Consider the following 57,671-nt stretch of genomic DNA (forward strand, 5'->3'; position numbering starts at 1 on the left):
TAGGGTCGGTCTCGAAGGCCGTACCGGACCGATGTGAGGACCAAGAAATGATCACCCGTGAGATCCAACTGGCCGCGCAGATCACCGGCGTCCCGACCCTCGACCACTTCACCGTCGCCAAGACCGAGGTGGACGGCGAAGTCCTGGTGCGGACCGACCAGGTGGGGCTCGCGGCGACGTACCTGGAGCTGATGCGGGCCGACTGCACCCTCCCGGTGCCGGCCTGGCAGCCAGGCCGGCGGGTAGGCGTGGCCGCCACCGGCACGGTGGTCCGGTCCGAGAGCCCCGAGTTCGCGGTCGGCGACCTGGTCCAGTCGATGTCCGGTTGGAGCGAGTACTCGGCGGGTCCGGCCGCCGGGTACGTCAAGCTCGACCGCGGACTCTTCGCCGACCCCGGCTACCACCTCGGCCAGGGGCCGACCGCCTACTACGGGATGGCCGATGTGGCGGCCGTCGGCGAGGGCGATGTGGTGTTCGTCTCCGGTGCGGCGGGCGGGGTCGGCTCGCTGGCCGGGCAGATCGCCAGGTGTCTCGGTGCGGCGCGGGTGATCGGCAGTGCCGGAAGCCCGGCGAAGGCCGACTACCTCGTCAACGAGCTCGGCTACGACGCCGCGTTCGACTACCACGACGGCTCCGCGGCCGACCGGCTGGCGGAGCTCGCGCCCGAGGGCATCTCGGTGTTCTTCGACGTGGTGGGCGGCGAGCAGTACGACGCCGCGCTGCGGGCGGCCCGGCCCGGGGCGCGCTTCGCCCTGTGCGGCTCACTGTCGAGCCAGCTCGGCGACGCGGCCGAGCGCTTCCCGAAGCCCGACCGCGCGGCGGCCGAGGCAAAGGGCATCGAGCTGCTGCCGTTCTCCTGCTACCACACACCCGATCAGATCGCGGCCTGGAGGGAGCACTTCAGCACGTGGCTGGGCGAGGGCCGCTTCGTCTACCCGCAGACGGTCGTCGAGGGCGGGATCGAGGACGTGCCGCGCGCGTTCCTCTCACTGCTTCAGGGTTCCTACCGGGGCAATGTCTCGGTGCGGCTGTCGTGACCGCCCTCTCCGTGCGGGCCTTGAACCGGGCGCTGATGGACCGGCAGTTCCTGCTGGCGCGCACCGCTCGTAGTCCGGTGCAGGTGATCGGGCGACTGGTCGCCTTGCAGGCGCAGGAGCCCAACTGGGCGTACGTCGGGCTGTGGAGCAGGATCCAGGGCTTCACGCAGTCCGAGCTCACCGCGCTGCTGGAGGACCGGCAGGTGGTCCGCTCCGGCCTGCTCCGCAGCACGCAGCACCTCGTTGCAGCCGACGACTTCCGTCGGCTGCGGCCGCTGCTGCAGCCCGTGCTCGACCGCACCGCCGGCTCACCCCACTTCACCCGGAACAGCACAGGCATCGACGCGGAGTCCTTGGTGGCCGAGGGACTCGACCTGCTCGGGGGCGGAACGCTGTCCCGCAAGGAGCTGGCCCGGAGACTGGCCGAACGCCACCCGGGACGCAACGGACGGATCCTGGCCGGGGAGGTCGAACTGCGCACTCCTCTTGTCCACGGCGCTGCCACCGGCGCCTGGGGCTCCTGGGGAAACCGGTCGGCGGTCTCCGTCACGCCCGCCGAGGCGTGGCTGGGACGGCCGATGGCTGCTGCAGCGACGGCGGCCGGCGTCAAGGATTCGGCAAAGGAGCTGATCCGCCGCTATCTGGCGGCCTTCGGCCCGGCCGGGGTGAAAGACGTCCAGGCCTGGTGCGGACTGACCCGCCTGGGCGAGATCGTCGCGGACATGCACGCCGACCTGCGCCGCTACCGCGGCCCCGACGGCAGGGAACTGTTCGATCTGGCCGACGCGGAGCTGCCTGACCCCGACACCCCCGCCCCTGTGCGGCTGCTGCCCGCATTCGACAACGCCCTGCTCGGTCACGCCGACCGGACCCGCGTCATCAGCGACGAGGACCGCAAACGCGTGATGCCCGGCCGGGCGCAGGTACGACCCACGTTCCTGGTCGACGGCCGGGTGCACGGAACGTGGTCCCTCGGCACCGGGGAGCTGCGGCTCATCCCGTTCCGGCCGCTGTGCGCAACCGATCGCGAGGCCCTGGAACGGGAGGCCGCCCGGCTGCTGCCGTTCGTGGGAGGCACGACGGTGTCCTACAGCGACATGGTCTGCGCTGTTCGACACGGATGAGGAGGACTTCGGTCGGTCTCCTGGTCACGACGGCGAAGGACGCCAACTCCCTTTCAACGAGGCCGACACCGCCTTCTGTGAGCGCGGGTCCCGGAGGGCTGGTTCTCAATCTCGCCGGAGCCGAGCACTGCAGACGACGCTCCCGGACGTGCCGCTGTTGTCCGGTCCTGGCAGGTCATGACGGAGGTGTGTCGTGACTCGATCCCCGGCCTGGGCCGCGTCGGCGAAGATGGACCTGTCCACCGTCCACGCCAGCGAGGGGTCCTTGCGCAGATGGCTACTTCCGCTCCCGGCCCGAGGCCGCCGACGATCGCCGATGTCGCACGCGTCGCCGGCGTCTCGCGCACGACCGTGTCGCACGCCCTGAACGGGCTCGGCAAGGTCGATCCCCGGACGCGGGAGCGCGTCAGGCAGGTCGCGGCGGAGCTGGGCTACCGCCCCAACCTCCGGGCGCAACGGCTGCGGCGTGGACAGGCGAAGGCCATCGCGCTTGCCTCCTCGATGCCGTTCGCGGTGGCGGGCGGGCCGTCCCGGCTCGGTTTCTACATGGAGGTCGCGGCGGCGGCCGCGGAGAGCGCACTCCTTCACGACTACGCACTCGTGCTCGTACCGCCCGTGCAGTCGGGTTCCGCGCTGTACTCCGTCGACATCGACGGGGCCATCGTGGTCGAGCCGGAAGCCGATGATGCCGCGGTCGCCCAGCTGCGTGAACGCGGGCTGCCGTACGTGACGCTCGGCAGGCCGGTGTCCGCCGATGAGGACGCGCCGTACGTCGACCTGCGCGGTGACCTGGTGGCGGAGCTGCTCCTGTCACACCTGCACGAGCAGGGCGCGGTGAGGCCGGCCCTGATCGTGGGCTCCGGTTCACGGCATTCGTCCGTCGACGCGCTCACCGCGTACGAGCGCGTGGCCGAGCGGCACGGCTGGACGCCGACCGTGGCGAGGGTCCCGGAGTCGGGCGGAGAGCAGGCGGGGTACGAACAGTGCGCCGAACTGCTCGCCGAGCACCCGGACGTCGACGCGGTCTGCGCGCTGGTCGATGCCTTCGCGGTGGGCGCGGTCCGGGCGATCCGGGACAGCGGGCGGACCGTACCGGACGACGTCATGGTCGTCACCCGCTACGACGGCCTGCGCGCCCGCACCTGTGAACCGCCTCTGACGGCGGTCGACCTGCACCTGGACAAGGCGGCGTCCGACGCGGTGGAGCTGCTGCTGGGGCGCCTTCGCGGGGACACCGCCACACCGTCGGTGGCGGTCTCCCCGAACCCGCGGGTGATCGTCCGGGCTTCGTCGGCAGGAGTCGGCCGGAGCTGAATCCGGCCCCGACTCGTTCAGGCCCCGAGCATCAGGACGAGCCCGGAGACCAACGCGAAGACCAGCACGAACAGACGCATCCTGCGGGCGTCCAGACGGTGGTGCACGAGGCGGCTGAGCCACGCGCCGGCAGCGATCGCGGGCAGCAGCGCCGCTGCCTGGCCGAGCTCGATGACCTGCGCTTTCCCTGTCGCGAACAGCAGCGCCAGGGAGGCGACTTCCCCGATGAGGAAGCACGCGGCGACCGTGGAGCGCAGTTCGGCGGGCGGCCGGTGCTGGTAGACCAGCGCGAGCGGAGGCCCGCCGACGCCGGTCGCGGTCTCGGTCAGCCCGGTCACCGCGCCCGCGCCGACGTACGCGGCCCGCCCGGGCGTGAACGCGGGCACGGTCAGGCTCGCGACGGCCGCGAGCACTGTGGCACCGCCCACGAACAGGCCGAGGCTGCGTTCCGGGATCAGCCAGAGCACCGCGAGACCGGCCGGGGTGGCGGCGAGCCGCGCCCCGGTGATCCAGCCCGCGCCGCGCAGGTCGAGCGAGGATCGTTCGCGCCATGCGACGTACAGGTTGAGCGGGATCATCGAGGCGAGGACGAAGACCGGGACCAGGCCGGGATCGAGGATTCCGGCGACGGGCGCGACGATCAGCGCGAAGCCCAGTCCGCTGCTGCCCTGGACGAAGGCGGCGATGGCCACCGTCAGGGCAAGGGCCGCCAGTGTCTGTGTGCTCACAGCGCCGTGCTCCGTTCCTGTGACCGGGTCAGTGCCCGTGATGCCATGGAGGTGGGGTGCACCCGGGTGACATTCGCCCTGGCGACGGCGGCGCGGGCGAGTTCGACCGCCCGTCTCACCAGCTCGGACCCGTCCCAGCCGACCGGCCGACCCTGCCACATACGCAGCCGCCCGGCGACGAAGACTGCGGCGATCTGGTCCCGGTTGCCGCGTCGCACGAGTTCCCACGGCAGGTCCCAGGAGAGCGCGAGCTCCGGGGTGTCGACGTTGACGAGGAGGAAGTCGGCCGCCATGCCCTGGGCGACGGTGCCGGTGCGGGCGCCGAGCCCGACGGCATCCGCGCCGCCCCGGTTGGCGCGCTCCAGCCACGTCCAGCCCGCACCGCACGACGAGTCACCGGTCGTCAGACCGTACGCGAGGCGCTGCGCGAACTCGGCGGCCTCCGCGAGCCGGAAGCCGTCGCCGCGGGTGCCGTCGGTGCCGAGCCCGAAGCGGATGCCACGCTCGGCCATGGCGGTCGCGGGCGCCACCGCGTTGCCCTTCCACGCGCTGGCGACGGGGTTGTAGCTGACGGCGGTTCCTGTGTCGGCGAGCAGGGTCAGCTCGCGCGGGGTGAGCATCGTGGCGTGCGCGGCGAGCAGTTGGGGTCCGAGCGCGCCGACGCGGTGCAGGTGTTCGAGGGGCCGCAGCCCGTGTCGTACGAGGGAACGTTCCACGCCGGCGAGGTGTTCGTTGACGTGAATCTGGACGACGGCCCCGGCCTCGGCGGCGAGGCGGGCGGTGGCGTGCAGGGTGCGTTCGGTTGCCGCCTCGGGGATGGAGACGGCCAGGGAAGGATGGACGAGCGGGTCGCCGTCATAGCGGGCGAGGTGCTTTTCGGCGTGCTCGACCACGGCCGGGGGGTCCGTCGCGTCGTCGTGGTCCGCGTCGTTGCAGACGAGTCCGAGGACGCAGCGGATTCCGGCGTCGCGCGCGGCGGACGCGACCACGTCGACGTCGACGCCGGCGCGCGTGCCGGCGTCGGTGACGGTGGTGAATCCGCCGCGCAGTGCTTCGAGGGTGGCCAGCTTGGCCGCGGTGTAGGCCGATTCCTCGTCCAGCGCGCCTTCCAGGGGTACCCAGACCCGGCGGAAGATCTCGGAGGGTTCCCCGAAGGCGAGTGCGGAGCCGAAGCTCTGGGTGAGGTGGTGGTGGGCGTCGACGAATCCGGGCATCAGCAGGTGGCCGGGCAGCCGTACGGTCGTCAACTGCGGGTGCGCACGCTCCAGTTCGTCCGCGGGTCCGACGGCTTCGAAGCGACCGTCGTCGATCGTGACGGCCCAGCCGTCGGCGGGGCCTTCGGGCAGCAGGACCGCGTCCGGTACGAGTAGGAGCGGGCCGGGGCCGGCGAGGATATCGGGATCGGACTGGTTCATCGGTCGCCTTCTGAGCGCGCGGTGGTCAGACGGGCGGCGACGCCTGGCCTGACATGGTGGAAGAGGATGTTGAGAACGGCGGCGGTGAACGTGCCGACGGCGACGCCGCTTTCGAGGAGGATGCGGACGTTCGGCGGGAACGCCCCGTACACGCCGGGGACGAGGATGGGCAGGAGCCCCAGTGCGAGGGCGACGGCGCATATGAAGGTGCTGGTGTGCTTGTCGAGGTCGGAGCGGCCGAGCATCTGGATGCCGAGCACGGTGATGACGGCGAAGACGACCATGGCGGTGCCGCCGACGACTGCGGTGGGGATCACGCTGATCGCACGGGTGACGGGTGCGAGGAACCCGATGATGATGAGTACGACTCCGGCCGCGGCGGTGACGAACCGGCTGCGGACGCCGGTGACGCGGACGATGCCGATGTTCTCCCCACTGGTGACCATGAGGGGCAGGCCGAAGAATCCGCCGAAGAGCGAGGTGAGTGCGTCACCGCGGACGGTCTTCGGCACGTCGGTCCGCTTGTCGATCCTCTTGCCGACGGCCTCGGCGTTGATGACGGTCTGACCGGTGGCCTCCGCCATGGAGGCCAGGCTGTAGAGCATCAGCGGCAGGGCGGCGACGAGGTTGAACTCGGGTGAGCCGAAGGGCATCAGATGCGGCAGGTTCACCAGCGCGCCGCCCGTGGCACCTGCGCCGTCGATCGCGCCGACCGCGGCGGCGAGCGCGGTGCCGGCGAACAGGCCGAGCATGACGGCCAGTTGGCGCAGGATGCCGGTGAAGAGCAGGTAGAAGACGACGGTGAACCCGATCGTCGCCATGCCGAGACCGAGGTTGGTGGGATTCGCGAAGCCGGGCGAGCCGGGCCGTCCCGTGACGAGGACCGCGCCGACCTTCACCAGGTTGACGCCGACGATGACGATCATCGTGCCGATGACCAGGGCGGGAAAGTACGCGAGCAGCCGGGAGAAGACCGGCAGCACGACGAAGGAGAACACCGCCGTCAGGACCACCGCACCGGTGGCTATGCGCACGCCGTGCTGCTGGGAGATCGCGAGGAACAGGATGAGCGGAGCCCCGCCCGGCAGCATCACGAAGGGCAGCCGCGGCCCGAACTTCCAGGGCCCGAGCGACTGGATCAGCGATCCCACGCCGGAGAGCACGAAGGCCGCCGAGAGCAGATCGACGGTGAGACCGGCGCTGAGCCCGAGGGTGGCGCTCATCAGGAAGATCGCCGAGATGGGGGTGGCGGCCATCACGAGGACGTGCTGGATCCCGAAGAGCAGGATCCGCCCGAGCGGACGCGACTCGTCCACGGGGTGCACGCCGGGTGGGGCGCCTTTGCCGGCCGAGGACCCGGTGGTGTCGGGACGGGCACTCTCGGGATGGGGGCGCTCATCCGGGTCGACTGTCTGCGTGAGCTGGGAGTTGACGGACTCGGAGGTGCCGGAGATGCCGGAGGTCCTGGAGGTCCTGGAGGTGTCGGAGATCTCGGAAGGATGGGCGGAGGGATGGATGGTGGGCTCGGAGGGATGGGCGGTGGGCTCGTCTGCCGGGTGCGTGGTCGCAGGACCGGTGGCCGGCGGTTGGCCGGCCGGTGGCCGGCTCTGGCGGGGACTGGACATGTTCGGGCTCCGTTCGGGCGTACGGGACGCTCGGATATCAGCCGCGATCCGGCCCTGGACGGAGAGCCAAATCGATTTGGCCAAATCGATTTGGCCGCCAGTATGGGAGCCCCCGGATCCACCGTCAAGAGTGGCTGCACCAAGGGGTTCCGGGATGGTCGGGGCGGTCGGCGGCACGCGGCCCGCGACCGTGGAGGGCGTTTCATGAGCCTTCGTCACCCGCTCCAAATGAACCCCAGGTCATGGACTCTCGGGTTGTTTGTTGTCCAGACCGGTGGACGGTGCGCGCCGCAACCGTCAGGAAACGGCTGGGACTTGCCGGGGCGGCCACGTGCGAAGGAAGATACTGAAGGCCGAGGACAGCAGCCGGTCCGGTGGACGGCTCTCACTCTGAGACCTTCGCTCCGCACGAAGCAGGGCAGGCCCCTCGTCTCCTCCTGCGAGTGATCTCGTCACCCTTCCGGTCCGCACGGTGCCGCACATGACGGTGTCCGAGTGCGGAGATACCGGACCGCGCTCACGCTGGGACCGTCGGAGTAGAACCAACGGTGAGGGCCATGATCGTAACGATGGTGTCAATGCCAGAGGCGACCGTCACCCGTACGGACATGGCTGAGGCGCGTGAGCGGCTCGCCGCGGCCCGCTTTCTGCTCGTCGACGTCGAGCTGCCGGAAGAAGCGCCGGCGGATGGCGAGTCTGTGGCCCGTCAGCTCGGGCTGGGGGCTGACGACCTGGCCTGGCTCGGCAGGAAGGACGAGCCCGCGCGGGCCGACTTCCTCGGGGACAGGGCCGGCTTCGTCGTGCCCGTGGTCCACGACGACCGGGTCGAGTACATCCACGCGCTGGTGACGGAGCAGTTCCTGGTCACCGTTCACCGTGGCCGGGCGGGTCTGGCGTCGAACATCTCTGCGCAGCTGCGGCACGAGAGGCCCCCCGATGTCGTGGCCGCGCTCTTCCTGCTGCTCCAGGAGGCGCTGGCGACCTTCCGCCGGGCCGCCGTGCAGGACCTGCTGCTGGTGGAGGAACTCGAGGACGACATGTTCCAGGAACGGCGTCCCGAGCAGGTCTACCGCCTGTCAAAACTGCGACGGCGCTCCGCCCTCCTGCACCACTCGCTGCTTCCCTACCTCCAGGTGGTGGACGAGGTCTTCACCCGCCGGATGCTGAACCCCAGCTTCCCGGAGGAACGGCAAAGGCTCGCCCAGGAGTTCCAGCACGCCGCGAGGCTGGTCCTGGCGAACATCGAGTCCCTTCAGGACGCCTCCCGTCGTGCTTTCGCCAGCTACTCCTCCCTTGCCGCGGGCGAGCAGAACGGCGTGATCAACCGGCTGGCCATCGTGTCGACGATTTTTCTGCCGTTGTCGTTCCTGACCGGATTCTTCGGTATGAACTTCACCTACCTGACCGACGAACTGGAGAGCAAGGTCGTCTTCTGGCTGCTCGCCGTGGGGCTTGAGGTGGCCGTCCTGTTCGTGGCCTTCTACGTACTGCACCGCACCCGCATCTGGCGGCGACTGCGGGACGAGGACTAGGACCGGGACTCGGCCGTCCGTCCGTCCGGTCATGTGGCTACCGGGGTTCATTTGCAGGGCATCGGCCGTCAGGCCGCTGGTGGCGGTACTGGCGGAGAGGTGGGTCGTAGGGGGCGCGAACTCGGCGGGATCGTGGGGTGCAGGTTCACCCTGGTGGACGGGGGAGCCACCCGTACGCGCGCGCGTGACGCCGACACGCCAGACGCCGGTTCCCGATTCAACGATTTTTCGCTACATAAGGCGCCTTCGATGGCGAGTCGGACGTAACGGTGCATTGCGGGCGTGAACATGGATATGTCCGACCCAGGCAGGCGCATTTGGCACCTGCCGTGAAAGGAGCATGGAATGCAGGTTTCCCGTTTTGCCGCCGCGCTGGGCGTCGCGGGCGCCATCTTGGTGGGCGGCGCCACTGGCGCCAGCGCCGCCGCCGTGCCTTCAGTGGTATCTCATGCCACGCACGACCGTGGTGACGACCACGGTGACGACTACGGGCGCGGCGACCACGACGGTCGCTGGGGTCACCACCGTGACGGCCGCTGGGGCCACCACCGCGACAGTCGCTGGGGCCACCACCGCGACGGCCGCTGGGGCCACCACCGCGACAGTCGCTGGGGCCACCACGGCGACAGTCGCTGGGGCCACGACCGCTACGACCGCTGGGGCCACGACCGCTACGACCACGACCGCTACGACCGCTACGACCACCGCTGACCGTCCTTGGGGGTGCCCTTCCGCTGTTGGGGAGGGCACCCCTTCCGCGTCCTGCGCATGCCTGCGGCCGCATAGACGTCCGCGGCTGGCCGAGATCTACGATCCGCTCGAATTCCGACCGCAGGGAGTCATGCCTGCGCCTACTCTCTAGATCATGGGGTGTCACTCCTCAGGAGTGGAGCGTCACCTAGTAGCGGCTCGCCGAGCGGCGGTTCACGTCACGACGGTGTACCGCTCGACATTCCACCCGATCGCGTCGTACACGGCGCGGAGCAGCAATCCATCCCCACGACCTGGGTGGGCGGCCACAAGCTTATCGAGCGGCAGCGTGCCTAGCCCCGGGGTGTAGTGGTCAAGGGCGGCGCGGCGGACTCCCGCCGCCTCAAGTGGCGCCTCGAATCGTGTGCGCTCCGTCGGCGTGATCCCTGTCATTCGCCCGGACCCGACAGCGATTCCGGGTAGGACGTCGGTCAACAGTGCATGCCCTCGGGCGATATCGTCAGGTAGCAGATAGGAGCCGATCGCTGGAGTGCGGCACGCATTGGCAGCGCACACCGTTGCGTGATGGATGAGGATGTGGTCCGGATGGCCCGTCAGGCCGTCACTCGCCACGGTGAGGACGATGTCCGGCCTGAGGTCCCGGATGTGAGGCATGAGCGCATCGGCCAGGTCGCCGGGGTCTGCAGACGTCAATGATTCGCGGGTCTTGCGTGAACCCGTATCGATCCAGCGGCCCTCATCGATCCAGCCCCACGAGGCTATGCCCAGCGTTGCGCACGACGCCGTGAGCCGACGTGCCCGGCGTCGCCTCGCTTCCTCCGCTGACAGGTCTTGAGAACCAGGTTCGGCGGCTTCTCCGCCGGAAGCGGTCCTGAGCACGACCCGGGCGCCGCGCTTGCTGAGGGCCGCGATGGCGACGCCATGGGCGTACACCTCATCGTCGGGGTGCGCTGTCACCACGAGAACGGTGTCTCCCCACCCCTCGTGAGGCTTCGTCAGGGTGGACGGGGACCTGCGGTCTTCCGCGGCGGCCCCTTGCGCTTCTGCCATGTGGGGAGGTTATGAGGCAACTTGCCGTCTGGCAGCTCTTTCCCCACCCCAACCCACCACCCTCCCCGGCTCCCATCCCGTCCGCCGTCGACCCACACGTTTGTGGAGGCGGGCGTGGTTCCTGGCGTCCAGGTGGAGCGCGCCACTGTACGAACGACCTCGACGCCATGGGGCGCGTCTGCTCGGCTCTGCCTGGGGCGACGGTGGACGGGACGGGCCCCACGCTCACCACGATGTGCCCGCGGCCGGGAACGGCGCCCCTCCCACCCGGTGCCGGCCGATCCCCCGCCGGAGGCATCGTCTGTGACCGGTGACCACGCTCGTCGGGTGCTCGCCTCATGACCTCCGGGCCTATCCACAGTGGGCGGCCGTCGGCGCAGCCGGGGCAACGCGGGCCGAAGGCAAGAGCGCAGCCCCGAGCGGCGCCGGAAAGCCCGCCCGGCGGAGCGGAGCGCAGCCGGGTGCTTGATGAAGTGGAGAAAGTTCCACCGCGCCACCGATTCGCAGACCGCCGACATCTGCCTTGTAAGGGCGGCCGTGACGTGCCTCGAGAGTGTCCAGCTCACGCCAGCTATACGAGCAATCAGGTCGGCGTCGCATCTCGACTGCGGCAAACCGCCCTTGACCGTGATTGACCGCCCGATGTGGCACGGCTGTGGCACGACTCCGCTCCTCTGCTTCAGCGTCGACGGTTCGAGCGCTCGCGGCGGCGCCCCAGTAGCCTCGCCTGCTCGCTCTTCAGGTGGGTGAACCGGTCGCGGGTGTATTCCCTTAGCTCCCGGCCAGGGAACGGTATGAGTGACAGGTGTTCTTCGTAGTTGCCCTCGGTCCACTGCGCGACGGTGATCTCGTATCCGGCGACATGCGCGCAGAGCTGGAGCAGGGCCGAGGGCATCTCCTCCTCGATGAGGAGATCGGCCTTGGTGACCACTACGTCCCGCATTGCCTGAACGTTGGGAATGAAGATGGTGGCGGCCCATGTGCGCCACCGGGCGAGCTCCTGCTCGGTGGGTGGTATGTCGTGGTGGAAGGGATCGCGGCCGTCGGGGCGGGCGTACGTCTCGGAGAAGGTGTCGTAGGCACGGCTGTTGGCTTCCATCAGCGCGAACAGAGGACCGTAGAAGTCGCTCAGCTGGACGTTGACCCGCGTCAGTCGGGCCTGCCTCTGCGCCAGTCGGAGTCCGTTGAGATAGGTCGCCAGGTAGCCGATGAACGCCAGCCCGACGGTCAAGATCACTGTCGCCATGAGAGGTGATGGTAGGCCCGCGCCAACCGGGTCATTGGTCCGGATCCCCTCGTGTGCCCCCGAACTCAAGGTCGGCGGAGTCTCGATGGGCACGCCAAGCACCTCACGGTGCGATCAGCAGCCGAAGAAGTTAAGGGCTGGGTGTCTGACCTGCGGCTGTGTGATCGATCAACGCTGGCGACCTGCGTCTTGGCAGTCGATGGTTGTCAGCCACGGACACCTTCGGATCCGTAGCTCTATGTGGAACGGTCGGCGGTGGTCCTACCGGTCGCACGATGGCCCCACGAGGATGCCAACGGACGTGATCGGTTGCTGAGGTTGCTGTACTTCGCTGCGGTACAGCAACCCTCCGGACAGGGTTGGGGGTCCGGACGAGTAAACCCACCTACAACACGTAATCACGGCCATCGCCGTGAACATCGAACGACTCAGCAGCCTGCCACCGACTGAGGAAACCCCTTCGCCGAGACCGCCCACCGCCTTCCAGACCTTCCTGGACCAACACGGCATTCCCCGGTCGAAGTCCTGGCGCACACTGGGCAGTTGACCTCGACTGCTTCAAGATCCCCAATCAGCGGCACACCCGGCCTGTCTCCTACAGCTTGACGATCCATAGAAGCTTCAGAGTCAAGCTTAGAAGAGACTGGGTGGCTGGGCGGCCTTCTGACCTGGGCATCTCGACGTTGACGATCTCTGCGCTCGCGAGCTTCGACATGCATTCGACGGGCCAAGTGATGACCACTTGCGCCATCTGTCTGTGAGCTGGCCCCGCGCAAGACTTCTCGCGAGCGAGCGGGTTCTGTTTTCCTAGACGAGCATCGCAACCCGGGAGCTAAGGTTCACTTCGTACAGCGGGATGTGCTGTACAGATTTCATGACGGACCGGGCTGCCCTGGGGAGGGCTCAGCACCGGCCGGTGCGCTGGGGGGCGACATGCTGGAAATGGTCAAGGGAGCCAACACCGGGCTCGCTTCTCTGAGTGAGGACGCAGGCTCCGTGGTCCTGAGCCTCGCCTGGTGTAGTGCGACGGGGGACGGAGACGCAGATGTTTCCGTGCTGCTGTTGGACGCCAACGGCAAGGTGCGCAACGACGCGGACTTCTTGTTCTACAACAACCCGGCCGCAGCTGATGGCAGTGTGCAGCTCCTGGGCAAGACACCGACCGCCGATGGGAGCGAGGATCGAATCAGCCTCGACCTGACTGCAATGCCATCGGGCGTGGAGCGCGTTGTTGTGGCAGCGAGCCGTTACCGCGATGCGCGGTTCGGTGATCTGGACGATCTGCGGATAACGATCGCCGACAATACGGGTGAGGCTCTCCTCGGGTTCTCCATCACCGATGCCGGAGTGGAGAGTGCGTTCATCTTCGGTGAGCTGTACCGACGGGGCGAGGAATGGAAATTCCGCGCCGTCGGCCAGGGGTACGAGACCGGGCTGGCAGGTCTGGCTACGGACTTCGGTATCGATGTGGACGACGCCTCCGAGGAAGAGGCTGAGGAACCCCTGGGGGGCACGGAGACGTCCGCGGTGGTTGTCGAGGCTCCGGCCGAAAGTCCGGTGACCGTACCAGCACAGGCGGCGGCGCCTGAGGAAGCTGCCGCGAGGCCACGGCGTCCCCGTACTGCCAAGAAGAAGGTCACTATCCCCCAGACGGCCCAGAAGTCGCTCGCCGAGACTGACGCGTGGCGGCAGGCTCGGCTCTTCCCGGCTTCGTCCCTGAAAAATGACCGAGAGCGGGAGACACGGGCGACATCGGTACTGCTCTCGGTGATGGCCCAGGTACCGGAGTTCGGACGCAGGCTCACTGCCGCCTTCGGGGCTCCTGCCGGCCGAATGCAGACCTTCACCGAGGTCTCGCTACCGCACGGGGACACGCCCAAGCGCCCAGACGGCGTTGTCCGCGTCGAACGTGCGGGAAAGTTGTGGACCGCCCTGGTCGAGACGAAAACCAACGGCAATCCGCTGAAGCCCGAGCAAGTGCAGGACTACATGGACATCGCCGCCCGTCGCGGCTACGAGGCCGTGATCACACTGTCCAACGACGTGGCCCTCGAAGGCAGGCCGCTCGTCGACGTCAAGATCGATGGACGGCGCAAGCACAAGGTCACGCTGTGGCACCTGTCCTGGGCGGAGGTCACTCACCAGGCACAGATGCTGATCCGCCACGAGGGCGTCGGCAACGCTGCCCACGCGTGGCTGCTTCACGAGTTGTTGCATTATCTCCAGCACGACAACTCCGGCTGTCACGGCTTCCAGAACATGGGTTCTGCATGGGTTCCGGTACGCAAAGGCATCGAGGAAGAGACGCTCTGCCAAGGCGATCAGCGTGCCGTAGAGGTGGCCGAGAGCTGGGAACGACTCGTGCGCCAAGTCTGCTTGAGGCTGGGCGGGGAACTGGGACAGAAGGTTCTTCCTGTCCATCAGCGCGCCAAGCGCGGCACTGATCCCCAGGCCCGCCGTGTCGCACTCGCCGACAGTTTCTGCAATGACGGCCGCCTGAACGCCGAGATCCGCATCGATGGCACGCCGGGCATCATCGCCCTTGCCGCGGACCTGCGTACGGGCAAGCTGCGCACCTCGATCGAGGTACCGGCGCCAGAGCAGGGATACCCCCTCACCTGGGCCAAGCGCCTCATCCGCCAGCTCGCCGAAGCACCCGCTGACCTTCACATCGAGACCCTCGTCCGGGGCGAAGGTGGAGGGCCGCGCGGCACCCTGGAACGTCTGCGCCCCGAACCGGCCGACATCCTTCCGAAGGACAGCTCCCAGATCACTGGCTTTCGCCTATCCCTCCTTAAGGGCATGGGCAGCGCCCGTGGCAACGCCGAGTCCGGCTTCATCCGCAGCGTTGACGACGCCGTGGACCGCTTCTACGCCAACGTCGTCGCACATCTAGAAAGCCGCCAGGCTCGCGCACCGCGGCCTGTGGCGGCAGCTACGACGGGATGACACGAGTGGCCCAAGTAGGCCCTGGGGGTGTCGACTCCCAGGGCTTGGGTTCGGTCTCTTGTGCGGGAGTCGGCAGGGGTCGACATCCGCATTAGGAGTTCGATCCCGCCCCTGCGTGACTGCGGTCCAACCTGCGCGCGGGTGCCATTGCCGGGCCCTGCCGTATGGCGCCGTCCGGGCTCGTTGATGTCAGCGTTGGATGTCAGCGGAACAGTTGCGGCACGGGGCAGAGTTCCCATGGCCCGTCCGGTCGGTCGGCCCAGCGCCACCAGACGTCGGTCGGCGCACTTCCACAGCGACCGACAGGTCCGCCGGCCATCGGCCTCCCGCTCGGAGAGCACGAGGCCACCAGACCGCATGGGCTGGCCGCACTCAGGGCAGGCCGGAACGCCGTCGCTCACACAATGCACCTTAGCGACGCGGCTGCTTCGTGCCGAAGCAACTGGGGATGCTCGCTGCCCTTGGGTTGCTGCGCCTGTAACCGGCGCTGATGGTCCGCTGACGTCCACGGTTGTTCGTGGTTGTGCGTCGCGGTTGTCACGCAGTTAGACACTGACCGCTACTACTGTCTGTGTGAGGACCTAAAGGTTGTCCCGTAAATGATCTTCGACCGGTGTCGACCGCCTCGTGCGAGGCGAAGATCGCCTGATGCCCGATCGTGATCCAAGGGTGTACAACCCCGTGCGGATCCCAACTGTCTGAAGGGCGCCGGAGGATGAGCCTCCGGCGCTCTTCCGTACGGAGATCGGGGATCAGGTGGGGAAGAAGGTCTGGAGAGCTGTCGTGGCCGGTGGCGCGGCGGTGGTGTTCACGGCCATGGCCGCGGGACCGGCCGGGGCGGCCGAGGGCGGGGTCTCGTTCACCCGTGTCCAGGTGAACGGCGGCAAGTCGATCGTGATTGGGGTGTCGAACGAGGTCGCGGTGCCCGCATCCTTCCGGATGGCGACCACACACCAGTGGAAGTGGCCGGCGGTGTTCCTGTACCGCGGCAAGACGAGTGAGCGGCTGTGGCACGCGATCGAGACGAGCGACTGCATCAAGGTGAGCTCGGGCGTCTGTGACTTCAACGAGACGATGTACTTCGACCCGAGCGAGTGGGAGATGCGCAACAGCGAGGCCGGAGCGTGGAAGGTCGCGGCCGAGGTCTCCTTCCAGGGCGGCGGCGGTGACACCGATGACGAGGGCCTCACGGCCTACGTCAAGCGCAACTCCCGCCTGACCGTGAACGCCTCGCCCGAGCCGGTTGCCAAGGGCAAGACCATCACCGTTACCGGCAAGGTCACGCGGGCCAACTGGGAGACCAGGAAGTACGTCTCCTATGAAGGCCGCCTGGTGACCCTGCAGTTCAAGCCCACCGGCGCCACCTCCTACACCACGGTGAAGAAGGCATACGCGAACGGCTCGGGTGATCTCAGGACGACCGTGAAGGCATCCCAGACCGGTACCTGGCGCTGGGCGTACTACGGCAACACCACTACCGGGCCGTCGACTTCGGCCGGCGACAACGTCGTAGTGAAGTGAGTTCCCTGGACTGCCTCGCGATCTACTCGGCACAGCTACAGGACAACCTTCAGAAGTCATCTCAATTGGTAAGTGCGCCTCCGTACGTGAGGGTCAGGATGTCCGGCCCAGGCGCCGTGGCTTGACCGTGATGTGAAACTTGCAGCATGGGCATGGGGCGTGAGTCGCGGTGGGAAAAGGACGCAATGACGGTGGAGATCGTTTTCGCCCTGGTGACTGCCGTCGCGCTGGCTGCGGCGGTCTTCACCGTCGCTCTGACTCTCGCACTAGTCCTTGGCTTCTCTGGTTCAGCGAAGAAGAGCGTGTTGGTGGGGGGCGCACTGCTCGCAGCGACGGCCCGAATGTGGCGTCTGGTACGGGTGCTGCGTCGGTTCGACGAGCAGCGCCGAATGGGCCGCTGACTGCGGGCCTTCTCCTTGATGTCGGTAGCCTGCCGGCGTGGGGATCGTTGAGCGGCTGGTGCCGGATGAGCTGTGGGAGTTGTTCCAGCGCGTGGTGCCGGCGGCGCCGAGTCGACCTCAGGGAGGCGGCCGACGCCGGCACGGTGACAGGGAGGTCCTGGCTGCGATCGTGTTCGTGGCCACCTCGGGCTGCACATGGCAGCAGCTGTCGGCCGCCTCGTTCGGACCGTCGGGACCCACCGCTCATCGGCGATTCACCGAGTGGTCGAAATCCCGGGTGTGGGCGAAGCTCCATCGGCTGGTCCTCGACGAACTCGGCTCCCGGGGTGAACTGGACTGGTCTCGCTGCGCGATCGACTCGGTGAACATGCGAGCCCTGAAAAGGGGGACCTGACAGGTCCGAATCCGGTGGATCGGGGCAAGTACGGGTCAAAGATCCACTTGATCACCGAGCGGACCGGACTGCCCCTGTCCGTAGGGATATCCGGTGCCAACCTGCACGACAGCCAGGCCCTCGAACCGCTCGTGCGAGGCGTCCCGCCCATCCGCTCCCGGCGCGGTCCGCGTCGACGGCGGCCGGCCAAACTCCACGCCGACAAAGGCTACGACTACGACCATCTGCGCCGATGGTTACGCCAGCGCGGCATCCGGCACCGCATCGCCCGCAAAGGCATCGAGTCTTCCCAGCGGCTGGGACGGCACCGCTGGAATCGAACGCACCATGGCCTGGCTCGCCGGATGCCGCCGCTTGCACCGCCGCTATGAACGCAAAGCCGAACACTTCCTGGCCTTCACCAGCATCGCCTGCACTCTCATCTGCTACCGCAGACTCACCAAATGAGATGGCTTCTGAGGCCCCTCGGGTGATCACTGAGGGTCCTTAGTGTCCCGCGCCGGAAGTTCCTAGGTAGTTCCGGCTGGGGCTCGAAGGTCCAACATGCGCGGTCGGCGTCCAGCCCCCTGGCCGCCAGAGGGCTGGACGGATCTACCGACGAATTACTGGCGCAGGACACTAGCGCAGTTCAGGGTGATGTGACCTTCTGATCCGTAGCTCTACAGAGAACGGTTGCCACAGGGCGACCGGGCCACATAAGTGGCGTCCGGAGACGGTCACGGTCCACGTCGGTTGCTGGGGTTGCGGTACTCCCGTGCTGTACCGCAGCCAGGCCCGGCGGCCGTGGGGCGGTCCGACTCCCTTAGCATGATCCAGTTCAGACCTGGGGGGTCCTTGTGCGAACGATACCGACCGCCGTGACGGCGGCTCTGGCGTGCCTGGCCATGGGTGGTGCCATGGCTGGCTGCGCGGGCGACAGCGCAGCGGAGGAAATCTCTGCCGATCAGCTGCTCGACGATGCGAACGACACGATGCGCGCGCTGAAGTCAGTGACCATCGATACGGTCACCAAGGTGACCAAGGGCGATGATCGATCCAGTCGCCTGACGACTGACCTCAAGGACGTGTGCGCGTTCAAGACGACCTGGGCCACGGGGGCCAGCCTCGAACAGCTGCGGATCGACGGGTCGGACTACGTCCGCCCGAACCGGACGTACCTTGAAGAGTGGGGCGGGGACATGGGCGGCACGGACGAACAGGATCGTTGGATCAAGGTCCCCGCCAGCAAGTCGACGCCAGGTGACGGGCTGTCCGATTGCGGCTATAAGTTCGTCTCGTTCGGCGAGGTCACCAAGGGCCAACCGACCAAGGTCAATCGCACCCCGGCAATCAGGTTGAAGGTGACCGACAAAGAGAACGAGGGCACCTCCTTCACCTTCTACGTCGCCACTGAGGGCAAGCCGTACATCCTCAAGGTCGTCGCCAAAGACGACCAATTCGACAACACCACGTCGTTCAGCGCCTTCAACAAGCCGTTGGACGTGCAGGCCCCCCCGGACAAGGCCGATGTGCTGGACATGAGCCGCGCCGGCTGAGGACGAGATCCTTACAGAGCCCGCGGGGGCAGTGTCGGGCGGGAACTGATCGGTCCGTGTGCTGCCCACGTTCATGTACCCACCACCCTCCCCAGCTCCCATCCCGTCCGCCGTCGACCCACACGTTTGTGGAGCGGGCGTGGTTCCTGGCGTCCAGGTGGAGCGCGCCACTGTACGAACGACTGGACGCCAGGGGACGCGTCTGCTCGGCTCTGCCTGGGTCGATGGTGGACGGGATGGAAGCATTCCTCGCACGCCACTACGGACCCGCAGTCGGCAACGGCGCTCCCTCCATCCCGGGACCGGCCGATCCCCCGCCGGAGGCATCGTCTTTGACCACGGGCCGGGAATGTCGGGTGCTCGACTCATGCCACCGGGCCTATCCATATGGGGCGGGCGTCGGCGCAGCCGGGGCGGAGCGGGCCGAAGGCAGGAGCGGCGCCCCGAGCGGAGCAGGGAAGCCCGCCCGGCGGAGCGGAGCGCAGCCGGCCTTGATGAAGTAGAGAGAGTTCCACCGCGCCACCGGTTCGCAGACCGCTGGCATCTGCCTTGTAAGGGCGGTCGTGGCCGGTAACGAGGGTGCCCAGGTCACCCCGGCTGTAGCACCAGCCCAGCTCATCGGCGCATCTCGACTGCGGCAAGCCGTCGTTGACCGTGGTTGACCGCCCTATGTGGCACGACTGCGGCACGCGCAGACCAGCCACGGGCTTAAAGGGCGCCTGGTGGATCTTGAGTCACACCCTTGCCGACCTGCTTCTCTTCTCGTGTTCGGCGTCTCGTCGACCGCCCTTCGACACGCATTCGACTGAAGGCAGAGTCAGGCCTGGTGACGGTTAATCGGGATATCGTAGATAATATCGCAATGAGCAGCGGGCACCACGATGTCCGCCGTCGCTTGGGAAACTGCGATCATTTGCCGTGGGCTCGCGCGCTGACCAGGGCGAACGGCGCTACGGTGGTCGTGTCGGGCGCGGCTGCTTTCATCGTGATTCCCCGCTGGTCCCCGCCCGATCTGGTGCGCCTGTGATGCGCCTTGCGAGGGTCAGCTGTGTTCCCAGGGGGAACCCGGATCGCAGAGACGGCCCAGGCGATTCCTCCAGTGACGGGAGGCAGCAATGATGGGCCCGAATGGTCCGCAGGAAACGGTTGCCAGGGCCCTCGACACCCTCGGCACGGGTGCTTACCTGACAGACGAGCTGGGCTTCATCGTCGCCGTCAACGCGCGTGGCGAGGAACTCCTGGCCCGCCCCGCGTCGGATCTGGTCGGCCAGGACGCCCACGATCTACTGCACCGCACCAGCTGCGGGGAACCAGTGCCGAGAGCCCAGTGCCGGATGCGGGAGAGCATCCTCGACGGGCGCACGGAGCAGGGTGAGGACCAGTGGCTCGAGCGCGGGGACGGCACGCTGTTGCCGGTGGCATGGCTGGCCGCACCCTGCGACATCGGTATCCGTCCGTCAGCGACGCTCTTCCTCTTTCACTCCGCCGGCCGCTCCGGGCGTCCCGCCCAGCGGCCACCGGCCGGCGGACGGCTCTCCGAACTCGAACGGCTCGCTCTGCTCGCCGAGACGACCACCCTGCTCACCTCCACCCTGGACATCCACGAGGCGCTGCGCCGCCTGATCAACCTCGTGGTGCCCCGCATCGCCGACTGGGCCGTCATCGACCTGATCAGCGAGCGGGACGAAGTGTCGCGCTTCGCCGTCGCCCACGCGGAAGGCGGAACCGTGATGTTCCGGGAGGACCTCCAAGGGCCCATGCCGCCCGTGCCGCAGGAGTCCCCGATGCCCCTGTCCCGCGCCCTGCGCGGCGTCACGTCCTCCTTCGCCGGCCCCGAGACCTACCAGGGACCGCCCGACTCCGGCATTGCGGTGGAGCAGCGGCGCCTGTTCGAGGCGACCGGCATGCACTCGGCGATCGTGGTCCCCCTCCGCAGCCTGCACGACGTACTGGGCGCCCTCACTCTCGGCCGCGCCGACCAGCCCGATCGGTTCACCGCGACCGACGCCGCCCTGCTGGAGGACATCGCCCGACGCGCCAGCTTCGGCCTGGAGAACGCCCGCCTCTACCAGCGCCAGCGCAAGGTCGCCGAAACCATGCAGCGCCATCTGCTGCCGAAGCTCCCGCGGACGCCCGGCCGCCGCATGACCGCGCGCTACCTGCCCGCGCCGGACGCCTCAGAGGTCGGCGGCGACTGGTACGACGCGTTCACCCTGCCGGACGGCGCCACCGCCCTCGCCATCGGCGACGTCGTCGGCCACGACCTGGACGCCGCGGCCGGCATGGCCCAGCTGCGCAACATGCTCCGCGCGTACGCCGTGTCCCAGCAGAAGCCACCGAGCAAGGTCGTGGAATGGCTCGACCGGGCGACCCTGGACATCGCGGAGGTCTCCATGGCCACGCTGGTCTTTGCCCGCATGAGTGAGAACGACGCCGGCCAGTGCGAGCTGTTCTGGACCAACGCGGGCCATCCACCGCCGCTGCTGGTCACCCATGAGGGCATGGCCCGCTATTTGACCGACGGCCACGGGATCCTGCTGGGCGTCACACCCGACCAGATACGCCTCGACGCGACAGCGGAACTGCCACCCGGGGCCACCCTGCTCCTCTACACCGACGGCCTGATCGAGTCCCCGAGCCAGACCCTGGACGAGGGCCTGAACCATCTGCGCCGCCACGCCGCGTCCTTGGCCCACCGCCCCCTGGAATCCTTCACCGACGAGCTGTTGGCGCGGGCGCGCCCGCCGGACAACGACGACGACGTGGCCCTGCTGGCCGTCCGACACGGGCCGGACTCGTCTTATTGAAGCTCTCGAAGCTGTGAGACGGCACCGGCAAGTTCCGCGGCAGCCTGTCAACGACCCCTACCCAGCTCATCAAAGCCCCCGCCTCGCGAAGATCGCACATCGGGGGCCTACTGGTGCCGCGTTGCTTCTTCTTGCCCTGGGTCTTGTCGGGCATCTTGGGGACCTGGGTTTTCGCAGCTCAGGATCTGTTTCCGGAGGCGGCCGCCGAGCCCTCGGCAGTGCTTGCGCCCGGCGGCAGCAGGCTCTGGACTCGGACTTCTACAGGGGGTTGTCCCTGAGCCAGGTCAGGACCTGGTCGGCGTGCTCGTTCGGGGGGAAGATCGGATAGAAGACCTGCTCGACCACGCCGTCGCGAATGATCAGAGTCAGCCGCTTGTAGAGCGTCAGCCCGCTGGTCACGAACGTGGGCAGGCTGAGTTCCTGTGCCAGGCTCCGTGCAGGGTCGGAGAGCATCTGGAACGGCAGGTGGAGCCGCTCAACGACCTCACGCTGGTAGTCGGTCTCCTGGCTGGAGAGGCCGAACACGCCGTCCGCACCGGCGGCGAGAAGATCCTGGTAGTGATCGCGGAAGCCGCATGCCTCGGGGGTGCAGCCACGCGCCCCGGGAATCGAGTCCCAGCCGTCGGGCAGGTCGACGCCCGGCCGTCCGGTGAGCGGGTAGATGTAGATCACCGTGCGGCCATTACCGAGCGCGTCGAGGCGGACGGCCGTGCCGCCGGTGCCCTGGAGTACCAGGTGCGGCACCTTCGTGCCGGGCAGATGAGCAGCTGCGCCGTCGTCCTCGGGGACGGGCAGGTCGGCGGGCACGCTCGTGTAATCAGTCATCAGACCCTCTCCTTCGTTGGCAGGTGAGAGGCGGCTGCCGCGGTCGGCGGCCTGTTGCAGGTGCGCGATCAGTACCGCCCGACGGGTGGTGAGTCCCGCGATGCGCTGGGTGAGCTCGTCGATCGCGTCCCGGTAGCCGGCCAGCGAGGCCGGACAGTCGTCGGCGTGTCGATGGCCGGCCGTGAGGCACTCCAGGAACGGGCGGGTGCGCTCAACGGGAATCCCGAGACTGCCGAGCGCCCGGATCTCTTGCGTGAGTCGTACGTCGTGCTCGTCGTAGTCCCGGTAGCCGTTGGCCAGCCGCCCGGGCGTGAGCAAGCCCAGCGATTCGTAGTAGCGCACCGCTTTCGTCGTCACGCCCGCCCGGCGGGCCAGCTCACTGATCTGCATGCCTCTCACCTCGAAGAACGCTAAACCTTGCCCCTGGGGGTAAGGTCAAATCCCCGTGCGGTTCCAGTACAAGATCCCGTTGACGATCCTGCGATGGCTGGTCCAACGGCCTCCCCAGACTCAGGTTCAAGGACGGGTTCTTACGGTTGCGGAAGGACCGTGTGGCCCGGCTGTGCCCGCAGCGGCGGCGCGTTGGCGGCGGCGCGCGAGCCATGTGGCCCCTCTCGCGGGTTCCACGTAAAGGAAGTGGGCGACTTCTTCCACCAGGGCTGCGATGTCCACGATCTCGTATGTCGGAGGTCGGAGGGTCGGAGAACTCGACAGCCCGGTAGGCGCTCGCAGTGCCGACCGCACCACACTCATCGACACGTCGGGGTGACGAGGTCGCGGCTGCGGCGCGGTCTTTTCAGGTGTCATGCGGTCTCGTCAGGTGTCAGCGGACGATGTGCGCGCTGTGCTGCGAGCGAGGGGTTCCCCGGGCTTCCCGAGGGGGGTGACAACTGCTACAGATTTTCTAGTCATTCATAGTCATCTGTAGTCGTGTATGTTGATCGCGTGAAGCTTTCGGAGTGGGCGCGTCAGCAGGGCGTGAGCTACCAGACCGCTTGGCGGTGGGTGAAGGACGGGAAGATGCCCGTCCCTGTCCGCCAGGCGCCGTCAGGGACGTGGCTGGTCGACGAGCCCAATGTCCAGCCGTCCGAGCGAGTGGTGGCGTACTGCCGTGTGTCGTCCGCCGACCAGAAGACAGATCTTGAGCGGCAGACGGCCCGGGTCGTGGCCGGCGCGAACGGGCTGGGCCTGGCCGTCGCCGAAGTCGTCGCCGAAGTCGGCTCGGGGCTGAACGGGCGGCGTCGCAAGCTGCACCGCCTCCTGTCGGACCCGAACGCCGCTGTGATCGTGGTCGAACACCGCGACCGGCTGGCCCGGTTCGGTGCCGAGCACCTCGAAGCCGCCCTGTCGGCGTCCGGGCGGCGACTGGTCGTCCTCGACCCCACCGAGACCACCGATGATCTGGTGCGGGACATCACCGAGGTACTGACCTCGATGTGCGCGCGCCTGTACGGGCGCCGGGCTGCGAAGAACCGTGCGGCCCGTGCGGTGGCCGTGGCGACCGGCGAGGCCGCCGAATGAAGAAGTTCAGGCCGCAGCCCGGGTTCGTGGTGCAGGCGTACCGGTTCGCACTTGACCCGAACGCTGCCCAGGAGCATGCGCTCCGCTCGCACTGCGGCGCCGCGCGCGCGGCGTACAACTGGGCCGTGGCGTGGGTGACCGCGTCGTGGTGGCAGCGCGCCGCAGAGACGTCGTACGGCGTCGCCGAGGCGGAGCTGACGCAGTGGCGGCCGTGGTCGCTGCCCTCTCTCAGGAAGGCGTTCAACGCCGCCAAGCACGCCGATGCGAGGTTCGCCGACTGGTGGGAGGACAACTCCAAGGAGGCGTACAACACCGGCCTGGCGAACGCTGCTGCCGCGTTCGACAACTACGCCAAGTCCAAGCAGGGCAAGCGTCGCGGCCGGAAGATGGGTGCGCCGCGGTTCAAGCAGAAGCGGAAGGCGCGTCCGGCCTGCCGGTTCACCACCGGCACGATCCGCGTCGACGCCGACGGCCGGCACGTGACGCTGCCCAGGCTGGGCACGATCCGCACCCACGAGCCCACCGGCAAGCTCCTGGCCCGCGTGCAGGCCGGGACTGCCCGCATCCTGTCCGCGACCGTCCGGCGCGAACGCGGCCGCTGGTTCGCTTCCTTCCAAGTCGAGGTCAGGCGGGACCTCGTACGTGTCGCCCGTCCCGAAGCCGCCGTGGGTGTGGACCTCGGCGTGAAGACCCTCGCGGTGATGGCCGACTCAACCGGCGAAATCCGCGCCGTGGCCAACCCCGGGCACTACGACCAGGCGCTGAAGCAACTGCGCCGCGCGTCCCGCGCCGTCTCCCGCCGCCAGGGACCGGACCGCAGGACCGGGCGCAAGCCGTCGAAGCGGTGGGAGAAAGCCAACACCGCCCGCAACAAGGTGCACCACCGCGTGACGAACCTCCGCGCCGACGCCCTGCACAAGCTCACCACCGCACTCGCGGCCGAGTACGGCACGGTCGTGGTCGAAGACCTCAACGTCGCCGGCATGCTCCGCAACCGGCGTCTGGCCCGCAAGATCGCCGACGCCGGGTTCGGCGAGATCCGACGCCAGCTCACCTACAAGACCAGCCAGCGGCATGGCACCCGCACCATCACAGCCGACCGCTGGTACCCGTCCTCCAAGACCTGTTCCGGCTGCGGCGCGGTGAAAGCCAAGCTGCCGCTGCACGTCCGGACCTACCACTGCGACGCCTGCGGCCTGGTCATCGACCGGGACGACAACGCGGCCCGCAACCTCGCCGCCCTCACGGCGGCCCGCACGACCGATACCGGAGTGGCCGGAGACCGGGACACCGCACAGGTGTCGAAGCCTCGTGGAGCCGACCAGAAGACCCGCGCCACCCGCCGCAGCCACAAGGCCACGGCGGGGCGGGCAGGTGGCGCAACCCTGCCGCATCAGCGGCAGACGGAAACGAGAGACCGTACTCAAGCCGAAGCCCTTACGCTTTGGTGATGTGACGGACCTTCCGGGCCGAAATGCCCGGAATGTTGAGACCTGACTACGGTCTCGGCAACGGATACCTGCTCAAGACGGTGGTACGTACCGGAGGGGGTTCCCATGCGGGACTTCGACTGGCTTCTGTCCAAACCGATCGCGCACCGTGGCCTCTTCGACCCCGCACTCGGCGTCCCTGAGAACTCTCTGGCCGCTTTCCGCCGCGCGGTCGAACGGGACATTCCGATTGAGCTCGATGTCCAGTTGACCCATGACAACACCCTTGCTGTCGTGCACGATGCCACGCTGGAGCGGACGACGGGCACTGCACTGCACGTCCGCCAGGCCTGTCGCACAGATCTGGGCCGACTGCGCCTCGGTGACTCCGGTGAGCCGGTGCCCACCCTCGAGCAGGCCCTCGAGGTCACAGACGGGCATGTCCCTGTCGTGATCGATGTACGGCGCTGGAGCACGGAGTTGAGTCCGCGTCTGGAGCAGGCAGTAGCTGCGGGAATCCGTGGCTACCGAGGTCATGTCGCACTGCAGTCCTTCGATCCGGTTGCCGTGTACCGGCTGCGCCGGCTGATCGGTGACAGTCCCGTCGGCCAGACATCCGGGGCCCTGCGCTCCGCGGGCCGGGCAGCTGCACTGATCGGCCGGGCGATGGTCACCAACTTCCTCACCTCCCCGGACTTCGTCTCTTACGAACTCGAGATGCTGCCGTCTCGCTGCACCACGTTCTGGCGGCGGCGCGGCATGCCGATCCTCGCCTGGACCGTGACGTCCGCGAAAACGGAGGCGCGCGCGGCGCGTGTGGCAGACAATTTCTTCTTCGACGAGTATCTGCCGACAGTCCATCAGGTGCGTACGAAATAGGGACGAAGCAGGGGAGGCACCATGGGGACACCATGGCGACGGTTCCGGGTTCCGGCCCTGGAAGAGTTCCTCGACGTTCCCGATGGCGAGTTGGACGACGCAGTTGAGTCCTATGTCCAAAGGCTGCGGCACTTCTACGACGCACGCGCTCGCTGGCACCGGCGAGGCTATCGGACCAGCGGCATCGTCGTGATCGTGACCGGCGCGATGCTCCCGGTGCTCGCCACCTCTCATTTCCCCCACAAGGAACTGGTCCTGTCCCTGACCGGTGTGATCGTCTCGGCGGTCACAGCATTACGTTCCTTCTACCGCTTCGATCAGTCGTGGGTTCTGCTGCGCGGCACAGAAATCGCCATCAGCGACGCGTACTTGAAGTGGAAACTCGCGCGCCGCCGTGCGGCAGGCGTGTCGGGTTCCCCTGATCCCGTGGAGGGCAGCGCTGATACGCAAGCGCTCATCGACATGATCATGCGTATCCGCCGCGAGGAAGCCGAGTCGTTCTTCAACGAGCTGCAGACGCCTCAACCCGTCGCGCCGGACGGGCGAAGCCCCGGTGCGCTGCCGGATGCCCGCAGCTCGTCATGAATGCGGCATGGTCGGGGGCGGGCCGGTTCCCGACGAATGAGCTTTCTCCAACCTCACGTTGAGGTGTGGTCCCGGCGAGCACCGCCTTCGCGACATCGGTGATCTGGACTGTGCTGCAGCGGAGTCACCGCAGCAGGTACCACCAAGCGAGCAGCCCAGTGCCCCCATGTGCTGGTTGAGGGTCGAGGGTCATCACTTCCCGCGCGAGCGTGTGCACTGTTCGAGCGGTGAGTCTCTCGCGCCGGTCAGGCTGGTGTGCCGGCGCCCGACAGCCTCCAGAGCCGCAATGGTGTTAGCTGACCCCGACGACCAGGGCAACCTCGGGGAGGGCTGAGTTGGACGGGTGGGAGCAGGTCAGCACCTCGCAACAGCGAAGGCTTGCCGAAGGGACAGCACCCCACGACCCCAAGGAGGCACGGCCCCATGACGACCGTGATACCGGCGCACATACGCGACCGCTGCATTCAGCTGGGCCACGGCGCCCTGTACGCGGTCAAGGTTCTTGGCAGGCAGCTGCAAGACGACCCCCAACTGGGCGAGCCCACGGGCGACCCGGCCCTGTTCACCGTGACGATCGACGGCGAAGCCTTCGACGGCTGCCCGCCTCTGACCGTGCACTACGCCTACGGCCCGCCCGTCCTGGACGAGGGACAGCTCCAGATCCAGGACGTCACCGCGACCGGCCTGGCGCCCGCGGCGGACACCGTCTCCGCCTCTGCCCCCGCCCCCGACCCGGAGCTGGAGCGGCTCGCCGCACGGCAGGTGACCGAAGCCTGGCAGCGCATCACCACCTGGCTTGAGCAGAACGCGCCGGCGTCCTACGCGGCGCTCCTGCCCGCGGCAACCGAGCGCGACATCACAGCCCTGGAACACGACATGGGCGTCCGCGCCCCGGCGGCGCTGCGCGCCCTGTGGCTGCTGTGTGCCGGCGGCCAGGACACCACGGCGGCGTGCTTCCTGCCTGATGGCGGGTGGGCGCTGATGCCGCTGGAGTCCGCGGGCAGGGTCTACCGGTGGCAGTCGCAGTGGCAGCAGCAGAACGGCGGTGCCGAGTCCCCGATCTGGAAACCGACATGGATCCCGTTCTGCTCATGGTCGGTGACCGACACCAGCTACGGCAGGTTCATCGACGCGGAGACCGGAGAGGTCGGACGCTGGGATGACATGGGGGTGCGCACGGTCGAGGACGTGTCGCTGACGATGTTTCTTGAGGACATCGCCGACACCTTGGAGAACCCGCAGCTGGCCACCGGCTACCGGCCCGGCCTGATCGGGGAGCGGCTGGTGTGGGGACCGCCGGTCGCGCTGGACGAAGCGGACCTGTGGCGGCCGTGGACCGGCTGACGTAAACAACAAGGGGGGCGGACAGATGTGTGTCCGCCCCCCTTGTCGTGTTCAGGTGCTACTCAGACCTGGCGCCAGGCGCAGGTCGTCGCCACCCCGGAGCAGTGATTGAAGCCGGGGTTGTCGACGAAGAATCCGTCATCGTCCAGCAGCCGCCACACCGAAGGCTGGAGTTTGCTGAACGCGCCCTGGTTCTGGGACGAGTCGATCGCGGCGCGCCCACAGCGCTCGGTGCCGGCCGGCCCATTGGTCGCGGTACGCGTATCGGCGAACAGACCGAAGTCATCCGACCCATTGCCCACACCGTTGAACGCCCAGTCCGTGAACAGCTGCGCGCACTTGTCTCCGCCACTGACCTGGTTGACACCGCCCGGGAATCCGCCGCTTTCGTGCGTGGACGCGGGCGCGTACTCGTCACAGTCGGTGTTGCCCACGACGTCATCGGCGGGATGCTTGGTCCAGCTGGTGGGGCACACGACGCCCCGGCTGTCACCCGATGACCAGGGCGCCCCGGTATTCGGGTTCTTCACGGTGGTGTCCGGGCCCAGGTAGTGCAGCAGACTGTCCCACCGCACCGATCCGGCATGGTCGGGCATGGTCTCCTGCATCAGCCAGTAGTAGGCACCGGCCGCCGGGTACAGGTTGGTGTCGACCGTGAACGTCGGCTTGAAGAACGGCAGCACGCAGCCAGGGGTGACCGCGCCACGGGTGATGTCGTCGCAGCGGGGGGCCAGTTCACGGACCTGGCTGATGCCGCTGCTGCCGAAGTCGGCCGTGGCGTCGAGCGAGTTGCTGGCATCGACGGACGCGGTGATCGACCAGTCCAGATCGATCTGCTCCTTGCCGGTCCCGGTCCACCGGGTGACGACGGTGCCCCACCGGCCGTAGTAGCCGCCCAGCGGGTCGTAGTCCCAGTGCGCGCCCACGGTCGGGTTGGCCCCGTCATCGACCCACTGGATCGGCGCCACGTCGCACGACGTGCACGACGAGCCGACGTTCCACTTCATCGTGACGCCTTCCAGGGCGGGATCGATGTAGGTGGGAATGATCACGATCTGCTGGTCGAACTCCGCGAAGTCGCTGCCGCTCTCCGACTTGTTGCGGTAAGTCTTCATCCGCTGCTCGAACTTGAACGTGCCGCGCCCGATGGCCGGCTTCTCCGGGTCGGAGTCGAAGAACCACAGCTCGCCTTCGCCCAGGTCTTTCAGGCAGGCTTCGGTGCGGGTCATGTAATCCAGGCCGTCCCCGGCAGGGGTGCACCAGTCGACCAGGTCCACCGCGTCGTTGCCGCCCGGAGTGCCATCAGCAGCAGTCCCGGCGGCGAAGGTCTGCGTGGTCTTCTTCGTCTTGCCGGGCTTGGGCCGTTTGGCCTTACCGTCCTTGCCGGGCTTGCTCAGAGTGAAGCACACCCGCCGGTCCTGCTTGTCCGGCTTGGAGCAGTCCTTCTTGTCGAAGTCCGACAGCGAGGGTGATGCGGCCGCCGTCGGGGCCGAAGCGGTCGCGGATCCGTCCGGATCGGTCCGGGTGAACTCGTCCGTCGTCTGCTTGAGCGGGTCGATCGTCGAGGACGACTGCGCCACCGGAAACGTCGCGTACGGATCCACGCGGAACGTCGTCCACGGCGACCAGGTCGTTTCGTACAGGCTGCCGTCGAAGGCGTTGGTGTGGAACGTGTACAGCGTCCTCGGATCCAGGACCCCGTAGTCGATCTGGACCTTGGCCAGTGACCCGGACGCGACGTACGGGGAGACCAGCACTCCGTAAGGGTTGGCGTCAGTCAGCTTGACCTTGGCCTTGGGCGTGCCGTCCGCGTTGGCCGTCCACACCTCGAACGTCAGCGTCGATTTGTCGCCGTCCGCGTCGGTGACCGTGTTGCGCAGGACGGCCTCCGGGGCGATGACCCGCCAGGCGCTGCCGGACTTCTTGAACTGCGGCCCCGCTGACGGGGACTTGCCGGACACCGGCCGTGACCCTGCCGCTGCCAGGCCCGACTTCTCAGGGCCGTGGACCTGCGGTGGCGGCGCCATCGGATCCGCATCCCCGGACGAGCCGGCAGCCGAAGCCGTCCCCGATCCCGCCAGAACAGCAAGGACGGCGCCCACTGCCATGCAGCGAAGCGCCGTCGTTATTCGCGCGCGTCTCAATGATCCCCCTTGAAAGGTACGGGTGTTCGAAACAACCTCACCACACTCAACTTCCGTACGACAGAGGCTTCTTGCGTCACTGTGGCGGGATCCCGTCGGTCATCGGCTGAAGCGATGGCCGCGCCTTCGACCTGGTAGAGCGTCTTCTCGTCTCGCACTACTTCACCCGCGAGGGCCGCTGTCGTCGCGGCAACTCCTGGCACCCGTCTCCACCAAGCACTGGGCGGGCGCAGATCGCCGAGGAACTTCCGCCAGGTCTGCATGGCCGCGACCGACGACGACGCCGAAGCCTGGTTCGCCGAGTTCGAGGAGCTGTGGGGCAGGCGTTACCCGGCCCCCTCAACTTCCGCTTCCATCAGGCCACTCGAAGGCGCAGACACTTCCCCAGTAAGGAGACAGCCCCGAAGGTGCTCCACCTCGTGGTCCGGATCGACAGCCGAACCGGCGCAATCCCCTTCACTCAGGTCCGCTGAGCGGGGGGGGGCGGCGTTGCGCCGACGCCCTGGCCGTACTCACCGAGTCGTAGACCGGTTCGCTCTCAGTGCTTCTTCGCCACGATGACACTCGCCCGCACCCCGCGCACGGCGGTGAACCCGCTGTCGTCGGGTCGGTCGAGGCTGTTGGTGAGGATCCGTTCGGCGATGCCGTCGCGCAGGGCGGTGGCGGGTGAGCTGGCCGGCTTGCGGTCCGCCTGGTCGCGGAAGCAGGCGAGGAACTCCTGCGCGATGCCGGCGCGGGGGTGGCGGGCCAGGACCTCGGCTTTGAAGGCGGCGGAGAAGTCGTCCATGTGGCGTCCGGAGATGTCGAGGCTCGTGGAGCGTTCCAGGAGATAGCCCTCGGGGTCCTTCGTCACGTCGACCTCGTCGAGCATGTGGCTGATGACGACCTCCGCGAGGCGCTCACGGCGGGGCTCGGGCCAGCCCGCTCCGGCGGCGAACACGCGGGCCACGTGGGCGCTGGCCTCGTCGAAGCAGACCGTGTGGCTGTCGAACTCCGGCACCAGGGCGATGTCGTGGAACATGGCCCCTACGTAGAGGAGTTCGGGGTCGAAGGCGATGTCCTGCTCGGCTCCGTGGACGGCCGCCCAGATGTATGACCGGACGCAGTGGTTCAGGAGGGCGGGCGAGCAGTAGGCGCGGGCCACGTCGGTGGCGGCCGTGCAGGCGGGGGTGCCGGGGAGCAGCAGGTCGTCCAGTGTCATGGCGGGCAGTATGGCCGAGCGGTGGCGTGGGGGTGGCGGGGCTCGAGCCGGGTTCCACCGGATTTCCAGAATGGCCGTGCAGCGTACGGGAGTTGGGGAGTTGGGGCTCCGCGGTCATCTAGTCACGGACGGCCCGCGCGGGCGGCTCTCGAGTGGGATTCGAGCCGTGCGTGCAACGCTCCGGTGCCCCGTCGCGGGCTCAGCGGCACGGCCGCCAGTGGACCCCCGGTCCAGCAGGTGGGACGGCCCGCAGTCCGTGCATCCGGATCCGTCTGTGGAGGACCTCTTGACCACGCTCACGTTCGCCGAGGCGTCCGCGCACTCGGGCGGGGATCTGCGGTATCTCCCGGCCGGGCACGGGGAGGTGCTGGATCTGAGTACGTGTGTGACCCGTTCCGGCCCCTCGCCGCTGGCGCTGGCGGCCGCGGCTGCTTTCGACCCGTCGTCCCTGACGGTCCATCCGTACGGTGCCGACGACCGTTTCCGTACGACGTATGCCGCGTATCTGGGCGTGGACGCACGGCAGTTGGCGGTGACGCGGGGAATCAGTGAGCCCCTGTCGGTTCTTGCGTCGCTCCTTCCGGCCGGGCGGTCGGCGGCCCTGACTCCCGACTACACGGGCACCATTCGGCGGTGGGCCCGTCATCTGCCGCCGGCCCCGGACGAGCGCGACTGCGTGGACTCGCGGGCGCGGCGTCTGGACGCGGCGATGCGCCACTACGCCTACGTGGTGTTCTCGAACCCCAACAATCCGCTGGGTCTGACCGTGCCGCGCGACGTTCTCGCGGAGCTGCTGTCCCGGCATCCGCGCTGCACGCTGGTGGTCGACGAGGCGTATGTCGACTACATGGGCGACCGGCGGCAGTCGGCGATGACGCTGCCTCACCGCAATCTGGCCGTGCTCGCCTCGCCCGGCAAGCCGTTGGGGATCGCCGGTACGCGTACGGGGGTGCTGTGGACACCCGATGACGCGCTGCGCGAGCGCGTGGCGCGACGGCTGCCCGAGTGGCCGCTGTCGGCGTACGACGCGCACGTGGCGTGTGCGGCGTTGCAGGACACCGCCTGGATCGCCTCGGCGCTGGAGGCGGCGCGGGAGGACGCCCGCCGCTTGGAGGCCGTGCTGGTCCGGTGCTTCGGGGACGCGGTGGTCACCGGCGTTCCGGTGCACTACCGGTTCGTCTACGACGAGCGCCCCGAGCGGCTTCACGCGCACCTGCTCGCCGACGGGATCGCGACGCGCCTGCTCGTCGACGACGAGCCGGGGCGGGTGCGGGGGCTGCGGGTGCTGGCGCCGGGCCGCGGGGAGCTGGCCCGTGTGGAGACTTCGCTGAACGCGTTCGTGCGGTGACTGGCGCGAGGTTCAACAGGCTTGCGCAGTCGGGCCGTTGAGGGGATCGGCCGAGACCTTGGGGCGTTCGGCGTGCCTGGTGGGGCGAGGCCGCTGCACTCCGGGCACAGGGTCCCTTGAGAGCCGCCTGAGGACTCCGCTGCGGGAGGCGGGGCGCGGCTAGGGTCCCGGGTCAGTCAGGTGCACGTCCCCCGGCTTCTTCTCGTGTTCGGCGTCCTCGTTCCCGGCGGGCGCCCTTCTCCTCGGTGCACAGCCCCTGGAAGCGGTCCTCATGGAATTCAGCTCGCGATCGTCGACCTCGCCCACGACCGGTGTCCCGCTGCTCTCGGTGCGCAGCGCCGGGGAGATCGTCCCCGTGCTCTGTCCGGACGGCTTCGAAGCGGGCGGCGGGCCGCGGGTCGTGGAGGTCGTCGCCGACCGGTGGGCGGGCAAGTCGACCGTGCTGGACGGGCTGTCCGCGGCCCTGGCGGGCCGGGGCTGGACGGTCGCGGCCGGTGCGGCGTCGCCGGCCCGGTCCGGGGCGCCGTTCGGAGTGTTCGTTCAGGCTCTCGACGATCTGGTGGAGCACCTGGATCCCGATCGGCTCGGCGGGCGCGGCCGGGACCACGCGGCACAGCTCGCCGCGCTGTTCCCGGCGTTCGCCCCGGACGCGCCGTGGGCCACGTCCCTGGACACGTACCGGGTCTGCCGTGCCCTGCGCGCCCTGCTGGAGGTGCTCGCCGCCGACGGACCGCTGTTGCTGGCCCTGGACGACGTGCACTGGATGGACGCCGCGTCGCTGGAACTGCTCGGGCAGCTGCTGGAGCAGCCGGTCGCGGGGCCGGTCGTGATCGCCCTCGCCCATCGGGGGCGTCCGGGCGATCGTGTGCTGAACGGGCTCCTTGCGCGGTGCGCCTCCCGGGGCGGGTGTCTGCGGGTGCGGCCGGCGGCGCTGACGGAGCAGGAGGCCATCGCGCTGCTGCCGGACGATCTGAGCCGGGTGCACTGCGAGACGCTGCTGGTGGAGTCCGGCGGCAGCCCGGGGCTGCTGCGGGCCTTCGCCACGCTGCGTCAGGTGCCGGGGCTGACGGGTGCGTGGACTCCGCCGTTGCCGGCGGATCTGCTCGCCGATGTGCTGCGTGACTTCCGTGCGCTGAGCGCCGAGGGCTGGCAGGTGGTGCGGGCCGCCGCGGTGCTGCACGAGCCGTACGCGGCCGAGGATCTCAAGGAGATCGCGCACGTCGACGACGCGGCGCTGTGGCGTGCTCTCGACGAGCTGATCCATGAGGAGCTGCTGCGGCCGGACGAGCTGCCCTGGCAGCTGCGGTTCGCCCATCCGCTGCTGCGGGTCGCCGCCTATCAGTCGGCGGGCCGGGGCTGGCTGCTCGGCGCGCACGCGCAGGCCGCGCGGATCCTCGCGCGGCCCGGCTACCCGTCGGCGCACATGGCCAGGCATCTGGAGCGCGGCGCGGCGCTGCGGGACGAGAGCGGTGCGCGGACGCTGTGGGACGCGGCGGCACGGCTGCTGTGGCAGGACCCGGCCCAGTCCGTCTCCTGGATCAGGGCGGCGCTGGCGTCGCGGGCGGGCGGCGACCTGGAGCCGCGCGACCGGCTGCTGTTCGGCAAGGCGCTGGCCCTGGCGGGCCGGCTCACCGAGTCGCTCGCCACGCTGGGGCCGTTCGGGCAGGGCGGGGTCGAGGCAGGACTGCGGGTGGAGCGGGTGCGGTGGCGGGCGCATGCGCACCGGCTCCTGGGGCACACCGACCGCGCGCAGGACGAACTGGAGTCCCTGCTGGCCGAGTTGGAGCCGGGGGAGGAAGGGGAGGAAGGGCTGCGGGACGTGGTGCGGCACGCGTTGATCGAGCTGGCGCTGCACGCCCGCCGCCCGGTGCCGCGACAGCCCGGCGGGGGCGAGCCGGGGATGCCTCAGGGCGCGACGGGGGCGGTGCGCGGCAGGCTGCTGGCGCAGCTGGCCGTCGCGGCCTGCCGGGGCGGTGAGCAGGAACGGGCCGAGCAACGGGCACTGACGGCACGCCAGTTGCTGGATGCGGCGCCGGACGGAGAGGTCGCCGAGCAGCTCGAGGGCCTGTACTGGCTGGCGACCGCCGAGGCGGCGCTGGGGCGGCCCTCGGCCGCGTGCGGTCACTACGAGAGGGGACTGCGGATCGCCGAGACCTGCCGGCTCACCGATCACGTCCCCCTGTTCGCGATGGCGCTCAGCGCGCTCCAGCTGCACACCGGTGACGAGGCGGGAGCCGCCCGGCACGCCGCGTGTGCCGAGGCCTTCACCGCGGCGACGGAGAGCGAGCACCTGCGGGAGCGGGCGCTGCGGCTGCGCAGACAGACGGCGTCGGGGGCGGCCGTCGCCGTGCTGCCGGGCCGGCGGCAGCCGGCGGACGCGGCGGCGGTGGCCCTGGAAGGGCTGAGCCGGCGCGAGAGGGAGGTGGCGCTCCTGGTGAGCGGGGGTCGTACCAACCAGCAGATAGCCCGCGTCCTGGAGCTGAGTCACAAGACCGTGGAGACGTATCTGGGCCGGATATTCCAGAAGCTGCAGGTTCAGTCGCGGGCCGAGGTGGCCGCCATGGTGGGGCGTTCGGACCGGCTCGGTGTGGCCGCGGGCTCCTGAGCGGGGCCGTTCGGCACGGGCGGTTGCTCGTGGCCGGCCTGCGGACGGCGGGTCGGGAGATCTCCTGACACCACAGGAAGGGCCGGATGGTCCAGGTTGGGACGGTCCGGACACGGGGCGGTCGGGGACGTGGCCTCTCCATCACCACGGATACATCACCACAGTTCCAGCACCACAGTTCCAGCACCACGGTTCCATCACCACGGAGGAAGCAGATGAGCGATCGGGACAGTGCCGACATCGCGTACGCGGTGGTCGTCAACGACGAGCAGCAGTACTCGATCTGGCGCGCCGACGCCGAGTTGCCGCCCGGATGGAGTGCCGAAGGCACCACGGGCACGCGCGAGGTGTGCCTGGCCCGGATCGACGAGGTGTGGACGGACATGCGGCCGCTGAGCCTGCGGCGCGCGATGGCGCAGGCGGGCCGCAGCTGAGGCCGTCGGCGCCTCATCGACATCTGGAGGACTCAATGCAGACCCAGCTCTCCCAGGGCGCTCAGCTCTCCGCGGAACAGCGGAAGCTGCTCGATCAGCTGCTGGACGCGGACGGTATCGACCGGGTCGCGGGCAAGGTGACGCGGCGCACCGGTGACCTGTCCCGCGCGCCGCTGTCGTTCGGGCAGGAGCGGCTGTACTTCGTGGACAAGCTGCGTCCGGGTTCACCGATGTACGTCGGATCCGGGGCACTCAGGCTGCGCGGTGCGCTCGACGTGGAGGTGCTGCGCCGCTCGATCGCGCTGCTCGTGGACCGGCACGAGGTGCTGCGCACCGGAGTGGTGGAGGACGGCGACGGTGTCGAGCAGCGCATCCGGCCGGCCGGCACGGTCCAGGTGGAGCTGCCGGTCCGGGGTGCCGCGTCCGGCGAGGTGGCCGACCGGGTGCGCGAGGCGGCCGCGGAGGGCTTCGACCTGTCCGCGCCCCCACTGCTGCGGGCCGTGCTCCTGGAGATCACCGACGCGGCGGAGCCGGAGTGGGTGCTGGTCCTGTCCGTGCATCACATCGCCGTCGACGGCTGGTCGCTCGGCCTGCTGATGGGCGAGATGAGCGAGCTGTACTCGGCGCTGGTACAGGGCGCCGAGCCTTCCCTTGCCGAACTTCCCCTGCAGTACGCCGATTTCGCCTCCTGGCAGCGCGGCTGGCTGGAGCAGGGCGTCATCGCCGATCAACTCGCTTACTGGAGTGACCAGTTGAGCGGAGTGGAGGCGACGGAGGTGCCCACCGACCGGCCGCGGCCCGCGGAGCGCAGCTACGTGGGCGACACCGTGCCGCTCGCGCTGGACGGGCCGCTGACGCAGTCGTTGCGGGCGCTGACCGACAGTGGCCAGTCGACCCTGTTCATGGCGCTGACCGCGGTGTGGGCGAGTGTGCTCGGCCGGTTCGCGGACCGGCGCGACGTGGTGGTGGGCACTCCGGTGGCCGGGCGCACGCGCGCCGAGCTGGAGAGCGTCGTCGGGTTCTTCGTGAACACGCTGCCGCTGCGGGTCCGCATCGAGGACGGCGACACCTTCCGTACGCTGCTGCGCCGCACCCGTGAGGTGTGCACCCAGGCGTACGCCCATCAGGACGTGCCGTTCGAGCGGATCGTGGCGGAGCTGCAGTCGGGGCGCGACGCCTCCGGGCAGACGGCGATCGCCCGGCACTGGCTGGCGCTGCACAACACGCCCGCCCCCGATCTGACGATGCCGGGCCTCGTGAGCGAAGCGCTGCCCGCGCTCATCGGCACGGTGCGCTGCGACCTGTCGGTGCAACTGGCGCCCGACGGGCAGGGCGGGCTGAGCGGCCGCCTCGAGTACTCCACGGAACTGTTCGACCGGAGCACGGCGACGACCCTGGCATCGGCTTTCGAGACGCTCATCGCCTCGGTGGCGGCCGCACCGGACAGCCCGCTGGACGAGCTGGACATGCTGGCCCCGCAGGCGCGCGAACACATCGTGGGCGACCTGTCGGGAGCTGCCCGAGGTGCCCTCACCGGCCCCTGGGTGCCGGAGCGGTTCGCCGCGCAGGTCGACGCCCGCCCCGACGCGGTGGCGGTGGTCGACAGCGACGGCGGGCAGCTGACGTACGGCCAGCTCGACGTGCTCGCCAACCGGGTCGCACACCTGCTGGCGGCGCGCGGTGTCGGCGCCGAGGACCGGGTGGGTGTGCTGCTCCCGGGGGGCGGCGCGCTCGCGGCCGCCGTGCTCGGCGTGCTGAAGGCGGCGGCCGTCGTGCTGCCGCTCGACCCCGGCTATCCGCCCGCCCGTCTCGCCCAGCTGGTCGAGGACGGCGCGCCCCGGCTGGTGCTCAGCGACACCGGGTCGGCCGATCTGCTGCCCGGCCTGGACGTCGTGGACGTCACGGGCGAAGAGGTCGCGGGCCGTCCCGGACACCGCCCGCCGGCCGTCGCGACGGCCCCGGACGCCGGTGCCCATCTGCTGTTCACATCCGGCACGTCGGGCCGCCCCAAGGGCGTGCTCACCACCCGTGCCGGCCTGATCAACCGCCTCATGGGCATGGAGCGGCAGTTCTCCATGGGTGCGGGCGACCGGGTGCTGTGCAAGGCACCGCTGGGCTTCGACGTCGCCGTGTGGGAGCTGCTGCTGCCGCTGGTCACCGGCGCCACGGTGGTGTCATGCCGGGTGGGCGGGCACCGCGACCTGGAGTACCTGCGGGAACTGATCGACCGCCGCGAGGTGAGCGTCTGCCACTTCGTGCCGTCCCTGCTCGAGGAGTTCGCGAACGCTCCGGCCGGTGCGCACCCCTCGCTGCGCCTGCTCCTCAGCGGCGGCGAGGAACTGCCGGCGCCTCTCGCGCAGCGGGTCCTGGAACGGTTCGGGCACGCCGAGTTCGTCAACCAGTACGGACCGACCGAGACCGTCATCGACGTCACCTCCGGGCGAATCCCGGAGCCCGTCCCGCACCGGGTGCCGATCGGCCGGCCGGTGCCCGGTGCCGAGGTGTATGTCCTCGACACGTCGATGCGGCCCCAACCCCTGGGTGTCGCGGGCGAGTTGTACGTCGGCGGGGTGCAGGTGGCCCGCGGCTACGTGGGCCGTGCCGCACTGACCGCCGAGCGGTTCGTGCCGCATCCGTTCGCGCACGGGCAGCGCCTGTACGCGACCGGGGACCGGGCGCGCCTCCTTGCGGACGGCTCGGTGGAGTTCCTCGGCCGGACCGACGACCAGGTCAAGATCCGGGGCAACCGGGTCGAGCCCGCGGAGGTCGCGGCGGTGCTGCGCGCGCACCCGCAGGTGTCGGGCAGCCACGTCACCGTGCAGCGCACCGGCACGGCACCACGTCTGACCGGGTACGTGACGTCGGACGCCGCGAACGCGGAGGAACTGGCGGAACAGCTGCGTGAGTTCCTGCGCGAGCGGGTGCCCGAGGTGATGGTCCCCGCGCAGCTCTTCGTGCTCAGGCAGTGGCCGACCGGTGCGCACGGCAAGATCGACGTGGCGGCGCTTCCGCAGCCCTCGGGCGAACGCCCGGACACGCAGGGGGAGTTCGCGGCGCCCGTCACCGACGTGCAGGTCCGTCTCGCCGCACTGTGCACGGAGCTGCTCGAGGTGGAGCGGATCGGCCTGACGGACTCCTTCTTCGACCTGGGCGGGCACTCACTCCTCGCGATCCGGGCGATCTCCCGTATCCGCAAGGAGTTCGGGGTGGGGCTGCAGATCGGCCAGTTCTTCAAGGCGCCGACGCTCGCGGGCCTCGCCGAGGCGATCGAGGCGAAGCGCGCGGCCACGGACGGGAAGCCGGCCGGACCGGCCCCCATCCCCCGGATCGACCGCGGCGCGCAGCGCCACCGACCGGCCGCCACCCATCGTGAGGGAGACCGAGCATGACCATTGAGGTGCACGACGCCGTGGCCGTGAGCCCGGTGTGGGAGGGCCGTTCGCTGCCCGCGCTGGTGCGCTGCGAGAGCCCCGGAGGGGCGCTGCCCGCCTGGGTGAGCGCCCACCGGGACGAGGTCGACGCGCTGGCACGCAAGGCGGGGGCGGTGCTGCTGCGCGGCTTCGACGTGCGCGGCGCGCAGGACTTCCGGGCCGTGATGGACGCCCTGTCGCCGCAGGTGCTCGCCTACGGCGAGCGCTCGTCGCCGCGCAGCCAGGTGTCCGACGGCGTCTACACGTCCACCGAGTACCCGGCGGACCAGCCGATCCTGCTCCACAACGAGCAGTCGTACACGGCCAAGTGGCCGACACGCATCGTCTTCTTCTGTGAGCGGGCGGCGACCGAGGGCGGCCGCACACCGCTCGCGGACTCCCGCCGGATCCTGGCGCGTCTGCGCCCGGAGACGGTGGACAGGTTCGAGCGCCTGGGAGTGCGTTACGTCCGCAACTACCTGCCGGGCATCAGCCTGCGGTGGCAGGAGGCGTTCCAGACGGACCGGGCCGAGGACGTCGCCGCCTACTGTGCGCGTGCCGACATCACGCCCGAGTGGGTGGACGAGGACCATCTGCGGACCGTGCAGGTCAGGCCCGCGGTGCGCAGGCATCCGGTCACCGGGGAGCGCAGTTGGTTCAACCACGCGCTGTTCTTCCACGTGACGTCGCTCGACCCGGAGGTCAGCGCCGGTCTCCTGGAGGCCCTCGACGAGGAGGACCTGCCCTACAACACGTACTACGGGGACGGTTCCCCGATCGAGAGCGAGACGCTCGCGGAGCTGCGGGCCGCCTACGCGGCCGAGACCACGGGCTTCGACTGGCAGCCCGGCGACGTGCTCGTCGTGGAGAACATGCTGGTCGCGCACGCCCGTGAGCCCTTCGTCGGCCCGCGGCGCATCCTGACCGCCATGGCCGACGCCATCGACGCCGGCGAGGTGCCCGCATGACGCTCACCGACCTGACCCCCGCGCTCGAGGACGGCACGGTCACGGTCCGCCCGCTGCACGAGGAGCCGTTCCTGCTGGAGATCGAGGCGCGTGAGCCGGGCCTCGGCCTGCCGCGGTGGGTGGCCGGCCGCAAGGAGGAACTGCGGGCGGGCCTCGACCGCTGCGGCGCGCTGCTGCTGCGCGGCTTCGACGTACCGGACCCGCAGGAGTTCGGGCGGGCCGCCCGCGCGTTCTCGCCGGACCTGCTCGGCTATCTGGAGCGTGCCGCGACCCGCACGGAGGTCGCCGACAAGGTGTTCACCTCGACCGAGCTGGGCGAGGACCAGTGGATTCCGTTCCACCACGAGATGTCGTACTCCCACAACTGGCCCGGCCTGCTGTACTTCTTCGGCGATCTGCCCTCCCCCGAGGGCGGCGCCACACCCGTGGCCAGCGAGCGCCGGGTGTTCCCCCTGATCCCGGCCGAGGTCCGGGAGCGCTTCACGCGGCACGGAGTGCGGTACGTGCGCAACTACGGCCCGGACCTCAACGAGTCCTGGCAGGTGGCGTTCCAGACCACCGACCGGGCCGAGGTGGAGGCGTACTGCCGGCAGTCGGACACGGCGTTCGAGTGGACCGGTGACGACGAGCTGCGCACCACCGCGGTGCGCCAGGCGGTGACGAAGCATCCGCGGACCGGCGAGACCGTCTGGTTCAACCACGCCCATCTGTTCCACCTGTCCAACGTGGAACCGGAGGTCGCCGAGATCCTCGTCGAGGAGTACGGCGAACAGGGCCTGCCGCGCAATGCGTACTACGGGGACGGCGCGCCGATCGAGAACGAGGTCGCCGAGCTGATCCGATCCCTGTACCGGGAGGCCGCCGTGTCGTTCACATGGCGGCGCGGCGACGTGCTCGTGGTGGACAACCACCTCGCCACGCACGCCCGGGAACCGTTCCGCGGGGACCGCCGCATCCTCGTCGCCATGTCCGACCTGCACACCGAGCTGCCGGCCGGCCGATGACGGCTGCCGCGGGCCGTCACCGCACCATCCGCACCACCGGAGGAACCATGCTGCTGCGCCCCACCACCGACGCCGACCTCGACCGCGTCACCGACTTCGTCGTCGAGGAGCCGATCAGCTGGATTCCGGCCGACCGCTACCGGGCCGAACTCGACGAGGGGATGTACCGGCCGCAGTGGTCGTGGATCGCCGAGGCGGACGGCGACATCGTGGCGCGGGCGCTGTGGTGGGGCCAGGCGGCGAGCGAGCACCCGGTGGCCCTGGACTGTCTGCACGTGGCGCCCTCGGTGGCCGACAGGGCGGGCCTCGCGGCCGATCTGCTGCGGGCCGGGCACAAGGCGTTCGGCCAGGCGGGCGCCGCGCAGCCGCCGCTGTACAACGTGACGCTGTCCAACGGCTGGCGTGCGGACCCCGCGGTGTCGGCCGCGCTGGCCTGGCGGCGCGAAGCGGCCCTCGCGGCCGGCCTCACCCACGAGGTGGAACGGCTGCGCCTGGAGTGGACGCCCGCGACCGGGGTGCCGGCCGTGCCGGAGCGGCTCACCTTCGAGGAAGCAACCGACGAGGAGTTCCTCGACGCCTTCCGCCGCGTCGCCGAGGGCAGCCTGGACGCCGAGACCCGTCAGCACCTCGCGGCGCACGGGCCCTCCGCGACGGCCCGCAAGGAACTGGACTTCTACCTCGGGTGCCCCGGCGAGCGCGCCTGGTGGCGCCTCGCGCGCACGCCCGACGGGACCGTCGCCGGGTTCGCGATCCCCTCGGCCACCCCGTACCACCCGAACGTCGGCTATCTGGGCGTGGTCCCCGAACTGCGCGGCCGGGGCTACGTCGACGTACTGCTCGCCGAGATCACCCGCAGCCACGCGGAACGCGGCGCCGAACTGATCACCGCCACCACGGACACGGGCAACGCGCCCATGGCGGCGGCCTTCGAACGCGCCGGTTACCGCAACACCCAGATCCGGATGCTCTTCTCGGCCCCGGCCGGCTGATCCGCCGAGTCCTCCTGGAGTACGTCATGACGCAGACCGCCCCCTTGTCCCCGAGAGACCGCCCGGCGGCGACCCCCGAGCCCGCGAGCCGCCCCTACGCGCGCGGCTACCAGTCCCCCGCCGCGCTGCGCCCCGTCCTGCGCGCGGCCCATCACACGCGCCTCGCCACCACGGCGGCCGTCGCCGTCGCGGACCAGCTCGTGCTGATCGCCGCGATACTGGCGGCTTCCTGGCCGGGCTGGTGGTCGGCGCCCGCACCGGCCGCGGCCGGCGTACTCATGGCTGTGATCGCACTGATCCTCACGGGACGCCAGATACGGGCGCTGGAGTGCCTGGTCCACGAGGCCAGCCACTTCAACTGGAGCCGCCACCACCGCCGGGCCAACGACAGGTGCGCAACGGTCCTGGCGGGCCTGCCCACCGGTATCCGCATCGCCCGCTACCGGGCCGAACACCTGGTGCACCACAGCAGGCTCGGCACCGGCGACGACCCCGACCTGCGGCGCTACGCGGAGCTGGACATCACCGGCCTGGACCGCACGAGCCGGGTGGGCTACGCCCGTTCCCTGCTGGTGCGGATCGCCGCCCACCAACGCGGCTGGTACCGGTCCACCTCCACGGACCTTCCGGCGCTGCTGCTGCCGGTGGGCTGGGCGCTGCTGGTCGTGTCGCTCCCCGCGGCTCTCCTGTGGGGCGCCGCCGCGGCCGCGGTGGCCGCCGGGGTGTGGCTGACCGGGTTCGCGCTCGTCCTGCCCGTGCTGCGGTTCATCGGGGAGTCCAGCGAGCACAGCTACCACGACGCGGACACCGTCTTCGACTCCACCATCACCAACATCGGCCCGCTCCAGCGCCGTCTCATCCATCCGCACAGCGACGGCTACCACACCGTCCACCATCTGTGGCCCGGCGCCCCGCATCACCAACTGCGGCAGTTGCACGACGAGTTGATGACCGCCGACCCGCAGGGCTTCGCCGACCGGCTGCGCACCCGCAGCCGCATCGTGGCCGAGCCCACCCCCCGTACCGGCCCCGGCAGCACGCCGTGGACGTGACCCCCCTGACACCTGCCCTGAACCACCTTCGAGGAATGAGTCCGACATGAGTGAGGTCGCAGTGGAGCAGTTGAAGTTTCTCGCACCGGACGACGTGCGCACCGTCGCCGAGGAGTTCGGCACGCCGGTGTTCGTGTACGACGAGGCCACCGTGCGCGCCTCGTCGAAGACGATGTCCACCCTCCCCAACGCTTTCGGCCTGACGGTGCGCTACTCCCTCAAGGCGTGCCCCGGTCAGGCGATCATCCGGCTCTTCGACCGGGAGGGGTTCTCCTTCGACGCGAGCTCGGTGTGGGAGGCCCGCCGCGCGGTGCTCGCCGGGGTCGAGCCGGGGCGCATCTCGATGACCGCGCAGGAGGCGGTCTTCGACGAGAACCTGCGCGAACTCATCGATCAGGGGCTGCAGTTCGACGCGGGTTCCCTGCACCAGCTGGAGGAGTACGGCCGCGCCTACCCGGGCGGTGCTGTCGCGATCCGCATCAACCCGGGCTTCGGCTCGGGCCTGGTCGGCCGCCTCAACAGCGGTGGCCCGCAGTCGAGTTTCGGCATCTGGCACGAGCAGCTGCCCGAGGTCAAGCAGATCGTCGAGCGGTACGGGCTGCGCCTGGTGCGGCTCCAGTCACACATCGGCTCCGGCCACCACTGGGACATCCTCGTCGACGCGGTGCGCACCATGCTGTCCTTCGCCCGCGACTTCCAGGACGTGCACACCCTGGACCTCGGCGGCGGCTACCGGGTCTCGGCCCTGCAGAGCGACCCGGTCTACGACCACACCGAGTGGGCCCGCGTCGTGGCCGACGAGCTCAAGCAGTTCGCCGAGGAGACCGGCCGCCGGCTGCACACCGAGGTGGAGCCCGGCACCTATCTGACGGCGCTGGCCGGCTCGCTGGTCACCAAGGTCATCGACAAGGCGGACACCGGCGCGGAAGGCAATTCCTTCCTCAAGATCAACAGTGGTCTGACCGAGATCGCCCGCCCGTCCTACTACGGCGTCCAGCACCCGATCGTGTCGGTCCCCGCCGCGGGCGGCGCCGAGCGCGCGGCCGACGACCGCGAGGAGTTCAACGTGGTCGGCCACTGCTGCATCGCCGGTGACGTGCTCACCGCGAAGCAGGAGGAGCTGGCGCCGGTGCCGCTCGGCCGCACGGAGATCGGCGACTACGTCGTCATCGAGCGGGCGGGCAGCTACTGCTCCTCGATGTCGATGAAGAACTTCAACTCCTACCCCGAGGCCGCCGAGGTGCTGCGCCGCGCCGACGGCAGCTTCGACCTGATCCGGTCCCGCCAGAGCATCGAGCAGGTCATCGTCAACGAGCGTATCCCCGAGGGTCTGTGACGTTTCGTCAGAGAAACCAAGCGCCCGGCCGGGGTTTCCCGGCCGGGCGTCTTGCGTGGGGGCTGCTGAGATCCCGGGTGTTCAGGCCGCGCCGCCCGTCAGAGCACGTAGCGGCGGGACACCAGTGTGAGCCCCGAGTTGTTCGCGGACCAGGTCACGTCGGCCGGACGCGGGACGCTCAGCGTGCCCTTAGGCAGCCCCGGGGTCCGGGTGACGGCGCGCAGCGTCAGCGGCTGCGTTCCGCGCAGTGTCAGTTCCACCCGGGTGCCAGGCCCGGTGGGCGGGGCGGCAAGGAGCAGGCCCCAGCGCCAGCCGTCGCTTGCGAAGGGCCGGTTGGTTCCGCCGGGGACGGTCTGTCCGGCCACCTCGGCGCGCGCCACGGCCGCGCCGCCGGCGTCCGCGTACAGGCCGATCTCCGCGGCCCTCGCGTCCGTGGCGCGCACGGACAGGGTGATGTGGCGGACGTCGCCCGTGCGGGTGGTGGAGAGGACCTTCACCTGGGGGGCGGCGACGGTCGCGGCGGGCGCGGACCCGGTGTGCCAGCGCGGTGGCTGGTCGAGGGAGGGGAAGGTGTTCTCCAGGGACGCTGTGGCGCCGCCGACGTAGTGGTCGAGCCAGCCGGAGTCGCCCGCACCGCTGGAGGCCCAGCGGGCGCGGCCGGTGTCGGCATCCAGCGTGTAGAGGAGGCTGACCTGCGCGGGGCGGGACGCGGTGGGCGCGCCGGCGAGCAGGGCCGCGCCGAGCGCGGCCAGCGCGCCCGCTGTGCCGAGGCCGGTGCCGGTGGCGAGCCATCGGCGGCGGGTCGTGGCGGGCACCGCGGGCAGGGCGGTGGCGAGCGCGAGGGCGAGCAGGAGTGCCGGGGCGGCGGCGAAGGCGACCGGCACCGTGTCGAAGAGCAGCGTGCCCACCGGTACCAGCAGGGCGGCGCACGGCACGAGGGGCGCCGTGGCCAGTGCGCCGCGCCACGGCGAGCCGGGGCCGACGCGGGCCGCGGCCGCGAGGCCCGCCGCCCCGGTCAGCGAGGGCCACAGGAACAGGTACGAGGCGCCCGGCAGCCAGAGGGCGCTCAGCAGCGTGCACAGGGTCAGCCATGCGGTGACCGCGGCGCCCGCCTCCAGGGCGCCGACCCGGCGGCGCGTCACCACCGCCCACACCCACAGGGCAGTTGCCGTCAGGAGTGCGGCGGCCAGGTGCAGCGGTCCTGCGGTGTAGGGGCTGCCCAGCGCGAACCCGGTCCACTGCGGTCTGAGCCAGGTCGCGACGGGCCACACCGCGCTGACCGCCGCCGTCGCGCACAGGAGGGCGAGCGGCAGTGTGGCCGCGCTCAGCGCGGCCTTCTTGGCCCGGACGGCTCCGCGCCGGCGCGCGTACCATCCGGCGGCGCCGAGGGCGGCCACGGCGAGGAGCGCGCCGGGCAGCACCAGGCCCGTCGGGTAGCGGACGAGGACCGGCCCCAGGGTGAAGTACGTGGCCCCGCCCGCGTGCGAGGTGCCGCTCAGGTCGGCGCCGCCCAGTCGGCGGGCCGCGGCCAGGACGGTGTCGCCCATGTCCTGGAGGCTCGCCCGGCTGAAGTGGGCGAGGTTGTCCTGCGGGGTGTGGTAGTTCGCGGAGGTGCCGATCACGGCGAAGTTCATTCCGGTCATGCCGGCCTCGCGCAGCACGGTGAAGTCGGTGTCGTTGGGCAGCATCCGGTACACCTCGTCGGACAGCGAGGTGGCCACGGGGACCCGGTCGCCGAGCGCGGGAAGCACGGCGGCGTTCCCGGTTCCCGTCTCGAACATGACCGCCCGTCCCGAGGTGCCCCGTGCCTCCAGGTTGAGGACCACGGTGGAGGCCGCCGGTGCCGTGTCGCGGGCGACGAAGGCGCGGGCTCCCAGCAGGCCGGGCTCCTCGCCGTCGGTGATCAGGAAGGTGACGTCGTTGCGGGGGGCGGGGCCCGTCTTGAGGGCGCGGGCCACCTCCAGTGCGGTGGCGAGGCCGATGCCGTCGTCGGAGGCGCCGTGGCTGTTCTCCGCGGAGTCGTAGTGGGCGACGATCAGCACCCTGCCGCTGGGGTGGGTGCCGTGCACGGTGGCGCTGATGTTCTGTGTCCAGGCGGCGACGGCCGCGCCGTTGCCGGTGTCGCTGCTGGTGCCCGGCTCGATGCGTGCGCCGAGCCCCAACTCGCGCAGGTGGCGGACCACTTCGTCGCGTGCGCGGTCGTGGGCCGCGGTGCCGGTGGCGTGCGGGCCGCGCGCCACGGCCGCCACGTGCGGGTAGGCGCGCGCGGCGGAGAAGGAGCCCGCCGGTGCCGAGGCCGGCGCCGGGGCGGGTGTCAGGCTCGCCCAGAGCACGCCGGCCAGGGCGACGGCCAGGGCGAGCACCGGCACCAGGAGGCGGGTCAGGGCCCGCATCGCGGGTGACGGGCGGCGCGGGCCCGCTGCGGGTGGCCGCGGTTCCTGCGCGGCGGTGAGGTCCGCGGGGGTGGTACGGGTGTCGGCCATCGGTCGGCTGCTTCCTTGTCGTCGGTGTGCTCAGGTCCGTTCCGGTGCCTGGGTCCGTTCGGCCGCCACGGCCTGTCCGGTCCGCTCGGCGGGCGTGTCGTCGCCGGCCGCGTCGAGGGCGGCCGGGGACAGCCGCAGCAGCGCCGTCACGGTGGCCGCGGCGAGCAGGGCGGCCGCGAACAGGAACGGGGCGCGCAGCCCCGCGGCTTCGGCGAGCGCGCCGCCGGCCACGCCGCCGAGCGGAGACACTCCGTTGACGACGAACCGGTAGCCGCCGTTGACCCGGCCGAACAGCTCGCCGGGCACCAGCGACTGCCGCAGCGAGGTGGTCACCACCGTCGCCAGTGAGATGGCGGCGCCGACGAAGGCGAGGGCGCCGGCGGCGAGCAGCGGGAGCGAGGTGAGTCCGGCGATCAGGAACGGCAACGGGCACAGCGCGAAGGCCAGTTGGAGCGTGCGGGCGCGGCCGATGGCGCGGGTGACGAGGGGGGCGAGGAGTACCCCGGCCAGGCCGCCCACGGCGAGGACGGCCAGGAGCAGGCCGTAGGCGCGCTGGCTGATGTGCAGCACGTTCAGGGCGTACAGGACGGCGATGCTCAGGACCGCGACCACGGCGAAGTTGAGCGCGCCGACCAGGACGCACACGGTGCGCACCACTCGGTGGCGCCACAGCCAGCGGATGCCGTCGGCGGTCTCGGACACCACGGCGCGCGCGGTCAGCCTGCCCGCCGCCGTCGGCGCGGGGCGGGCGCCCGGGGGGCGGATGCTGAACACCAGGACGGCGGAGACGGCGAAGGAGAGGGTGTCCACGGCGAACGGCACCGGTTGGCCGAGCGCGAACAGGGCGGTGCCCAGCGGTGCTCCCAGGAACTCGCTGCTCACCAGCTGACCGCCCATCAAGCGGCTGTTGGCCGAGTCCAGGGAGCCGCCGCCGGCCACGTCGGGGACGACGGCCTGCGACAGGTTCTCGGCGAGCGTCGTGATCGAGGTGAGCAGGAACGAGATGACGGCGAGGACGGTGATCCCGGCCCGGTCGGTGAGGATCAGCAGGACCAGCGCACCGGTGACCAGGACCCGGGCGACGTCGCAGATCCACAGGGTGCGCCACCGATCGAGGCGGTCCACCAGGGCGCCGGCGAACGGCCCCACGCAGGTCCACGGCAGCTTTCCCGCCATCGCCACCAGCGCGACCGCGAACGGATCGTGGGTGAGGGTGGCCGCGTAGACGGCGAGGGCGGCGGTGCGGGTGCCGTCGCCGAATCCGGAGGCGGCGGTCGCCGCCCACAGGCGCCCGTACCCGTAGGCGAAGCGCGGCGTGCGCGGCGCCACGGTCAGCCCTCCAGCTTCTGCTGCACCTCGTTGTGCGACATGCTCTGCACCTGCCGCACGAGGGCGGCGACCCGGTCCACGTCGATGCCTGCCTCGGCTCCCTCGGCGCGCATCAGCGTGGCGAGGGTGGCGACGGTGGGCGCCTCGACGAAGAAGTGCAGGGGGAGTTCGAGCCGGAACAGTTCACGGATGCTGGAGACGACGATGGTGGCGAGCACCGAATGGCCGCCGCGTTCGAAGAAGTCGTCGTCGACCGAGACGTCGGTGATCTCCAGGGTCTGCTCCCAGACACCGGCCAGCACGTGCTGCAGGTCGTCCGCGGGCGCCCGGCGTTCCTTCGCCGGGGCCCGGCCAGGGCGGGGCAGCGCGGCCCGGTCGATCTTGCCGTACGGGGTGAGCGGGAAGGCGTCGAGCGCGACGAAGACGTCCGGGACCATCGGCGAGGGCAGCGCCGCGCGCAGATGCGTGCGCAGGGCCGGGGTGTCCGGCGCGCTCTGCCCGGGCGCCGCGGTCACATAGCCGACCAGGCGGGCGCCGCCGTCCGGGGCCGCGGCGGCGAGAACGAGGGCGTCGGCGACCTGGGGGTGGGCGCGCAGCGCGGCCTCCACCTCGGCGGGTTCGACGCGGAAGCCGCGGATCTTGACCTGGTGGTCGGTGCGGCCGAGGAACTCCAGGGTCCCGTCGGGGCGCCAGCGGGCGCGGTCACCGGTGCGGTAGACGCGGGCGCCGGGGACGAAGGGGTGCGGGACGTAGACCTCGGCGGTCTGGGCGGGGCGGCCGAGGTAGCCGCGCGCCACCTGGACGCCGCCCGCGTGGAGTTCGCCGGGAACACCGACGGGCTGCACGCGGCCGGCGCCGTCCAGGACGTAGAGGTCGCCGCCCGGCACGGGCCGTCCGATGGGCACGGGGGACGCGGCGGGCGCGGTGACGGTGTGCTCGGCGATGTTGATGGTGGTCTCGGTCGGCCCGTAGGAGTTCACCAGGCGGATGTGCGGTACCTGGAGGAGGAGTTGGTCTGCGAGGTCGGCCGGCAGCTCCTCGCCGGCGCTGATCACCAGCCTGAGGGCGGCGCCGGCGCGGGGCAGCCCGCCGAGGCCGATGGCGGGGCGCAGCGCCGAGGGCACGAAGAAGCAGGTGGTGACGGAGTGCCGGGCGAGCACGGAGTACAGGTAGTCGACGTCGGTGCCCAGGCCCGGGGCGGCGAGCACCGTGCGGCCGCCCGAACGGAGCGCGACCAGGAGTTCCCACATCGAGGTGTCGGCGCTGAGCGGGGTCTTGTGCAGCACGCGCTCGTCGGGGCCAAGGCCGAGGTCCGCGCACATGCCGGCCAGCCGGTTGGCCAGTCCCGCACGGGTGATGAGCACGCCCTTGGGGGCGCCGGTGGAGCCGGAGGTGTAGAGGACGTACGCGCCGCTGCCGGGCAGTTCCGGCACGTCGGGCCCGGCCGCCGGGTAGTGCGCCGTGAGGGCGGGCAGGTCCTCCACGGTGAGTACGGGCGTGCCCTCGGGCAGCCGGGCCGCGAGCCGGGTGTCGGTGAGGATCAGGCACGGCGTGGCGTCGGCGACGACCTGGGCCAGGCGCCCCGCGGGGTGCTCGCTCTCCAGCGGTACGAGGACGGCTCCCGCCTTGAGCACGGCGAGGACGCAGACCATCAGGTCGAGGCCGCGCGGCAGCAGGAGCGCAACGCGGTCCTCGGGGCCCACGCCCCGGGCCCCCAGCAGATGGGCCAGCCGGCCGGCCCGCTCGTCCAGTTCCCGGTAGGTGAGACGGTGCTCGGTGGCGGGGGGCGGGACGTCGGCGACGACCGCGGTGGCGTCGGGGGTGGCGGTCGCGTGGGCGTGGAAGGCGTCGAGGAGGCCGTCGCCGCCCGGGGCGGGCGCCTCGCGGCCCGACCAGTGCAGGGCCAGCGTGGTGTGCTCCACCTCGGTCAGGACCGGCAGGTCACGTACGGCCGTGTCGCCGTCGGCGGCGATCGCGGCGGTGAGGACCTGGCGGACGGCGCGGGCGATGCGTTCGGCGGTGTCCTGGTCGAACAGGTCGAAGGAGTACGACAGCCAGCCGGTCAGGCCGCCGCCGTGCTCGGCGGGCGAGAACTCGAGAGACAGGTCGATGTCGGACCCGGTCTTGGGCAGGTTGAGCGTCTCGGCGCGCACGCCGTCCAGTTCCAGTTGGCGCAGGGGGACGTTGCGCAGCGCGAACAGGGCGCGCACCAGGGCCGAGCGGCCGCTGGTGCGTTCGCCGCCGACCTCGCGCACGATCCGCGGGAAGGGCACGTCCTGGTGGGCGAAGCCGTCGAGACTGCTGTCGCGGGTGGCGCGCAGCAGCTCCCGGAAGGAAGCGGCGTCGTCGACGCGCACGCGCAGCGGGAGGGTGTTGACGAAGAAGCCGATGAGCGGCTCCGATTCGGGCCGGGTGCGTCCGGCGACGGCGGTTCCGATGACCAGGTCCCGCGCGGCCGACCAGCGGTGCAGCACCACGGCGTACGCGGCGAGCAGCACCATGAACGGGGTCGCCTTCTCGGTGCGGCCGAGCCGGTCGGCCCGCTCGACGAGCTGGGCGTCCAGGTCGATGCGGACGGCGGCGCCGGAGAACGTCGGCCTGGCCGGGCGGGGCCGGTCGCCCGCGAGTTCCAGGGGGAGCACCCCGTCGAGCTGTTCGCGCCAGTGGGCGATCTGCCGTGCGGCCTCGTCACCGGCCAGCCACGTGTGGTGGGCGGCCGCGAAGTCGGGGTACTGCACGGCGAGTTCGGGCAGGTTCGCGGGGCGCCCGGCGAGCTGGGCGGCGTACCCCTCGGTGAGTTCGTCGACGAGGACGCCGAGCGACCAGCCGTCCACGACGATGTGGTGGACGCACAGGGTCAGCAGCCAGGAGCGCCCGTCGGGGGCCTCGGGGTCGTCGGTGAGCTGCCACAGCTCGGCGCGCAACAGCGGCGCGGCGGACAGGTCGAAGGGGCGCCGGGCGATCCCGTCCAGGAGTGCGGGCACCTCGTCGGCGCGGGCCCGGCCGCGCCCGAGCACGACGCGCACCTCGTCGGGGGTGCCGACGACCTGCACCACGCCGTGTTCGGGGTCGGTCGCGAAGCGGGTGCGCAGCGCCTCGTGGCGGGCGACGACCGCGGCGAGGGCACGCTCCAGCGCTCGGGTGTCCAGGTCGCCGCGCAGCCGCACCGCGATCGGCAGCAGGTAGTTCACCGCGGACGGGTCGAGCTGGTACTGGTAGTAGAGCTGCTGCTGGCCGGGGGACGCCACGTAGCGCTGGGCCTGACCGGTGCGCGGCAGAGCCGTGACCGAGATGCCGGAGCCGGCCCTGCCGCGGGCCAGGTGCCGGGCGAGCAGGGCGCGCCGCTCGGGGCTGAGTTCTGCCACGGCGCGCTGCAGGGCGGAGGGGTCCGCGGGCAGGGTCTCGGTCATCGCAGTTCCTCCGCGTCGGCCGCGACGGGGTCGAAGTCGACGATCAGTACGTCGCGGTGGCTGGGGCGGGCCGGGTCGACGGGGGCCAGGGGTGTCACGTCGTGCAGCAGCTTGCGGTCGTCGACCAGGAGCTGGTCGCCGGGTTCGTCGAGGGTGACCGCGAACAGCTGGTTGCCGTCGTCGTCGTAGAGGGAGCTCTCGCCGCCGGTGATGTTGGTGCGGTCGACCAGGAGCGAGGTGACGTAGGCCCCGCCGTCACGGTGGCGGCCCTGGGGGGCGGGCCTGCCCGTCTGGTCGGGGCTGGTCACGATCCGGAACGGGTGCAGCTTGACGTCCCAGTGCCGGGCCCCTTCGGCCCGGGAGAACACGTCGCCGAGCAGGCGCACGACGGCCTCCGTCAGCGGGTCGGCGAGGAACGCCTCGGTGAGCGGGTCGAAGCTGCGCCGCACGCCGCCGTTGAGCGGGTTGACGGCGGTGTCCTGGAAATAGGGGGCGTGGGGCTGCGCGGTCAGCTCGCCGGTCCGGGCGTCGAAGCGGAAGTGCCCGTAGCGCCGGTAGCGGTAGGTGCCCCCGTCCTTCATGAAGGTGTCGAGGGTGAGGTCGTCCCAGTGGCGGGCGAAGCGTGCCCAGTCCTGCGGACCGGTGCCGGTGAGCCGGCGCACCTCGGGTGCGGTCAGCAGATGGCCGCCCCATCCCGACAGGCCTGTGACGGCGGCGGTCACCGTCCGCGTCTGCGCGGCGGCCGTGGTGGTCTCGGACACGAGGTCGAGTCCCCTTTCGGTGGGCGGCCGGGGACAGGGCCCCGGCGGCGGTGCGGACGGATCGCATCGGCACGCGTCGCCCAGGTGAGGCCCCGCGAGCGGTCTTTGGATGCAACAGGCCCGCAGGCGGGTGCGGCAGTCAGGACATTGCCTGACTGCCGCGCGCGTCCGGGCCGGCCGACCATCCGGGTAAGGGCTGCCCGGGCAGTCGGACAGGGAGGGTGACGTTGACGGCCGACGATTCGCTGACGGTGGTGACCTCGTTCGCCCAGCAGAGCCTGTGGCTGCAGCATCAGGTGGACCCCGACCGTGCCGCGTACAACATCACCGCGGCGGTGCGGCTGCGCGGGCCGCTGGACGGCGCGGCGCTGGAGCGGGCGCTGAACGCGGTGGTGGCGCGGCACGAGGTGCTGCGCACGGTCTTCGCCCTGGACGGCGAGGACCCGGTGCAGGTGATCGGGCCGGAGCGGAAACTGCGGGTCCCGGTGCACGGCGCCGGGCCCGACGACTTCCGGTCGTACGCCGACAAGGTGCTGTTCGCGCCCTTCGACCTGCGCGGCGGGCCGCTGCTGCGCCTGGAGCTGCTGCGGCTGGGCCCGGAGCACCACATAGCGCTCCTGGCGCTGCACCACATCGTCACCGACGGGGCGTCCTCGGCGATCCTGCTGCAGGAGCTGTCCCACGCGTACGCCGCCGAACTGGCCGGGGTGGAGCCCCTGTGGGAAGAACTGCCCGTCCAGTACGCCGACTTCGCGGTGTGGCAGCGTGACGCGCTCAGCGGCGCCGCCCTCGATGATCTGACCGGGCACTGGACGCGGACCCTGGCGGGCGCCGAGCCGCTCGCGCTGCCCGCCGACCGGGAGCGGCCCGCCGACGACTGCGGGCACGCCGCCGTGCACCACTTCACCCTGCCCGCCGCGCTCACGGCACGCCTGGAGGAGCTTGCCCGCGCCGAGCGGGCCACGCTGTTCATGGTGCTGCTCGCCGGTCTCGACGCGCTGCTCGCACGCTACTGCGGGCAGGAGGACATCACGGTCGTCTCCCCCATGGCCGGCCGCGGCCGCCCCGAACTGGAGGGGCTGATCGGCTACTTCGTCAATCCGCTGCTGCTGCGCACCCAGGTGTCCGGCACCGCGGGCTTCGCCGCGCTGGTGGGCCGGACCCGCAACACCTGCCTGGACGCCTTCGACCACGAGGAGCTGCCCTTCGAGCAGGCCGTCGAGGTGCTGCGCGGGCACGGCGGTCCCGGCGCCGAGGGCCTGCGTTCGCAGGTGATGCTGGTGCTGCAGAACACGCGGCCGAGCCGCTGGCACAGCGCCGGCATCGACTTCGAACTGATTCCCGCCGACACGTCGGCCGCCAAGTCGGACCTGGTGCTCGAGGTACGCCCCGACGCGGACGGCGGCTGCACGGCCGCCCTCGAGTACCGCACCGGCCTCTACGACGCCGCGACCGCCGACCGCGTCGCCCGCCACTTCGCCGCCGTCCTGGAGGCGGCCTGCGAGCGGCCCGACGAGCCCCTGTCGCAGCTGCTGGCCACCGTCGTCCCCGACGGGGAGATCCCCACGGTGCGCGGCGGCGCCGTGCACGGCGAAGCTCCCGCCGCGACCGAGTACGTCGCGCCCCGCACCCCGCTCGAGGAGGAGGTCGCCGGGATCTGGTCGGCGCTCCTCGGCACGGAACGCGTCGGCGTGCACGACAACTTCTTCGACCTGGGCGGCCAGTCACTGCTCGCGGTGCGGCTCGCGGCCAGGCTGCGGGACGAGTTCGGCGTCGAGATGACGGTGCGCGACCTGTACGCCGACTTCACGCTCGAGGCGGTCGCCTGGGCCGTACTGCAGCGGATGACGGCCGACGAGGAACAGGCGCCCGCCTGAGCGATCACCGTCCGATCCACACCACCCAGCGGACCCACGGATTTTGGAGAGACATGTTGAGTGCGGCGGTTCTGTGCTTCGCGCCCGCCGGTGCGGGAGCGAGCTTCTTCCACCCGTGGCTGGGGCAGCGCGAGGGCCTTACGGTGCTCCCGGTCGAACTGCCGGGCCGGGAGAAGCGGTTCGCCGAGCCGGAGTGCACCGAGCTCGGCGCCCTGATGGACGCGGTCCTGCCCGCCCTGCGGTCCGCGACGGCCGGGTTCGGCAAGGTCGCCGTCCTCGGACACAGCTTCGGCGCGCTGCTCGCCTACGAGGCGACGCGCGCGCTCGCCGCGGAGCGGGGCGGGCTGACGCTGGTGGCCTCCGGCGCGACATGGCCGGGCACACTGCGCCGCGGGCGGATCACCGGCCTGCCCGACGACGAGTTCATCGCCGGTATCCACACGATCGCCGGATACCGACACCCGGCCCTGGACGAGCCGGAGTTGCGCGATCTGGTGCTGCCGCCGCTGCGCACCGACGTGGCGATGCACGAGAACTACACGTACGTCGAGCGTGAGCCCCTCGACGTGCCGGTCCTCGCCGTACGCGGCGACGCCGACCGGCTGGTGTCGGCCCACGACCTCACGAAGTGGGAGCGGGTCACCACCGGCACGGTGACCGTCGCGGAGCTCACCGGTGCCCATATGTATCTGGTGGAGGAGTGGCCCGCGCTGCTCGACCTGCTCGCCGGGCAGCTCCTCGGCGCCGGGACGCCGTCATGAGCGGACGGCTCACGGGCCGGACCGCGATCGTCACCGGTGCCGGGCGGGGCGTCGGGCGGGCCTGCGCCACGGCGTTCGCCGCGCAGGGCGCCGACCTGGTCCTGGTCGACATCGCCGCCGGCCTGCCGCACGTCCCCTACCCCGCGGCCACCCCGAGCCAGCTCGACCACACCGCCCGCCTGTGCCGCGAGCAGGGGGCCGCCGTGCTCACCGCACGCGCCGACGTGCGGGACGCGGCGGCCTGCGAGCGGGTGGTGGCCGATGCCGTGGACCGCTTCGGTTCGCTGGACGTGCTGGTCAACAACGCGGGGATCGCGGGTCCTGCGGGCCGGATCGTGCACGAGGTCACCGAGGACGAGTGGGCGGTGATGATCGACGTCAACCTCAACGGCGCCTGGCGGATGCTGAAGGCCGCGGGGGCGTCGATGGTGGCGGCCCGCTCCGGCTCCATCGTCAACATCGCCTCCACCGCCGGTCTGGTGGGGTACCGCAACTTCGCCGGCTACGTGGCGTCCAAGCACGGCCTGGTCGGCCTGACGAAGGCCGCCGCCCTCGACTACGCGCCGTACCGGGTACGGGTGAACGCGGTCTGCCCCGGCTCGGTGCGCGACGGCGAGGAGTGGGAGGGCCGGATGCTGGTGGAGATCGGCCGCAGCATCGGGATCGAACCGGCCGACCACGAAGCCGAGTTCATCACGCAGATGCCCATGAACACGCTGGTGGAGGCGGACGACGTGGCGGGGGCCGCCCTGTGGCTCGCCTCCGAGGAGTCCCGTCACTCCACCGGCGGTGTGATCACCGTCGACGCCGGCTACAGCGCCCGTTGACCCGGATCGGTCAGGAGACGCCCGTGTCGTCCAACTCCCCTTCGGTCGCCGCCCGGCACGCCGCCGTGTACGCGGTCGCGCCCGGATACTCGGCCGACGACTGCCGCGCCGCGCTCGCCGGCGCCCCGTGGCCCGGCCCCGGCAGACTGCGCCTGTGGGCCGAGCCGGTGCCCGCCCCCTCGGACAGCCCCGCTGCCCTGCGCCGCCGCACCCGCGAGCTGCACGGCCGTCACGGCGGCGACGGTGTCCGGCTCACCCTGCTCGAATACGCCGACGGAGTACGGGATCTGGTGGCCGTGACCGGCCCCGGCGACGACGGCCCCGACCTCCTGGACCGCGCCGCGCTGGCCGCTCTCGGCCCGGCGCGACCCCTGACCGGCTCCGGATCCCCTTCGGATCCCGGGTGCCGGGAGGTGCCGGTCCCGGGGCTCGGCGCGGGCGGGGTCACGGCCGCGGCCGCGGACCTGGCGGCGGCGCTGCTCCTGATCGCCGCCAGGACGCGGGCGCAGGACGGGCCGGTCCTGGACGTCACCGTCCACACCACCGACGGGGTGCGCCGCGTCTCGCTCGGCGGGGACGCGTTGGACGAGGACCAGCCGGTGGCCGCCTACCGGGCCTGGGTGCGTGAGCAAGTGCAGCGGCCGGGTGCCCGGGCCGACGGCGGCGGGCCGCGGCTCGCACTCGATGTGGACCTGCGGCCGCGGGCGGTGTCCGCGGTGCGGCGGCTCCCCGCGCTGGACGCCCGCCACCCGGTCACCGTGCGGGTCACCGCCTCCGACGCGGACGGCACCCCGCAGGTGCACTGCTGGACCCTGCCCTCGGCGCCCGCGGACCAGCTTCCGACAGACTTCGAGCAGCAACTGACCGTGGTGACACACCAGTTGATGTGCGGGGACCAGGATCTCCCGCTGGCCGACGTCGCGTTGCACGGGCCGGCCGAGCGAGAGCGCATCCTGGATCTCGGCCGCACCCCGCGGGCCGCGGACAGCGGGCCGCGGCGCATCGACCGGCTGGTCCGGGACCGCGCCGGGCAGAGCCCGGACGCCGTCGCCCTGAGAGACCCGCAGGGCGAGCACACCTGGACGTACGCCGAACTCGTCGACAGGAGCGACCGGTTCGCGGCCGCTCTGCGAGGGCTCGGCGTGCGCCCGGGCGACCGCGTCGGGGTGTGCCTGGACCGTTCGGCACAGCTGGTGTCGGTGCTCCTCGCGGTGATGACGGCGGGCGCCGCCTACGTACCGCTGGACCCCACCTATCCGGCCGACCGCCTGGCCTACACCGCCGACGACGCGGGCCTGTCCCTGGTGGTGGTCGAGGACGGCGGCAGGGACGCCTTCGCCGGCCACGCCACCGTGACCCTGCCGCGCCTGCGGGAACTCGCCGCCGGACAGGGAGCGTGGGAGGAGGAGCCCGGCACGGTGGGGCCGGACGATGCGGCGTACATCATCTACACGTCGGGCTCCACCGGGCGCCCCAAGGGCGTCGTCGTGCCGCACCGCAACGTGGGGCGCCTCCTGGACGCCACGGCCGACGACTTCCGCCTGGGCCCGCAGGACGTGTGGACGTGGTTCCACTCGGCGGCGTTCGACTTCTCGGTCTGGGAGATCTGGGGCTGTCTGGGTACCGGCGGGCGCCTGGTCGTCGTGCCGTACTGGACGTGCCGCTCCCCCGAGGACTTCCGCGCGCTGCTCCTCGACGAACGGGTGACGGTGCTCAACCAGACCCCGTCGGCCTTCTCCCGGCTGCTGTCCCTGGAGCG

Annotated in this window: 40 protein-coding genes and 1 pseudogene (1 of these 41 cut by a window edge); 29 read left to right on the plus strand and 12 right to left on the minus strand. The window is 70.6% G+C overall.

Features of this window, described 5'->3' with window-relative positions:
* Nucleotides 1-47 precede the first annotated feature (47 nt).
* From ACWIGU_RS27920 to ACWIGU_RS27930, 3 genes are all read left to right on the plus strand, one after another.
* Nucleotides 48-1,037, plus strand: a complete 990-nt coding sequence (locus ACWIGU_RS27920) for an NADP-dependent oxidoreductase (protein WP_356290892.1) — start codon at nucleotides 48-50, stop codon at nucleotides 1,035-1,037.
* Nucleotides 1,034-2,161 carry a winged helix DNA-binding domain-containing protein gene (locus tag ACWIGU_RS27925; RefSeq protein WP_454404441.1) on the plus strand — a complete coding sequence of 376 codons (1,128 nt, stop codon included), beginning with the start codon at nucleotides 1,034-1,036 and terminating at the stop codon, nucleotides 2,159-2,161. The genes ACWIGU_RS27920 and ACWIGU_RS27925 overlap by 4 nt, the downstream gene beginning before the upstream one ends.
* A 273-nt stretch (nucleotides 2,162-2,434) precedes the next feature.
* Nucleotides 2,435-3,475 (plus strand): LacI family DNA-binding transcriptional regulator, encoded by a 1,041-nt coding sequence (locus ACWIGU_RS27930; RefSeq protein ID WP_454404442.1) that lies wholly within the window; start codon nucleotides 2,435-2,437, stop codon nucleotides 3,473-3,475.
* Nucleotides 3,476-3,492: 17 nt separating this feature from the next.
* Here the strand turns inward: ACWIGU_RS27930 and ACWIGU_RS27935 are convergent, their stop codons facing one another.
* The 3 genes from ACWIGU_RS27935 to ACWIGU_RS27945 are packed head-to-tail and all read right to left on the minus strand — an operon-like array spanning nucleotide 3,493 to nucleotide 7,243.
* Nucleotides 3,493-4,203, minus strand: coding sequence for a TSUP family transporter (locus tag ACWIGU_RS27935; RefSeq protein WP_454404443.1), 711 nt, complete (start codon nucleotides 4,201-4,203; stop codon nucleotides 3,493-3,495).
* Complete coding sequence (locus ACWIGU_RS27940) at nucleotides 4,200-5,618, minus strand: amidohydrolase family protein (RefSeq protein ID WP_454404444.1); 1,419 nt, start codon at nucleotides 5,616-5,618, stop codon at nucleotides 4,200-4,202. Before ACWIGU_RS27940 ends, ACWIGU_RS27935 begins: the two co-directional genes overlap by 4 nt.
* Nucleotides 5,615-7,243 carry a solute carrier family 23 protein gene (locus ACWIGU_RS27945; protein ID WP_454404445.1) on the minus strand — a complete coding sequence of 543 codons (1,629 nt, stop codon included), beginning with the start codon at nucleotides 7,241-7,243 and terminating at the stop codon, nucleotides 5,615-5,617. The genes ACWIGU_RS27940 and ACWIGU_RS27945 overlap by 4 nt, the downstream gene beginning before the upstream one ends.
* 578 nt (nucleotides 7,244-7,821) lie before the next feature.
* On the opposite strand from ACWIGU_RS27945, the gene ACWIGU_RS27950 reads away from it, so the two are divergent.
* Together ACWIGU_RS27950 and ACWIGU_RS27955 are read left to right on the plus strand one after the other, a co-directional pair.
* Nucleotides 7,822-8,775, plus strand: a complete 954-nt coding sequence (locus ACWIGU_RS27950; RefSeq protein WP_454404446.1) for a magnesium transporter CorA family protein — start codon at nucleotides 7,822-7,824, stop codon at nucleotides 8,773-8,775.
* Nucleotides 8,776-9,120: 345 nt separating this feature from the next.
* Complete coding sequence (locus tag ACWIGU_RS27955) at nucleotides 9,121-9,486, plus strand: hypothetical protein (protein WP_454404447.1); 366 nt, start codon at nucleotides 9,121-9,123, stop codon at nucleotides 9,484-9,486.
* 213 nt (nucleotides 9,487-9,699) lie between these two features.
* Here ACWIGU_RS27955 and ACWIGU_RS27960 read toward each other — a convergent pair whose 3' ends face one another.
* Together ACWIGU_RS27960 and ACWIGU_RS27965 are read right to left on the minus strand one after the other, a co-directional pair.
* The gene (locus tag ACWIGU_RS27960) at nucleotides 9,700-10,536 is read right to left on the minus strand and encodes a PIG-L deacetylase family protein (protein ID WP_454404448.1); all 837 of its coding nucleotides are present in this window, start codon (nucleotides 10,534-10,536) and stop codon (nucleotides 9,700-9,702) included.
* A gap of 679 nt (nucleotides 10,537-11,215) precedes the next feature.
* On the minus strand, nucleotides 11,216-11,782 hold the full coding sequence (locus ACWIGU_RS27965) for a hypothetical protein (RefSeq protein ID WP_454404449.1): 567 nt from the start codon (nucleotides 11,780-11,782) through the stop codon (nucleotides 11,216-11,218).
* A gap of 942 nt (nucleotides 11,783-12,724) precedes the next feature.
* Here ACWIGU_RS27965 and ACWIGU_RS27970 point away from each other — a divergent pair.
* From ACWIGU_RS27970 to ACWIGU_RS27995, 6 genes and pseudogenes are all read left to right on the plus strand, one after another.
* Nucleotides 12,725-14,731 carry a TerD family protein gene (locus tag ACWIGU_RS27970; RefSeq protein ID WP_454404585.1) on the plus strand — a complete coding sequence of 669 codons (2,007 nt, stop codon included), beginning with the start codon at nucleotides 12,725-12,727 and terminating at the stop codon, nucleotides 14,729-14,731.
* Between the two features lie 756 nt (nucleotides 14,732-15,487).
* Nucleotides 15,488-16,252, plus strand: a complete 765-nt coding sequence (locus ACWIGU_RS27975) for a hypothetical protein (protein WP_454404450.1) — start codon at nucleotides 15,488-15,490, stop codon at nucleotides 16,250-16,252.
* Nucleotides 16,253-16,398: 146 nt separating this feature from the next.
* Complete coding sequence (locus ACWIGU_RS27980; protein WP_454404451.1) at nucleotides 16,399-16,653, plus strand: DUF6332 family protein; 255 nt, start codon at nucleotides 16,399-16,401, stop codon at nucleotides 16,651-16,653.
* Nucleotides 16,654-16,696: 43 nt separating this feature from the next.
* Nucleotides 16,697-17,494, plus strand: a pseudogene (locus ACWIGU_RS27985) (IS5 family transposase).
* A gap of 410 nt (nucleotides 17,495-17,904) precedes the next feature.
* Nucleotides 17,905-18,582 carry a hypothetical protein gene (locus ACWIGU_RS27990; RefSeq protein WP_454404452.1) on the plus strand — a complete coding sequence of 226 codons (678 nt, stop codon included), beginning with the start codon at nucleotides 17,905-17,907 and terminating at the stop codon, nucleotides 18,580-18,582.
* A gap of 1,115 nt (nucleotides 18,583-19,697) precedes the next feature.
* Nucleotides 19,698-21,389 (plus strand): SpoIIE family protein phosphatase, encoded by a 1,692-nt coding sequence (locus ACWIGU_RS27995; RefSeq protein ID WP_454404453.1) that lies wholly within the window; start codon nucleotides 19,698-19,700, stop codon nucleotides 21,387-21,389.
* A gap of 258 nt (nucleotides 21,390-21,647) precedes the next feature.
* On the opposite strand, the gene ACWIGU_RS28000 is transcribed toward ACWIGU_RS27995, so the two are convergent.
* Nucleotides 21,648-22,604 (minus strand): redoxin family protein, encoded by a 957-nt coding sequence (locus ACWIGU_RS28000; RefSeq protein WP_454404454.1) that lies wholly within the window; start codon nucleotides 22,602-22,604, stop codon nucleotides 21,648-21,650.
* A gap of 555 nt (nucleotides 22,605-23,159) precedes the next feature.
* On the opposite strand from ACWIGU_RS28000, the gene ACWIGU_RS28005 reads away from it, so the two are divergent.
* The 5 genes from ACWIGU_RS28005 (at nucleotide 23,160) to ACWIGU_RS28025 (ending at nucleotide 27,973) form a co-directional block, all read left to right on the plus strand.
* A complete protein-coding gene (locus tag ACWIGU_RS28005) occupies nucleotides 23,160-23,735 on the plus strand; it encodes an IS607 family transposase (protein ID WP_454404455.1) in 576 nt (191 codons plus the stop codon).
* A complete protein-coding gene (gene tnpB, locus ACWIGU_RS28010; RefSeq protein ID WP_454404456.1) occupies nucleotides 23,732-25,186 on the plus strand; it encodes an IS607 family element RNA-guided endonuclease TnpB in 1,455 nt (484 codons plus the stop codon). The genes ACWIGU_RS28005 and tnpB overlap by 4 nt, the downstream gene beginning before the upstream one ends.
* Before the next feature lie 105 nt (nucleotides 25,187-25,291).
* On the plus strand, nucleotides 25,292-26,044 hold the full coding sequence (locus ACWIGU_RS28015; RefSeq protein WP_454404457.1) for a glycerophosphodiester phosphodiesterase family protein: 753 nt from the start codon (nucleotides 25,292-25,294) through the stop codon (nucleotides 26,042-26,044).
* 21 nt (nucleotides 26,045-26,065) lie between these two features.
* Entirely contained in the window at nucleotides 26,066-26,629 is a 564-nt protein-coding gene (locus tag ACWIGU_RS28020) for a DUF4231 domain-containing protein (RefSeq protein ID WP_454404458.1), read from the plus strand.
* Between the two features lie 423 nt (nucleotides 26,630-27,052).
* The gene (locus tag ACWIGU_RS28025; protein WP_454404459.1) at nucleotides 27,053-27,973 is read left to right on the plus strand and encodes an SMI1/KNR4 family protein; all 921 of its coding nucleotides are present in this window, start codon (nucleotides 27,053-27,055) and stop codon (nucleotides 27,971-27,973) included.
* 62 nt (nucleotides 27,974-28,035) lie between these two features.
* Here ACWIGU_RS28025 and ACWIGU_RS28030 read toward each other — a convergent pair whose 3' ends face one another.
* The gene (locus ACWIGU_RS28030; protein WP_454404460.1) at nucleotides 28,036-29,934 is read right to left on the minus strand and encodes a hypothetical protein; all 1,899 of its coding nucleotides are present in this window, start codon (nucleotides 29,932-29,934) and stop codon (nucleotides 28,036-28,038) included.
* A 721-nt stretch (nucleotides 29,935-30,655) separates the two neighbouring features.
* Complete coding sequence (locus ACWIGU_RS28035; protein WP_454404461.1) at nucleotides 30,656-31,318, minus strand: HD domain-containing protein; 663 nt, start codon at nucleotides 31,316-31,318, stop codon at nucleotides 30,656-30,658.
* Nucleotides 31,319-31,604: 286 nt separating this feature from the next.
* On the opposite strand from ACWIGU_RS28035, the gene ACWIGU_RS28040 reads away from it, so the two are divergent.
* From ACWIGU_RS28040 to ACWIGU_RS28080, 9 genes are all read left to right on the plus strand, one after another.
* Nucleotides 31,605-32,666 (plus strand): aminotransferase class I/II-fold pyridoxal phosphate-dependent enzyme, encoded by a 1,062-nt coding sequence (locus tag ACWIGU_RS28040; protein WP_454404462.1) that lies wholly within the window; start codon nucleotides 31,605-31,607, stop codon nucleotides 32,664-32,666.
* A gap of 271 nt (nucleotides 32,667-32,937) precedes the next feature.
* Nucleotides 32,938-35,271 carry a LuxR C-terminal-related transcriptional regulator gene (locus tag ACWIGU_RS28045; protein ID WP_454404463.1) on the plus strand — a complete coding sequence of 778 codons (2,334 nt, stop codon included), beginning with the start codon at nucleotides 32,938-32,940 and terminating at the stop codon, nucleotides 35,269-35,271.
* A gap of 215 nt (nucleotides 35,272-35,486) precedes the next feature.
* Nucleotides 35,487-35,705, plus strand: a complete 219-nt coding sequence (locus tag ACWIGU_RS28050; protein ID WP_326779311.1) for an MbtH family protein — start codon at nucleotides 35,487-35,489, stop codon at nucleotides 35,703-35,705.
* Between the two features lie 35 nt (nucleotides 35,706-35,740).
* Nucleotides 35,741-39,094 (plus strand): non-ribosomal peptide synthetase, encoded by a 3,354-nt coding sequence (locus ACWIGU_RS28055; protein WP_454404464.1) that lies wholly within the window; start codon nucleotides 35,741-35,743, stop codon nucleotides 39,092-39,094.
* Nucleotides 39,091-40,083, plus strand: coding sequence for a TauD/TfdA family dioxygenase (locus ACWIGU_RS28060; protein WP_454404465.1), 993 nt, complete (start codon nucleotides 39,091-39,093; stop codon nucleotides 40,081-40,083). The genes ACWIGU_RS28055 and ACWIGU_RS28060 overlap by 4 nt, the downstream gene beginning before the upstream one ends.
* Nucleotides 40,080-41,087 carry a TauD/TfdA family dioxygenase gene (locus ACWIGU_RS28065; RefSeq protein ID WP_454404466.1) on the plus strand — a complete coding sequence of 336 codons (1,008 nt, stop codon included), beginning with the start codon at nucleotides 40,080-40,082 and terminating at the stop codon, nucleotides 41,085-41,087. The genes ACWIGU_RS28060 and ACWIGU_RS28065 overlap by 4 nt, the downstream gene beginning before the upstream one ends.
* The gene (locus ACWIGU_RS28070; protein WP_454404467.1) at nucleotides 41,084-42,076 is read left to right on the plus strand and encodes a GNAT family N-acetyltransferase; all 993 of its coding nucleotides are present in this window, start codon (nucleotides 41,084-41,086) and stop codon (nucleotides 42,074-42,076) included. Before ACWIGU_RS28065 ends, ACWIGU_RS28070 begins: the two co-directional genes overlap by 4 nt.
* Nucleotides 42,077-42,102: 26 nt before the next feature.
* A complete protein-coding gene (locus ACWIGU_RS28075; protein ID WP_454404468.1) occupies nucleotides 42,103-43,128 on the plus strand; it encodes a fatty acid desaturase family protein in 1,026 nt (341 codons plus the stop codon).
* A gap of 46 nt (nucleotides 43,129-43,174) precedes the next feature.
* Nucleotides 43,175-44,464 carry a diaminopimelate decarboxylase gene (locus ACWIGU_RS28080; protein ID WP_454404469.1) on the plus strand — a complete coding sequence of 430 codons (1,290 nt, stop codon included), beginning with the start codon at nucleotides 43,175-43,177 and terminating at the stop codon, nucleotides 44,462-44,464.
* Nucleotides 44,465-44,562: 98 nt separating this feature from the next.
* Here the strand turns inward: ACWIGU_RS28080 and ACWIGU_RS28085 are convergent, their stop codons facing one another.
* From ACWIGU_RS28085 to ACWIGU_RS28100, 4 genes are read right to left on the minus strand one after another with little or no spacing between them, the layout of a single operon-like run.
* Nucleotides 44,563-46,947, minus strand: coding sequence for a M28 family peptidase (locus ACWIGU_RS28085; RefSeq protein ID WP_454404470.1), 2,385 nt, complete (start codon nucleotides 46,945-46,947; stop codon nucleotides 44,563-44,565).
* A 30-nt stretch (nucleotides 46,948-46,977) separates the two neighbouring features.
* The gene (locus ACWIGU_RS28090) at nucleotides 46,978-48,276 is read right to left on the minus strand and encodes an MFS transporter (RefSeq protein WP_454404471.1); all 1,299 of its coding nucleotides are present in this window, start codon (nucleotides 48,274-48,276) and stop codon (nucleotides 46,978-46,980) included.
* Between the two features lie 2 nt (nucleotides 48,277-48,278).
* Nucleotides 48,279-51,686 (minus strand): non-ribosomal peptide synthetase, encoded by a 3,408-nt coding sequence (locus tag ACWIGU_RS28095; RefSeq protein WP_454404472.1) that lies wholly within the window; start codon nucleotides 51,684-51,686, stop codon nucleotides 48,279-48,281.
* Nucleotides 51,683-52,447: a 2OG-Fe dioxygenase family protein gene (locus tag ACWIGU_RS28100; RefSeq protein ID WP_454404473.1), complete on the minus strand. Its 765-nt coding sequence runs from the start codon at nucleotides 52,445-52,447 to the stop codon at nucleotides 51,683-51,685. The genes ACWIGU_RS28095 and ACWIGU_RS28100 overlap by 4 nt, the downstream gene beginning before the upstream one ends.
* 227 nt (nucleotides 52,448-52,674) lie before the next feature.
* Here ACWIGU_RS28100 and ACWIGU_RS28105 point away from each other — a divergent pair, with 227 nt between their 5' ends.
* The 4 genes in view from ACWIGU_RS28105 to ACWIGU_RS28120 are tightly spaced (at most 53 nt apart) and all read left to right on the plus strand, a layout consistent with a single transcriptional unit that may run on beyond the window.
* Nucleotides 52,675-54,324 (plus strand): condensation domain-containing protein, encoded by a 1,650-nt coding sequence (locus ACWIGU_RS28105; RefSeq protein WP_454404474.1) that lies wholly within the window; start codon nucleotides 52,675-52,677, stop codon nucleotides 54,322-54,324.
* A 53-nt stretch (nucleotides 54,325-54,377) separates the two neighbouring features.
* On the plus strand, nucleotides 54,378-55,085 hold the full coding sequence (locus ACWIGU_RS28110; RefSeq protein ID WP_454404475.1) for a thioesterase II family protein: 708 nt from the start codon (nucleotides 54,378-54,380) through the stop codon (nucleotides 55,083-55,085).
* A complete protein-coding gene (locus ACWIGU_RS28115; protein WP_454404476.1) occupies nucleotides 55,082-55,912 on the plus strand; it encodes an SDR family oxidoreductase in 831 nt (276 codons plus the stop codon). The genes ACWIGU_RS28110 and ACWIGU_RS28115 overlap by 4 nt, the downstream gene beginning before the upstream one ends.
* A 23-nt stretch (nucleotides 55,913-55,935) precedes the next feature.
* Nucleotides 55,936-57,671: the 5' portion of an amino acid adenylation domain-containing protein gene (locus ACWIGU_RS28120; protein WP_454404477.1), read on the plus strand. The gene runs 1,021 nt beyond the window's last position; 1,736 of the gene's 2,757 nt are visible here — the first part of the coding sequence; the start codon lies at nucleotides 55,936-55,938; its stop codon lies off the right edge, out of view.

The sequence above is a fragment of the Streptomyces sp. NPDC055400 genome (genome assembly GCF_053644375.1).

Bases quoted from the DNA above. Each gene is read 5' to 3' on its own strand.
- ACWIGU_RS27920 (WP_356290892.1), top strand. From the start codon at position 48: ATGATCACCCGTGAGATCCAACTGGCCGCGCAGATCACCGGCGTCCCG.
- ACWIGU_RS27930 (WP_454404442.1), top strand. From the start codon at position 2,435: ATGGCTACTTCCGCTCCCGGCCCGAGGCCGCCGACGATCGCCGATGTC.
- ACWIGU_RS27940 (WP_454404444.1), bottom strand. From the start codon at position 5,618: ATGAACCAGTCCGATCCCGATATCCTCGCCGGCCCCGGCCCGCTCCTA.
- ACWIGU_RS27945 (WP_454404445.1), bottom strand. From the start codon at position 7,243: ATGTCCAGTCCCCGCCAGAGCCGGCCACCGGCCGGCCAACCGCCGGCC.
- ACWIGU_RS27950 (WP_454404446.1), top strand. From the start codon at position 7,822: ATGCCAGAGGCGACCGTCACCCGTACGGACATGGCTGAGGCGCGTGAG.
- ACWIGU_RS27955 (WP_454404447.1), top strand. From the start codon at position 9,121: ATGCAGGTTTCCCGTTTTGCCGCCGCGCTGGGCGTCGCGGGCGCCATC.
- ACWIGU_RS27960 (WP_454404448.1), bottom strand. From the start codon at position 10,536: ATGGCAGAAGCGCAAGGGGCCGCCGCGGAAGACCGCAGGTCCCCGTCC.
- ACWIGU_RS27965 (WP_454404449.1), bottom strand. From the start codon at position 11,782: ATGGCGACAGTGATCTTGACCGTCGGGCTGGCGTTCATCGGCTACCTG.
- ACWIGU_RS27970 (WP_454404585.1), top strand. From the start codon at position 12,725: ATGGTCAAGGGAGCCAACACCGGGCTCGCTTCTCTGAGTGAGGACGCA.
- ACWIGU_RS27980 (WP_454404451.1), top strand. From the start codon at position 16,399: ATGGGCATGGGGCGTGAGTCGCGGTGGGAAAAGGACGCAATGACGGTG.
- ACWIGU_RS27995 (WP_454404453.1), top strand. From the start codon at position 19,698: ATGATGGGCCCGAATGGTCCGCAGGAAACGGTTGCCAGGGCCCTCGAC.
- ACWIGU_RS28000 (WP_454404454.1), bottom strand. From the start codon at position 22,604: ATGCAGATCAGTGAGCTGGCCCGCCGGGCGGGCGTGACGACGAAAGCG.
- tnpB (WP_454404456.1), top strand. From the start codon at position 23,732: ATGAAGAAGTTCAGGCCGCAGCCCGGGTTCGTGGTGCAGGCGTACCGG.
- ACWIGU_RS28015 (WP_454404457.1), top strand. From the start codon at position 25,292: ATGCGGGACTTCGACTGGCTTCTGTCCAAACCGATCGCGCACCGTGGC.
- ACWIGU_RS28020 (WP_454404458.1), top strand. From the start codon at position 26,066: ATGGGGACACCATGGCGACGGTTCCGGGTTCCGGCCCTGGAAGAGTTC.
- ACWIGU_RS28025 (WP_454404459.1), top strand. From the start codon at position 27,053: ATGACGACCGTGATACCGGCGCACATACGCGACCGCTGCATTCAGCTG.
- ACWIGU_RS28035 (WP_454404461.1), bottom strand. From the start codon at position 31,318: ATGACACTGGACGACCTGCTGCTCCCCGGCACCCCCGCCTGCACGGCC.
- ACWIGU_RS28045 (WP_454404463.1), top strand. From the start codon at position 32,938: ATGGAATTCAGCTCGCGATCGTCGACCTCGCCCACGACCGGTGTCCCG.
- ACWIGU_RS28050 (WP_326779311.1), top strand. From the start codon at position 35,487: ATGAGCGATCGGGACAGTGCCGACATCGCGTACGCGGTGGTCGTCAAC.
- ACWIGU_RS28055 (WP_454404464.1), top strand. From the start codon at position 35,741: ATGCAGACCCAGCTCTCCCAGGGCGCTCAGCTCTCCGCGGAACAGCGG.
- ACWIGU_RS28060 (WP_454404465.1), top strand. From the start codon at position 39,091: ATGACCATTGAGGTGCACGACGCCGTGGCCGTGAGCCCGGTGTGGGAG.
- ACWIGU_RS28065 (WP_454404466.1), top strand. From the start codon at position 40,080: ATGACGCTCACCGACCTGACCCCCGCGCTCGAGGACGGCACGGTCACG.
- ACWIGU_RS28070 (WP_454404467.1), top strand. From the start codon at position 41,084: ATGACGGCTGCCGCGGGCCGTCACCGCACCATCCGCACCACCGGAGGA.
- ACWIGU_RS28075 (WP_454404468.1), top strand. From the start codon at position 42,103: ATGACGCAGACCGCCCCCTTGTCCCCGAGAGACCGCCCGGCGGCGACC.
- ACWIGU_RS28080 (WP_454404469.1), top strand. From the start codon at position 43,175: ATGAGTGAGGTCGCAGTGGAGCAGTTGAAGTTTCTCGCACCGGACGAC.
- ACWIGU_RS28085 (WP_454404470.1), bottom strand. From the start codon at position 46,947: ATGGCCGACACCCGTACCACCCCCGCGGACCTCACCGCCGCGCAGGAA.
- ACWIGU_RS28095 (WP_454404472.1), bottom strand. From the start codon at position 51,686: ATGACCGAGACCCTGCCCGCGGACCCCTCCGCCCTGCAGCGCGCCGTG.
- ACWIGU_RS28110 (WP_454404475.1), top strand. From the start codon at position 54,378: ATGTTGAGTGCGGCGGTTCTGTGCTTCGCGCCCGCCGGTGCGGGAGCG.
- ACWIGU_RS28115 (WP_454404476.1), top strand. From the start codon at position 55,082: ATGAGCGGACGGCTCACGGGCCGGACCGCGATCGTCACCGGTGCCGGG.